The sequence below is a fragment of the Rhizobium lusitanum genome, assembly GCF_014189535.1.
GTDB classification, from domain to species: domain Bacteria; phylum Pseudomonadota; class Alphaproteobacteria; order Rhizobiales; family Rhizobiaceae; genus Rhizobium; species Rhizobium lusitanum_C.
Map to the genome: position 1 here is coordinate 460405 of NZ_CP050307.1, position 57671 is coordinate 518075.

The following is a 57671-nucleotide window of genomic DNA, read 5'->3' on the forward strand; positions in this document are numbered from 1 at the left end:
CCCAACGGCGGCGCAACCAGGGTCAATCCTTCAAATTCCGCATAAAGGCTCGCCGGAAGCTCAGGCTCCACGAGCTGCATGTTGCGGGTAAGACTTGATGCTTTCGCCGTGCCGATCAGGACTGAAGCCACGGACGGCTGATGTAGCGGAAACTGGATGGCCGGTGCCGCAAGCGGCAGGCCATGACGGCGGGCAATCTCTTCCATCTCTCCGACCTTAGCCAGAATATCCGGTGTCGCCGGAAGATAGTCGAAGTTCGCGCCAGGTATGGGGCCGGTCGCCAGAATGCCGGAGTTGAAGACACCGCCGACAACGAGCGACATGCCCTTCTTTTCGCAGAGCGGCAGCAACTCCGCGACCGCCGAACGGTCGAGCAGCGTATAGCGGCCGGCAAGCAGAATGCAGTCGATATCGGCCGCATGCATGACATCGAGGCAGACCGGTACTTCGTTGACGCCAAGGCCATATGCCTTGATCGCGCCCGACGACTTCAGCTCCTCCAGCGCCTTCAGGCCGGAGCCGAGCAACTGGCCGAGATAGTGATCATTCAGCGCCTTGCCATGGGTATAACCGCCGATATCGTGAACGTAGAGAATATCGATGCGGTTGAGGCCGAGGCGGGCATAGCTGAACTCCACCGACCGCATGATGCCGTCATAGGAATAGTCGTAATCCGCATCGAAGGGCAGGGGATCGACATAGCCGTAATTCGGGATCTTGTTGGTCGGAACAGGCCGCATCAAGCGTCCGACCTTGGTCGAGAGCACATAGCTGTCTTCCGGCTGGTCGCGCAGGAAGTCGCCGACGCGGCGCTCGGCGAGGCCGAAGCCATACCAGGGCGCGACGTCGAAATAGCGGATGCCGCTATCCCATGCCGCCTGCAGGGTTTCCATGGCCTGGTCGCGAGGGCAGGCGCGGTAAAGACCGCCGAGCGCTGCGGCACCGAAACTGATCTCGGTGACCTCCAGGTCCGTCCTGCCGATTTTTCTTCTCTTCATCACCTCTCCCTTGTGATGACTTCGATCAGTTTCCGCCATGCTTGGCTCATCAGGAGCGGGGCATGGTGGTGTGAATATCAGTCTCTAAAGCGTTGCCCCGAGATGCCAGGGCACGAATTCATTGTCGCCATAGCCGAAGGCTTCGCTTTTGGTCTTCTTGCCGGATGCGATCTCGATGATCAGTTCGAAGATCTCGCGGCCCTTGCCCGATATCGTCGCTTCGCCGGTGGCAATCGTACCGCAATCGATGTCCATGTCCTCTTCCATCGACTGATAAAGCGCCGAATTGCTCGACAGCTTGAACGATGGTGCCGGACGGGAGCCGAAACAGCTGCCGCGACCGGTCGTAAACGCGATCATATTGGCGCCTCCGGCCACCTGACCGGTTGCGGAAACCGGATCATAGCCGGGCGTATCCATGAAAACGAGCCCATGTTCCGTTACCCGTTCGGCGTAGCCATAGACAGCGGTCAGTGGCGACCGGCCGCCCTTGGCGACAGCGCCGAGCGACTTCTCCAGAATGGTGGTCAGCCCGCCGCGCTTGTTGCCGGGCGATGGGTTGTTGTCCAGCGAGGCGCCGTGCAGAGCGACGTATTTTTCCCACCAGTCGATTTTCGCGTCGAGCTTGGCGGCGACCTCGTCATTGACCGCGCGGCTGCGCAGCAAATGCTCGGCGCCGTAGATCTCCGAAGTTTCCGACAGGATCGTCGTGCCACCGGCGGCGGCCAGCAGGTCGGCGGCTGCACCCAACGCCGGGTTGGCGGTGATGCCGGAAAAGCCGTCCGAGCCGCCACATTGCAGGCCGACGATAATCTCGCTGATCGAGATCGGCTCGCGGCGGGCCTGGCCGACCTCGTCTGAAATCTCCTTCAGGACACCCATGGCAAGCGCCACGGCGCGACGTGAGCCACCTGCATCCTGGATATTGAAGTGCCGCTTGCTGGCGCCAGCGCCGCTCTGGCCATAGAGCGTCAGCTGGTTGACCTCGCAGCCGAGGCCGATCATCAGCACCCCGCCGAAATTCACATGGCGGGTATAGCCGGCAAGCGTGCGATGCAACGTCAGCATGCCGTCGCCGGTCGAGCTCATGCCGCAGCCCTGATCGTGCACGATCGGCACGAAACCATCGATGCTGTCATACTGCGGAAGGAGCGTCCGGTTTGCCTCTTCCGCGATGGCGCGGCAAACCGTGGTGGAACAGTTCACGCTGGCGATGATGCCGATATAGTTGCGGGTGGCGGCCCGGCCATCGGCACGGCGATAGCCCATGAAGGTGCGGGCCTTGTCGGCCTCGGTCGCCACTTCCGGCGCCGCATTGGCCGTTGCCGCCAGGCGATCGTTTTCGAAATGCAGGTTGTGGCTATGGACATGATCGCCCGCCTTGACCTCGGCAGTCGTGCGGCCGATGGCCTGACCGTATTTCACCACAGCCGTGCCCAGGGGGATATCGCGGATGGCAAATTTGTGGCCGGGGTCGATCTTCTCTCGCGCTACGACACCGCTGGCAACCGCAGCGCCGGGCGCAATCGCCGACGTCGCCACGGCGACATTGTCGCCTTCCGACAGAAGGATCCAAGGCTGGCTGTTCAAAGTTCTCTCCCAGAACAATCGTGCAGTTCGGCGGGCCTCTCCCGGGCCATTGCCGATTGATTTTGTTTTTTATCTACAATAAACATTTTGGAGTCAACGAGGAAATCGTCTGCCGGCCCAACCTAGCACCGGACGCATGCAACGGCAGTCCTCGCACTTGACCGCCATTCCAGAATGGCAAAGACATCACCGCCGACAAAGAGTGGTGAATTATAAGCGAGGGAGGAAATGGCGAGACAAAACACGCTCTTCAAAGATGCGTATAACCGCTACGTCGCCGGCCTGAAGCCAGATGCCGCCTTGCCGACCGAGCCTGAGATTGCGGCCGAACTCGGCGTCAGCCGCAGCACGGCGCGCGCCATCCTGATGCGTCTAAGTGACGCTGGTATCATCCGCTGGAACAAGCGGCAGAAGACCGTGCTGCGCCAGCCGACCGAGGCGGACTTCTTTCCGCAGGAAGAAACCAATTCGCTGCACGATATCATCGAGCGCAGTTTCATGCTGCGCATTCTCTCCGACGAAGCACAGCCGGGCATGCAGATCAACGAGTTGGAACTGGCGCGCGAAATCGGCACGGGGACGTCGGTCGTGCGCGAATTTCTCATCCGCTTCAGCCGTTTCGGACTGATCGAGAAGCGGCCGAACAGCCATTGGATCCTGAAGGGCTTCACCAGCGAATTCGCGCTGGAACTAGCAGATGTGCGCGAGATGTTCGAACTGCATTCGGCGGCCGAATTCGGGCGGATGCCACCGGAACATCCGGGCTGGACAAGTCTGGCCGCTATCCAGCAGGAACACTATGATTTGCTTGAGGATTTCGACGAGCGCTACCGCGATTTTTCGCAGCTTGACGAACGGTTCCATCTTCTCATCCATCGCGCCTCGAAGAACCGCTTCATCGCTGATTTCTATGACGCGATTTCCATCGTCTTCCACTATCACTACCAGTGGAACAAGGCTTTTGCCCGCGTGCGCAATTCACGCGCCATCGCCGAACATCTCGACTATATCGAAGCGCTGCAATCGCGCGATCCGAAGCGGATCGACATCGCCTGCCGCAAGCATTTGGCGTCAGCACGGCAAACACTGCTGCAATCCATTCCGCAGAATGCGAGCGAGATTGAGGGGCCGGCGGCTTGAAAAGCTTTCGGCAACTCGTCATAGGAGGTTGCGGGTTAAGCCGCCGTGGTTTCTTCCTCGGCGATCCCAAGCGCCTGCCCGCGGCTTTCAACGAACATCCTTGCCTGATCGATCGCCAAGCCCTCATAGGCGATGGGATAGCGCGATGAGGCGTGTTTCCTTGCAGGCGATGTGAAGAGGAGAACACCGGGCTCGAGAAATGTGTGCCGATTGCCAAGATCAAGATAGGTCTCCGCCGGAGCGCCTTCGGCCCAGACGATATCATGAGCTTCGAGCTCGATATGAAAATAGGTGACGGGCTGCAGGGTGAGTATCTGCGAGATGGTCGTTCCGTTGATGAGCAGTTTTGCGGGTATCAGCGTATCGGCCACATAGATGCAATGGTCAGGCGAAACAAAGAGATCGCGGTGCGGAACGTTATCTCCCAAGGCGCCGGCTATGATGCGTACCGGCAGGTGATTCCGCGGTTTGTCCACCATTTTCGGATCGATCGTTCGGCGCCCGATCCACTTCACCGGTGCAGCCACATTCTCCAGGGTGAGGACCTCGTCGCCTTCGCGCAGGCTGTCCACCAGGACCTCGCCGGTGGGCGTTGCAATCCGCGTGCCTTGCAAAAAGCAGTTGGAGGTAAACGTCAGCGTCTCGTCGCCGGGGCGGTAAAGATACTGCACACCCTCCGGAATCATATAGGATATCAGATGGACGGGAAGCCCGAGGAGTGCCGGGGCATAGAACGAGATCACGTTCCCCGATTGCCCGATGGAGGTCGAGCCCACCACGGTGATGCGATCGCCAATGCGGACATTGGTGACCGTCGGCGGGCCGCTAACCGAGAGGCCGATCACCGGCGGCGTGAAGATGAAATGTCCGCCTCCACCCGAGTTGGCGAAATCAACGGTCGTCGCCTGGAGAAGGCCCACGCTGAGAAGCCCCGAATTGATCGTCAGCGTCGAGTTGAAGCCAATCTGATAGGTGATGACGGATCCCACACCCAGGGTCAAAAGGCTTGGATTAACCGTGACATTGCCAGCATTGACCAATTGAATGACGGTGTTCGAGAGGACGCCTCCACCGATGATATTGGTAAGATTGACGTCGATATTGTCGATTATCAATGTGGAGCTGGCGATCACGCTCAATTGTAAAGTGTTGGATGAGGTCCAGTTACTTGCGTCTAGCGTTGTGGTTTGATCTTGCAAAAGTTCGATTGCGACGAGAGCCACGACTTTAGTCCCTTTCGATCAGGCCAACGGCGTTAATTCGCCTGCTGTTTCAAAAATTGGCCGCATGAATAATCGATCGCGCGAACGGTCGCTCGGCGACATTGACAGCACATCGGCGCCATCAAGTTTTCCGCCCGGGGTGACGGAGAAACCAGATCGATGATGATTCTTTGGTCGCGTGCACACGACAGGACACGTATGCATCTATGTTGTTGGCGATGCCGCATCCATAAGTGGAGTTAAGCAACGCCGACGCCGGAACGCAAGCGTTTTTTCAATCTTGCGTATAAGTATTAAAATTATGCAACCTTTACGGTTTTCACCGGGAAGTGTTCCAAAATCGGACATGCGGGATGTCACGTTTGCGGCTTTGAAGGCTCTAGTCTTGGAAGAGAGGGGCTGTGATCGACCGTGTCAGCGTCTGACGGTCACGCCGGATTTACTAGGACCATAGGTCGCGTCGGAGCGGCTGAGGATTGCGCGGATATTCCGCATCGCAGTCGCTCCTTCGACGTATTACTCGGCTGTCAATGTCACGGCCTGGCGCGCAAAGCGGGCCGAAGACACCTCGATCGTGATCGCGCCGGTCTCGCCGGTTGTCTGCAGCCAGAAGCCCGTCGTGCCACCCTGGAAGGCCATGGCCTCTGGCCCGATCAGCTTGGCGGGGCCGCTGACCTTGACGGTCGCGATGTCGTTGAGGAAGGGCAGGCGGGTACCCGCCTGGTCGAGCGCGCGGATGATGACGCGGGTGGTGTCGCGCTCAGCGGCGCGTAGCGTCAAGCTATCGGGCTGCACTTCGAGCGTCGTGGGAAGAGGATCCGCGACCATATGCAGCTCCGCGACCGGCTTGCCATTGACGAAGCCGGTGAAGCGCGCATCCTCCCATTCCATGCCCCAGACACCCAGTTCGTCCTTGGTGAAATGGCGATGATCGAAAATGACCGGTGGATGCGGCAGATGCGGGAAGCTTTCGCGATCGGGGCCGAGGCGCTTGGTGAGCGAACCGTAACGCAACTCGACCTCGTCGCAGTTGGTCAGCACGATCAACGGCAGTGCACCGCCAATATTACGCTCGCCACGCGCCCAGATCGTCACCGGCTTCATGATGACGTCCTCGGAGGGCTCGCACTGGCTGGCATAGGCGTAGGCCGCGAATTTCGGCTCGCGGAACATGTCCATGACGCCGTGGTAGCAGATGCGGTCGCCGGAGCCGAAATCGCTATGGGTATTGTAGTCGAACATGCACCAGCCGATGGCGCCGGAAATGGAAGGGTCGCCATAGGCTGCGTTCAGCACTTCCAGGTGCCGGCGCACATGTTCGGCCTGGCGCTGTTCCTGATCGTAGATCTTCGTCGGATACATATGGCCGCCGAATTCGGTGATCAGATAGGGCACGTTCTTCGACAGGCCGGTATTCTCCTGTTGCGGCCGCAGCGGAGTGCGCGGGCGGTTGGCGCCCGGCAGTTCCTCGTTGCCAAGGATGAAGTCGTTCATCGTATAGACGTCCTCGAGCATTTCGCTCTCGGTGATGTAGCGCACGCCGCCTGTCTGGCGGGTCGGATCGAGCTCGCGCGCCAGCCGGTTGGTCTCGGCGTAGAAATCGTGGGAGTCCTGCGATTCGTTGATGCGCACGCCCCAGATGATGATGGATGGGTGGTTCCAGTCGCGCTCGATCATGCGGCGGACGTTGCGGATCGATTCCTGCTGCCATTCCTCGCCGCCGATATGCTGCCAGCCGGGGATCTCTTCGAAGACCAGCAGGCCGATACGGTCGCAATGGTCGAGAAACCATTTCGATTGCGGATAATGCGAGGTGCGCACGACATTGCACTTCAATGTCTGCTTCATGATCTCGGCATCACGCTCCTGTGCCGAGCGGCCCATGGCGTAACCGGAATAGGGGAAGGCCTGGTGGCGGTTGAGGCCGCGCAGCTTCAGTTTGCTGCCGTTCAGCAGGAAGCCTTCAGAGGTGAATTCGGCGGTGCGGAAACCGAATGTCGCGACATATCGGTCGGAGCCATGATCGGTCTTCAGCTCGGCCTCGAGCGTGTAGAGTACGGGATTGTCGAGATCCCAAAGCGAAATGCCGGCCAGATTGTCGAAGGTGAAGGTTGCGGCGCCGCCTGAGGTCTCCGCAACAGCCGAGGCCAGAACCTTGCCGTCCGGCGCGCGGAGGTTTGCGGTCACCGCGCCGTTGAAGGCAAGGGCTTGTGGGTTGGCAATGTCGCAGCGGACCGTCGCGGATTTGCTGTCGTCCAGCACCTTGCCGGTCTCGACCTTGATATTGGCGATCGATACGGGTGCTGCGACCTTGAGCCAGACGTCGCGATAGATGCCGGCATAGGTCAGATAGTCGATGCGGCCGCCGAATGGCGGGATCTCGGGGTTCTCGCTGCCGTCGATCTTGACAGTGATCAGGTTGCTACCGTCTTTCAGGCGCCCCGTCAGCCGCGCTTCGAAGGGCGTGTAGCCGTCCTGATGCGCAACGATTTCCTCACCGTTGAGATAGACGACCGCATCAGCCATGGCGGCGTCGAAAACGAGCGATACCTCCCGCTTGGCGAAGTCGGCGCTCCAGGGCAGGATCTTCTGATAGGTGAAGGCACGCTGATAGGATTTCTCATCGAAATAATTGAACGGCAACTCGACCGCCGTGTGCGGCAATGCGACCGGTTGCCCTTCCTGTAGGCGGTCGGCGTCGGTGGCCGAAAAGCCTTCGTGAAAAGTCCAGGATTCGTTGAAAGCGACCACAGAACGCATATTCAATCCTATCAGAAGAGCCCGCCGTACCTTGGACGAACGAGTGTTGCTTAGACAAAGAGGCGCAGCCGTGACGCGATCATGGTCGCGGCGGGCGATATCTATACAGGCCTCCAGCCATGGCGCAACGCAATCGGAGGCCGGATCGGCAATTCTGCCGAAAACGTTTTCGGCTGACCTTCTCCGAGCTTACTTCTGCGGCCGTTATGTCAAGAAAGTTAGGATCTTAGGGCCAGTTGGCGGACAGGCTGCGGCGGCATGCCGCAGGTCCGCCATGGGTGATTCGGTCATTTGCCTCTCGCGCTTCTGCTGTCGTCCCCGGGACTGCGCACGGCTGCATACATGCCGGTGGTGCGGAATTCGGTGGGGTTGATGCCATAGATGCGACGGAAGGCTTTTGAGAAATAATTGGCGTCGTCGAAACCCGACATGATCGCCACTTCCTTGACCGGAATAAAGGCTGCCTTGGTCAAAAGCTTGGCCGCTCGCTGCATGCGCTGTTGCAGGACGTACTCGGCCGGCGGCAAGCCTTCGCTATCGGCGAAAACGCGGGAGAAATGGGCGCGGCTGAGGCCACTGACCCTGGCAAGTTCGCTGACGGGGAGGGGCTGATCGAGATTGGCGGCGACATGGTCGATGACCGCCTGCATCGCGGAACGGTCGGCGGCGATGGCGTGCGAGCCGAAGACATCGTCATAAAGCGCCATCGCGGCTTCATAAGCGACCGCCGAAGCGGAGGCCGGTGTCGTCGCGCCCCGGACCAGTCGCAGGCCGCAATCGGCGAGATGATCGATCGTTGCCGGCTGTAATTTCAGCACCGGCCCGGCGGCGTCGAGAATCAGGCGATGGACGCGCAGTGCTTCCTCGCCATTCATCGATATCCAGAAATACTCCCAGCGCTCGTCCTTTTCCAGCCAGTAGCGATGATTGTGCGGCACCAGCACCAGCAACGTATCGCCAGGGCCAACACGGTAGTCGCGGTTTTCATAGCGCAGCCGGCCACTGCCACTGATCGTATGCTGCAGCACTGTGAACGGCGTCAGGCCGCGCCGACGTCCATCCCAATCGTAACGCTCCTTGTCCCTGATTTCATAGCCGGCGCTGGTCGGCATCGCGTGCAGCCGATGGCGACCGCGCGGCAATGAAACAGTCCGCATGGTTTGGCCATTGGCGATTAATTCTTGCAGCACAAAATTACCCTTGAAAGCATAATTGTTCTCTGGTCGGCTCGTTCATTATAGGCATAATCCCGCCAGAAAACAGCATATACCTGCCGATGAGGACCGGCAGAAGGAGGAGAAAGTGCTTGTTTCGCCATCTCGCCCGACACCGTGCGATCATGGGACGAAAATACCATTCTCTTCTCCGTTGCTGATTGTTTGACCGACTTCAAGGTGAGGATCATGAGTTTCAAAATCGCTATTATCGGTGCCGGCAGCGTCGGCTTCACGAAAAAGCTGTTCACCGACATTCTTTGCGTGCCGGAGTTCCAGGACGTCGAATTCGCGCTGACCGATGTCAGCGAACATAATCTTACGATGATCAAGGCGATCCTCGACCGCATCGTCGAGGCGAACAAGCTGCCAACACGGGTGACGGCCACCACCGAGCGCCGCGAGGCGATCTCCGGCGCGCGCTACGTTATCAGCTGCGTGCGCGTCGGCGGGCTGGAAGCCTATGCCGAAGACATTCGCATTCCCCTGAAATACGGTATCGACCAATGCGTCGGCGATACGATCTGCGCCGGCGGCATTCTCTACGGTCAGCGCAACATTCCGGTCATTCTTGATTTCTGCAAGGATATCCGAGAAGTCGCCGAGCCCGGCGCGAAGTTCCTGAACTATGCCAACCCGATGGCGATGAACACCTGGGCGGCGATCGAATACGGCAAGGTCGATACGATTGGCCTCTGCCACGGCGTCCAGCATGGTGCCGAACAGATCGCCGAGGTTCTCGGCGCCAAGAACAAGGCGGAGCTCGACTATATCTGCTCGGGCATCAATCATCAGACCTGGTTCACCGATCTCCGCCTGAATGGCCGCAAGATCGGCAAGGATGAGCTGATCGCCGCTTTCGAGGCGCATCCGGTCTTCTCGCAGCAAGAGAAGCTGCGTATCGATGTGCTGAAGCGCTTCGGCGTCTATTCCACCGAAAGCAATGGCCATCTCTCGGAATATCTGCCCTGGTATCGCAAGCGGCCGGACGAGATCAACAAGTGGATCGACATGTCCGACTGGATCCATGGCGAGACGGGCGGCTATCTCCGCCATTCCACCGAGACCCGCAACTGGTTCGAGACGGAGTTCCAGCAGATCCTCGACAGCGCCTCGCAGCCCATCGATGCTAACAGGCGCTCGAACGAACATGCGAGCCATATTCTCGAGGCATTGGAAACCAATCGCGTCTATCGCGGTCATTTCAACGTCAAGAACAACGGCGTCATCACCAATCTGCCGGCTGACGCCATTATCGAATCGCCCGGCTTCGTCGATCGCTTCGGCATCAACATGGTGGCGGGCATCACGCTGCCGGAAGCCTGTGCCGCCACCTGCATTTCCTCGATCAACGTCCAGCGCATGTCGGTCCATGCCGCCGTCAGCGGCGACCTCGACCTGCTGAAGCTCGCGGTTCTGCATGATCCGCTGGTCGGTGCCATCTCGACCCCGGAAGAAGTTTGGCAGATGGTTGACGAAATGGTCGTCGCGCAAGCACGCTGGCTGCCGCAATATGCGCATGCCGTCGAGGGCGCCAAGGATCGCCTGTCGCGGGCTAAGGTGAAAACCCGTGACTGGAAGGGCGCGGCCAGCCGCAACGTCCGCTCGATCGAGGAATTGAGAGTGGAGAAGGCGGCGATGAAGCAGGCCGGCTAACGGATTGACGTTCGGGACATATTGGCTGCGGCGGGGCTGTCAGGAGGACAGACCCCGCCGCATCCGGCCAATGGTTTCCTGCTCGATGGAGGAATGCGGTGCTCCCACGGGGATGCTCGCGATAAGGGGAGAGAGAAAACGATGAGACATTTTCGACCGATCAGCATTCTAGCGGCGCTGACGATTGCCACATCGGCAATCGCCATGAGCGCCCACGCATCCGAACCGACCGTGCCGCCGGTTCCACCGGTCTTTCCGGCTGAAGGCAAGATCAAATATGTGGCGCGCGACTCCATTCTGGAGTTCAAGGCGCTGCCGGAATATCACGAGCCCGCCTGGGTTACTGACAACTTCGTCAAGACCGGTAAGTTGCCGCCGGTCAAGGATCGCCTGCCGAAGGAGCCGCTCGTCTACAAGACCGGCAACATGCCCGATGGTATCGGCGTTTATGGCGATACGCTTCGCCACGTCATCGGTGGCCGGCCTGAAGGCTGGAACTATGGCGCTGGCCAGACACAAGGCTGGGGCGGCATCGATATCGCCCTGTCCGAGTGCCTGACGCGCACAGCACCGCTGTTCCAGGTCGAGGCCAAGGATACCGAGCCGCTACCGAACCTTGCCAAGGGATGGGAATGGTCGGCGGATGGCCACAAGCTTACCATGCATTTGATCGAAGGCGCGAAATGGTCCGACGGCGTGCCATTCAATGCCGATGACATCATGTTCTACTGGGACGACGAAGTCATCGATCCGAACGTCTCGCCGCTTGGCGGTGGTGCGTCGCCCGAAGCTTTCGGCGAAGGGACGTCGCTGAAGAAGATCGACGACTATACGGTCGAGTGGACCTTCAAGGACGCCTTCCCGAAGCAATATCTCTATACGATGGCCTATCCCAATTTCTGCCCGGGCCCGTCGCACATCCTGAAGCCGCAGCATCCGAAATATTCGAAGAACACTTACGACCAGTTCAAGAACGCTTTCCCGCCGGAATTCATGAACATACCCGTCATGGGCGCTTGGGTGCCCGTCGAGTATCGTTCCGATGACATTATCGTTCTGCGCCGCAACCCCTATTATTGGAAGGTCGACGAGAAGGGCAATCAGCTCCCTTATCTCAATGAACTGGACTACAAGCTCTCGACCTGGGCTGACCGCGACGTGCAGGCCGTTGCCGGCTCCGGCGACCTTTCCAACCTGGAGCAGCCGGAAAACTTCGTCGCCTCGCTGAAGCGCGCCGCCCAGCCGGACGCCCCCGCTCGTCTCGCCTTCGGACCGCGCCTCATCGGCTATAACCTGCAGATGAACTTCTCCGCCAACGGCTGGGGCACTCCGGACGCACGCAGCCAGGCTGTCCGCGAGTTGAACCGCAACGAGGATTTCCGCAAGGCCGTGACCATGGCGCTCGACCGCAAGGCGATCGGCGACTCGCTGGTCAAGGGTCCGTTTACGGCGATCTATCCGGGCGGCCTGTCCTCGGGCACCAGCTTCTACGATCGCGCCTCCACCGTCTATTATCCTTTCGACCTCGCCGGTGCGAAGGCAGAACTTGCCAAGGCCGGTCTCAAGGACACGGACGGTGATGGCTTTGTCAACTTCCCGGCAGGCGTCGCCGGTGGCAAGAATGTCGAGATCGTGCTTCTCGTCAGCAACGACTACACCACGGACAAGAGCCTTGCCGAAGGTCTCGTCAGCCAGATGGAGAAGCTCGGGCTTCGGGTAATCATCAACGCACTCGATGGGCCGAAGCGCGATGATGCCAATTATGGTGGCCGCTTCGATTGGATGGTCCGGCGCAACAGCACGGAGCTGGCCTCGGTGGTACAGAACACAGAGCAGCTTGCTCCAGTCGGTCCGCGTACCAGTTGGAACCACCGTGCGCCGGAAAGCGGCGAAGTGGACCTGATGCCCTTTGAGAAGGAAATGGTCGACGTCGTCAACAAGTTCACCGCTTCGAAGGATAGCAACGAGCGTGTGGCCCTGATGAAGCAGTACCAGAAGCTCTCGACCGGGCACCTCTACAACATCGGCCTGACGGAGTATCCCGGCGCGCTGATCATCAACAAGCGCTTCTCGAACGTTCCCCCGGGCACGCCGATCTTCATGTTCAACTGGGCAGAAGACTCCATCATCCGTGAACGCATGTGGGTCGCGGCCGACAAGCAGGGGAAATACGAGCTGTTCCCTGAACAACTGCCGGGCACACCTGGCAGCGCCGGTCCGGTCAAATGATCATGGCGATCGGCCGATAGGCCGGCTGTCTGACAGACGTCAAGAAGTCCGGCTGCATCGCGGTGCAGCCGGACAAAGTTGAACCCAGCCGGTCCGTGCTATCCCCCAGAGGGAAAGCAGACCACCGGCGGCAATAAGAGAGCGAACCGTTCCATGTTGCGATTCCTGCTCATGCGCATAGCCTCAGCCATACCGGTGCTCATGATCCTGAGCGTGGTGACTTTCGCCATCATCCAGGCACCGCCCGGCGACTATGCCGATTATATCCGCTCGCAGCTGATGAACCAGGGCGGCGCCTCCTTTGCCCAGGCCGACGCGCAGGCACAGGTTTACCGCCAGGAGCATGGGCTCGATAAGCCGATGGTCGTGCAATATTTCAACTGGATCGGCGGTATCGTTACCAGGGGCGATTTCGGTTACAGCATGTTCTACAACAAGCCGGTCGCCGATGTCGTCGGTGAACGTCTGCCGCGGACTTTGCTGCTTGCCCTTGTTTGCCATATCCTGGCGTCCATCCTCGGCATCGGCTTCGGCATATGGGCGGCGACGCGGCAATATAGCTGGATCGATAGCCTGCTCTCCGGCATCTCCTTTCTCGGCATGACGGTGCCGCGCTTCCTGATGGCGCTGATCATCGTTTATATCCTCGTCTTCCAGCTCAACGTCTCGGAGATCGGCAGCTTCTATTCGCCGCAATATGGCGGCGCGCCGTGGTCCTGGGCCAAGTTCGTCGATCTCATGAAGCATGTCTGGCCGGTCGTGGCGATCGCTACCTTCGGCGGGCTCGCCTATAATATGCGCGTCATGCGCGGCAATCTGCTCGACACGCTGAATGCGCAATATGTCGAAACCGCCCGTGCCAAGGGCCTGTCTGGCGGCGCCGTCGTCATGCGGCACGCCGTGCCGAATGCGCTCCATCCGCTCGTCATGTATCAAGGCGTCGTGCTGCCTTACATGCTGACCGGCGAGATCGAGACCGCCATCATCTTCGCGCTGCCGACAGTAGGGCCTGCGATCGTCGGCTCAATGGCGGTCGGCGATGTCTATGTCACCGCCACCTTCATGCTGGTGCTGTCGGCGACGCTGATCGTCGGCAATATCATTGCGGATGTATTGCTTGCCCTGCTTGATCCCCGCGTGCGCCAACAGGGAGGGATCAACTGATGCTCGCCGTCAACGCATCTCCGTCACCGCTTGAAGAAAAAGTAACGTTGAAAGGCGGCAATGAGAGCTACATCGCGCTCGTCTGGCGTCGCTTGAAGCGTTCCTGGACCGGTATGAGCGGCTTGATCCTCGTCGTTCTGCTGCTCCTGATGGCGCTCTTCGCCGAGTTCGTTTCACCCGACGATCCCAAGGCGACCGATACCGGCTTCGCGCCGCCGCAGGTGATCAGCTTTCACGACAAGGACGGCAATTTCGTCTTTCAGCCGCGCGTCTATGCGCTGGCGGAGAGCGATGAGCTTGATCCCGTCACCTTCCAGCCGGTGGTCGGGCCGGACTACAACAATCCTCGTCTGCTCGGCTTCTTCGTCAAAGGAGCCCCCTACAAGCTCTTCGGCCTGATCCCGGGTGACAGACATCTCTTCGGCTCGACCGATGGCCAGCCGGTGCATTTCCTTGGCACCGACAAGTTCGGACGCGACGTTCTCTCTCGTGCTATCTACGGCTCGCGCATCTCTCTGATGATCGCCTTGACCGTCGTCTTCATCGTCACTGTCGTCGGCACGACGGTCGGGATGGTGTCGGGATATTTCGGCGGCACCCTTGATACCTGGATCCAGCGTTTCGTCGAGCTGGTGCTCGCCTTTCCGCAATTGCCACTCTATCTGGCGCTGACCTCGCTGATCCCGGTGACGGCACCGACCAATGTCTTCCTCGCCTTCGTCGTTGTCGTCATGTCGGCGCTCGGCTGGGCGCAGATGTCGCGCGAGGTGCGCGGCAAGACTTTGGCTTTGGCGAGGATCGAATACGTCCGTGCCGCCATGGCGGTCGGGGCGACCGACCGGCGCATCATCCTGCAGCACATTTTTCCGAATGTGATGAGCCACGTCATCGTCGCGGTGACGCTGGCAATCCCGAGCGTGGTGCTGCTGGAATCTTTCCTCGGTTTCCTTGGTTTCGCGGTCAAGCCGCCGCTGATCTCCTGGGGGCTGATGTTGCAGGACACCTCCACCTATTCGGTCATTGGCTCCTATCCCTGGATCCTCTCGCCCGTCGCCTTCGTGCTCATCACCGTCTTTGCGTTCAATGCGCTCGGCGATGGTCTGCGCGATGCGATCGATCCCTATTGAGAGGAAACGAACCATGACCCTCACGCTCGTCAACCCTTTTGCCCCCGACACCAGGCTCGACTCCGCCGGCAAGACAGTGCCGCCCGTAATCGACGCCCGTAACGTCGCGGTCAAATTCAAGGTCGAGGACGGCATCGTCGATGCCGTCAAGGATATCTCCTTCCAGCTCTATCGTGGTGAAACCATCGCCATCGTCGGAGAATCCGGCTCGGGAAAATCGGTGACGGCTCGCACGATCATGGGGCTGCTCACCAAGCGCGCCGTGGTCTCGGAGAAATCCACCGTCAATTATGACGGCAAGAACGTCCTGAAATTTTCCGAACGCGCCCGCCGCCAATTGCGTGGTGACCGCATCTCGATGATATTCCAGGAGCCGATGAGTTCGCTCAACCCGATCTATACGATCGGTGGTCAGATCATCGAAGCGATCCGTGTCCACCGCAAGGTTAGCCGGCGCGAGGCGGAGAAACGGGCGCTAGACCTGCTCAAGCAGGTGCAGATCCCCGATCCGGAGGCGCGGCTGAAGCAATATCCGCACCAGCTTTCCGGCGGCCAGCGTCAGCGCGTGATGATCGCGATGGCGCTCGCCAATGATCCGGACGTGCTGATCGCCGATGAGCCGACAACCGCACTCGACGTAACCGTGCAAGCACAGATCCTCAATCTGATCCGCAACCTGCAAACGCAGCTCGGCATGGCGGTGATCCTAATCACTCACGATCTGACGGTCGTCCGGCAGTTCTCCGACTATGTCTATGTCATGCAGCATGGCGAGATGCGCGAGCATAATACGACGGAGGAGCTCTTCGCCCATCCGCAGCATCCCTATACGCAGCATCTGCTCGCTTCCGAGCCGCGGGGGCAGGCGAAGCCTCTGCCGCCGGGCTGCGGCACCATCCTCGAAGGTAAATCCGTCAAGGTCGCCTTCATGCTGCGCCACGGCGGCCTGTTCAAGCCCGACCTGCGCGAGCTTGTCGCCGTCGGTGGTCTGAGCCTGGAGCTTCGCCGCCATGAAACGCTTGGCCTTGTCGGCGAATCCGGTTCTGGAAAGACCACATTCGGACAAGCGCTGCTGCGGTTGATCGATGCCGATAGTGGCGAGATCTATTTCGATGGTCAGGCGATCCAGGGCCATTCGCGTGCCGAGATGCGGCCGTTGCGCTCGCGCATGCAGGTCGTCTTTCAGGACCCTTTCTCTTCGCTCAACCCGCGCATGACCATCGGTCAGATCATTTCCGAGGGGCTGGTGGTCAATAATATCGGCGCCAACAAGGCCGAACGGCTGGAGCGGGTGAAAGAGGCACTGGTGAGCGCCGGCATGCCTGCGAACATCCTGTCGCGCTTCCCGCATGAATTTTCTGGTGGCCAGCGCCAGCGTATCGCCATTGCGCGGGCCATAGCGCTCGAGCCGGAGTTCATTCTGCTCGACGAGCCGACCTCGGCACTCGACCTCTCCGTCCAGGCACAGATCATCGACCTTCTGCGCAAGCTGCAGGATGAGCGGGGCCTGAGCTACCTATTCATCTCGCACGACCTCAAGGTTGTCCGCGCCCTTTGCCATCGCGTCATCGTCATGCAGCATGGCAAGATCGTGGAAGAGGGGCCGGTCGAAGACGTTCTTTCCCATCCCAAGACCGCTTACACCGAACGCCTTGTTAAGGCGGCGTTCGAGGTAGCTTCCTAGCATTCAGGAGATTTTACATGACAGGCAATCCCAAGATCACCTTTATCGGCGCCGGTTCGACCGTCTTCATGAAGAATATCATCGGCGACGTTTTGCAGCGGCCGGCACTTTCGGGCGCAAGATTCGCGCTGATGGATTTGAACCCGCAGCGGCTGGAAGAAAGCGCTATCGTCGTGCGCAAGCTTGCCTCGACGCTTGGCGCATCGGCCACGGTTGAGACCTTCACCGATCAGCGCAAGGCGCTGGACGGCGCTCATTTCGTCGTCGTCGCCTTCCAGATCGGCGGCTATGAGCCCTGCACGGTGACCGATTTCGAAGTGCCGAAGAAATACGGCCTACGCCAGACGATTGCCGACACGCTCGGCGTTGGCGGTATCATGCGCGGTCTGCGCACCGTGCCGCATCTCTGGAAGATCTGCGAGGACATGCTCGCCGTCTGCCCCGAGGCGGTGATACTGCAATATGTCAACCCGATGGCGATCAACACCTGGGCGATCGCTGAGAAATACCCGACCATCAAGCAGGTTGGCCTCTGCCACTCAGTACAGGGCACGGCGATGGAACTGGCCCACGATCTCGACATTCCCTATGAGGAAATTCGCTATCGCTCGGCCGGTATCAACCATATGGCCTTCTACCTGAAATTCGAGCATCGCCAGCCGGATGGGTCCTACCGCGATCTCTATCCCGATCTCGTGCGTGGCTATCGCGAGGGACGCGCGCCGAAGCCCGGCTGGAATCCGCGCTGCCCGAACAAGGTGCGCTATGAGATGCTGACGCGGCTTGGCTATTTCGTCACCGAGAGCTCGGAGCATTTCGCAGAATACACGCCCTATTTCATCAAGGAAGGCCGTGAGGACCTGATCGAGAAGTTCGGCATTCCGCTCGACGAATATCCGAAGCGTTGCATCGAGCAGATCGCCCGCTGGAAGAGCCAGGCTGACGAGTATCGCAACGCCGACAAGATTGAGGTCACGCAATCAAAGGAATACGCCTCCTCGATCATCAACTCGGTCTGGACCGGCGAGCCCTCGGTGATCTATGGCAACGTCCGCAACAATGGCTGCATCACCTCGCTGCCCTATAATTGCGCCGCCGAGGTTCCCTGCCTGGTCGATGCCTCCGGTATCCAGCCGACATTCATCGGCGATCTGCCGCCGCAGCTGACCGCTTTGATGCGTACCAACATTAATGTGCAGGAATTGACGGTTCAGGCCTTGATGACTGAGAACCGTGAGCACATTTACCACGCGGCAATGATGGACCCGCATACCGCCGCCGAACTCGATCTCGACCAGATCTGGTCGCTCACCGACGATCTCCTGGCTGCGCACGGCGACTGGTTGCCGGAATGGGCGCGCGGCGCCCGCAAGGTTCAGGCCGCCTGAAACCACTCTCTCCCGGTTTTTGCGGCCGGAAGGGCCCCGCAGCATCGCTGCGGGGCCTTGCCTTTTTAGCCTTTGCGAAGAAGATGAAAATCCAAAAGCCTCTATTTTCCAAGCCACTATCGAATGGAAAAGCCGATCGGACTGCGCTAGAAACGGAGCGGAGTTTGGGAGAGATCAAAGACATGACCAATTCAGACATTTTCAGCGCCGGTACCTTTGTCGGGCGCGTTTGGCGACCCGATTTGAAGGGACCGGCCGTTGTCGTCGTCCGTGACGGTGCACTTTACGACATTACCTCAAGGGACGCGCCGACCATGCGCGACCTGTTGGAAAAGGACGACCCAGTCAGCTTTGTCCGCGCGCAAAAGGGTGAGGCCGTCGCCAGGCTTGATGACCTGCTCGCAGCTAAGGCTGATGCATCAGCTATCCATCTCCTCGCTCCTATCGACCTGCAGGCGATCAAGGCCTGCGGCGTCACCTTCGCCCGCTCGATGCTTGAACGTGTCATCGAGGAGCGTGCCGCCGGCAATCCGGATCTGGCGGAATCGATCCGCGGTAAGGTCACGGCGCTCATCGGCGACAGCCTGCGCAACCTGAAGGCCGGTTCGCCGGAAGCGGCCAAGGTCAAGGCGGCGCTGATCGAAGAGGGTGTCTGGTCGCAATATCTCGAAGTCGGCATCGGCCCGGATGCCGAAGTCTTCTCTAAGTCGCAGGTTATGTCCTCGATGGGGCCGGGCGCCGATGTCGGCCTGCATCCGATTTCGAAGTGGAACAATCCCGAGCCAGAAATCGTGCTCGCTGTCGATAGCAAGGGCCGCGTCAGGGGCGCGACGCTCGGCAATGACGTCAACCTGCGCGATGTCGAAGGACGCTCGGCGCTGCTGCTTGGCAAGGCGAAAGACAATAACGCCTCCTGCTCGATCGGTCCCTTCATTCGCCTGTTCGACGAAACCTATACGCTCGATGACGTGCGCAACGCCGATCTCGACCTCAAGGTGGAAGGCGAAGACGGCTATGTCCTGCACGGCCGTTCGTCGATGAAGGAGATTAGCCGCGATCCGCTCGAGCTGGTCTCTCAGACCATCGGCCGCCATCATCAATATCCTGATGGCTTCATGCTGTTCATGGGGACCCTTTTCGCCCCGGTGGAGGACCGTGATACGCCGGGCCAAGGCTTCACCCACAAGATCGGCGACATCGTCACCATCTCCAACGACAGACTCGGTTTCTTGAGGAACCGCGTGCTTCTATCGACGGAATGCGCGCCCTGGACTTTCGGTGTCTCGCATCTGATGCGCAATCTGGCAGGGCGCGGGCTGATTTGACGGGGATATAAAGAGGGATTTCGCGGGCGAATTTTTCGTCCGTTGACCGCTTTGTTCTATCGAATGCGCTATGGGCGGCAAGATCGGCCATAGCAGTCTCACTGCATCACAGGCACTCCGGCTTCCGCCGCTGCCTTGATCAGCGCCTCGCGCGCTGCGTCCGGGTGGACGACGCCCATCATCGCGTCGAGGCATACCCGTATTGCTGACAGATACTCTTCGCCGTCTTCAATTGGCCAATGTTCCAGCAACGTCTCGGTGGCAGCCTGTACCGAATTGACGCGCCGATATTCTCCGGTGCCCTCCATCACCAATGTCACGGCAGGGAAAAGCCGCAAAGTGTCTCGTTTCAAAACGCATTACCTCCAAAGCACACATACTTTGATAACCTTGCAAGATGCATTCCGGATAGAACGTCGAGATCATCAAATCATACCGGGGCCTGCAGCATCGGCGGAGAGATAGGCTACTGAACGGCGCAATCGGCTGCGAAATGCGCCCTTCGTTGCTGGGGTCTTTACGGACGCCGATAGGATCGACTACCGGGGTGCTGCTCCAGCTCGCGCAGTCACGATCCAGACGGAAGCCAAAAGCTCTACCTTGGAAGGGTCTCCCAGTGCGGCCAGGGTCTTCCGCAAGAGAGGTTCGGCAGTTGTCCGAAGAGCGGGATTTTCACGAACGATTTTTCCGAGCGGCCCCACTTTCAGAAGCACCCTCGTCATCGCGTCCAGATCTCCGCTGGACACCTTCTCATCGTGCGATTGGATGATGATCTCTCCGAACCCGGCAGCCTCAAGGGTGCGGCGGATATATTCGGGGTCGGCAAAGCTGAAGGGACGCTCATCGACAGGCGACTGCAACCCCGCCGCTGAGAGCGGGAGATGATCCAATTCATTGTGCTTGAGGGAGCGCCAGCAAGTAAATGCCAGCACTCCTGATGGCCTGAGAACTCGACGGAAATTGGCAAAGGCGGCGACCGGATCGTTGAAGCTCATGACGCCGAATCGAGAGAATACGGCATCCGCACTCTCTGACAGTAAATCCAGAGACTGAGCGTCTGCCTGGATCAACCTCACCTGGCTAAGCGGCCCGGTTCTTTGCCTGGCGATTTCCAGGAGCAAAGGCGCCACGTCCACCCCGATCACCTGGCCTTCCGTTCCAACACGCTCTGCGAGTTGGAGAAGCGTCTGTCCGGTGCCGCATCCTATATCGAGAACGACGTCTCCCGCACTCGGATCCAGCATTTCGATGGCTCGCAGTCCCAAGGGACAAAGCTGGAGGTCAATGAGCTCATACACCTCGGCCCACGCCTTTGCGTGGAGGAGACTCGGAGACAAAACATCGACTGAGTCTTGATCGGGCATTGGAGATCCATGGCAGGCGCGAAGAGCCACGTCCCATAGAGCCGGTATGGGACGTGCAGCATAGATCCGTTCTTCGCATAAGGATTTAACGCAACCTCAAACGGCGAGGGGAGAATTTAATCTCAATGGGTCGACATCGATTGCGGTTGCTGCTGACGGCTGCGGGCGGCGGTGAGTTCGGAGGTGGTGTGATTGAGGCGGTCGGCGAGGACACGCATGATTTCGACGGCCATTTCGGGAAAATCGCTGAGCAACTTCAGGAAGTGTTCCTTGCTGATCTTCAGCGCTTCCAGCCGCGAGGTCGCCTTGACGGTAGCTGTGCGGGAGACGTCGCAGAGAATTGCAATCTCGCCGACGATGGAGTTGATGTCGACTTCGGCGACCTTGATCTCGCCAGAAGGGCTGTCGACAAGAATATCAGCAGTTCCTGAAAGAACAACATAGGCGGCGTCGCCCTGATCGCCCTGATGAAACAACGCCTGGCCGGCATTGTAGCTGACGCGATCCGAGGTAAATGCCAACAACTTCAATTTCGCGGGTGCGATGCGCGCGAAAATCGGCACCCGTTTCAGCATTTCAACTTCGTCCTTCAGAAGCATGAGCTTCAAATCCCCAGTTTCAGGCCCCAGATATCCCCGCGCAATAGGATATTACGATAACAGTTCTTTGAACATCCCGTTTTTTTCTAAAAGATCGGTCGTTGTACCGCTTTCAACCAGGCTGCCATGGTTGAAAACCAGAACGCGATCGAACAACTCGGCAAAACTCGGATTGGTCAGTACCCAGATGAGCGCCGGCTTATCTGCTCTATTGTCGAATTCGCTCAGGATGGCCCGCAGGATCTGATCCTGAACGCGGTGGTCGAGCGCGGGCAGCGGGCGATTGCAGATGAGGTAATCTGCTTGCTTTAGCAAACTGCGGCCAAGATTGAGCTTTTGCCGCTGCACGTTGGTCAGCCGCTTGCCGCCGGACCCGACGTCGAAATCCAGCCCGATCGACAACACACTGTCCTGCATACCAAGCCGTTCGAACACGTCATACATGATGGAGTGAATACGCTCGGGAGCATTCGCCTGCTGGTGCGCGATCCTGCCGAACAGCACGTTGTCCATCAATGTTGCCGAGGCGGTAAAGCGCTCTGGATCGTAGCGCTCGATTCCCTCGGCGAGATCGGCGGGGATATGCTCGTAGAACTTGGCGCGCGTCCCCACGATCTTTTCCATCAGCGTCTGGGTCAGCAGACCGAAGCGGTGGCGAGGCTCGATATAAGAGAAGCTGAGGCGGATGATCGCTGTCCGTTCGTCTGACGACGCGGCCGAGAAACCCTTGCCGTTCAATTTTTGCAGCAGTGCCTCGTAGGTCGGAATATCTTCCGGCGTCATGAAGGTAAGCTGCTGGAAGAAGGGGTGGTCCGGCGGCAGATCGGTAAAGAGTTCGACAGCGTTCTCGGCAATTTCCAGTCCCATGTCGTAGAGGTCGGTATTGAGGCCGGTCTCGGTGAACAGTTGTTGGAAATAGGGGTGTGCGGCAAGCTTCCGGTTGGTCATCTGCGGACGCTTCAGCGTGCCGAATAGCAGGTTTTCGCCGACTGTTGCCTGCGGATTATAGGCATCAAACTCAAACGGCACGACAAGCCCTTCGAGACTCTCCTCCTTCAGCCCGAGCCGCAGCGCCTGGCGAAGCTCGACGATGCGTGAGGCGAGATCCTCATGCGCCTCCGTATCGACGGTCGAGCGCAGCGCCATGTCGAGAATGTCCTGGGACATGGCCACGATATCGAGAACGGGACGAATGGCAGCGTAAATATCGTTCGGGCCGGTGGCGCCGGCAGCGGCATAGTCCACCCAGTCGCTGTTAAGATCCATTTCCGGATTGCCGGCGCGACGTGCCTCGATCATCTGCCATTTGAGCTTGTTGGCTGCCTTCTCGTCATAAGCCACTGTGGTCAATGGTGCGTGCTTCAGGCCATAGAGGAGATTGCTGCGCAGTGTGCCGTGGAAGAAGAATGTATCCGAGGAGGCATAGGCGATGCGCCGCCCCGTCAGCGATTCCGGCAGTTCCAGCAGGTCGTTACCATCAATGGTGATACGGCCGGTATCCGGCCAGATCAGCCGGCCCAACGCTTCGGCAAGATATTCGCCCCCAGCACCGCTTTCGCCGACAATCGCCAGCGTTTCGCCGGGGTTGATCTCGACGGAGACGTGATCCAGCACGCGGGCGCCGCTATCATCGACGACGGTGAGGTTGGTGGCGACCAGCGGATGGGTAATGCGGCCGGCGGGGGCGAGCGAGACAAGCTGGGTCTTCGGATCGATCATGCCGTCGACGCTGAACTGTTCGACCACCTGATTGTATTTGACCTGAACATCCTGGCGCGACTGATCCCAGTCGATGAGCTCCTTCAGCGGCCCCGGCAGGTCCTTGTAAGCGTTGATGACGGCAACGAGCTGGCCGATATCGAGCCGCCCCTGCAGGGCCAGAAACCCGCCGATCGAATAAAACAGGAAGGGGGTCACCTGGGCGAGGAAGTTGTTGATGAATTTCACCATGAACTTCCACTGATAGAGATCGTAGCGGATCGAGAAGATCAGCCCGAGACGAGCCGCGATGTCGGCACGCTCCAGGTTGGAGGTGTCGTTGGCATGGATCGTGCCGATACCCTCGACGATCTCGCCGACGCGGCCGGACAATTCGCGCGCCGTCAATTGCCGTTGGCGGCCAAGCTCGAGCAGCCGCTTGCGCATGCGCGGAATGACGATCGCCTGCACCGCGACGATGGCGGCGGCGATCATGCCCAGCCAGAAATTCTGCATGATGATGAAGATGAGCGCTGTGAGCGCCTGGCCGCCGAGCAAAGCCGGCTGCACGAAAGCGTCGCCGGTGAAGCCGCCCATGGGCTCCACCTCGTCCTTGATCATGGTGGCGATCTCGGCCGGCTTCACCCGCTTGAAATGCGCCGGCGGGAAACGCAGCACGCGGTCGATCAGCTCGAAACGGATGCGGCGCAGCATGCGCTCGCCGAGACGACCCTTATAGGTGTTGATGTAGAGCTTGAAGAGGCCGTTGAGGACGACGAGCGCCAGGAACACCAGGCTGAGCGCGATCAGCATCCAAAAGCGTGTGAGGTGCAGGCCCTCAAATACTTCGACATGCCCGATCAGCGGCAGGTCGAAGGCAATATGCATAAAGGTCTGGGTGTCACCGGGATGTTCGAAACCCTTGCCTTGAATGGGCCCGTTGACGATCTGCTTCGGCAAATCGAAGGACAGAAAGTAAGGGATCATCGAAGCTGCGACGATCGTCAGGATCCAAATCTGCTCCAGTCGGGTATTCGACCAGATGTAACGCGCTAGGCTTTTTTCCATCGCTTATTGCATGCTTCCAAATTCAACAGTCTTCGCCGCGAATGCGGACGCCGATGTTGTAGAGGTGCGGGAGGATTTCATTGTGGATGCGCGGCCCCATATCGAAAACGGGACGCACCCGGTCTTTCGCCCAGGCTCCCCCGATTCATTTATTTCTATTTTATATCACAACATTGCGGAAAACGAGGGGGGCAAAAATGACGAGAAGGTGACAGACCGTCACTGTGATTTCAGGAGAAATCACGGATGATGGCTGCGGTCCGTTCGGCGCCGGAAAGGTCGATATCGGGGTTGGACGGCTTTGGCCGCGACAGGGCATTGTCGATGGCCCCGACGAGCAGATCCGTTGTCAGTCCCGCCTCCGGCAGGGCCAACGCCAGCCCGAGCTTTTCCAGCCGTTCGGCGCGGACGGACTGCTCCGTCTCGCCGCCGGCGGTAAAAGGAACCAGGATGGAGCGGCAACCGGTGACGAGGAGATCGCCGACCGTGTTGTAGCCCGCCTGCGAAATCGACAGTTCCGCGCCGCGCAGCAGAGACGGGAAATCCTTGCGAAAACGGACGACAGTGACATTGCCCGGCGCGTCCTTGGTCAAAGCGATAAAATCCTGCTCCGGCAGGTTCGGCCCGGTCACCAGCAGCCAACGGCGGTCGATCGCGGTTCGGCTTGCCGCTTCCAGGCAAGCGCGGATCAGGTCGCGCCCAACTGCGCCACCGCCGGCGGAAACCACGACGTCGAAGGTCTCGGTCGACTCTGGCGGCAAAGGCGGCGCGACAATGCCGGTATAGGTGATCTTGTCGGAAATGGCCGCTGTCAGCGGAAATGTCTCTTCCAGCCGCACGAAGCTCGGATCGCCATGGACGAGAACGCCGTCGAAATGATCCCGCAGCAGGTTTACCGTCTCCTCGTCACGTCCCGGCTTTTTCTGTTGCTGCAGGATATCGCGCACCGAACTGTAGAGTTTCGGCTTCGGATTGGCCGATGCGATGGCATCGAGCAGCGGCAACAGTTCGAAGCGCATTTGGCGCCGCCCGAACGGAAAGGCCTCGATGATGACGACATCGGGCGCAGCGGTGCGGAAGGCTTCCAGCAACCCATCGCGGCGGGCGGATAGGAATTCCTCGCCGACGGCATTTCCCGATTGATCGGCAAGGCCAGAGAACCCGGCGCTGCTGGCAACGACCGGCGGGAGAATGATGGAAATAACATCTGGGCCGGGGAAGCCGCTCACCGGCACGCCGCCGGTGACGACCGTCACCTCACAGCCGTCCTTTGCCATCGCGCTGGCGATGCGGCTAGCGCGGGCAAGATGGCCGATGCCGAGCAGATGCTGCACGTAAAAGAACACGCGTGGGGACGAGGTACGGGGGGCTGTCATGCCGATTTCCGCCATTGCTCTTCTTGTTGCCACTGCTCCTCGAACAGCCGCGTCAACTGCCGAATGCTGGAATGATGATCGAAATGCTCGCGGACACGCTTTTCGGCAGCGTCGCCGAGCCGGTGGCGTAGCGCCGGATCGCGGATCGCCCGTTCCAATGCCGCCGCCAGCGCTTGCGGGTCTTCCGGCGGCACGACGAAACCGTTTTCGCCGTCTGTCAGCAGTTCCGGCACGCCGGAAATATTGGTGGAAAGACAGGGGAGGCGCTGGCTGGATGCCTCGACCAGCACGTTCGGCAGGCCGTCGCGGTCGCCGTCGGCGGCCACGCGGCAGGCAAGCGCGAAGAGATCCGCCTGGCGGTAATGCGCCAGTACGTCTTCCTGCGCCAGTGCGCCTTTCCAGGTGATGCGATCGGCAATCCCGAGCGTGTCGGCAAGCGACTTCAGCTTCGTCAGGCCGTCGCCGCCGCCAATATGGGTAAAGCGCCAATGAAGGTCGGCGGGCAGCAGCGCCAGCGCCCTCAGGAGCACATCATAACCCTTTTTCTCCACGGCACGGCCGACGCTGAGGAGAAAGGCGGGATCGGAGGCCTGCGAGCCGTCGCGGTCGGAATGTTCGCCCGCAAAGCGGCCAAAGCGGTCGAGATCAAGGCCATGATAACTGAGATGCACATGGTCGGGCATCGACGTCAGTTCGCGCATGTGTTCATAACCGCTGCGGGTGCAGGTCACCGTCCAGCGGGCGCGTCCGAGCTTTTCCGATAGCTCCCAGTCCGGCGAGGTCCAGATATCCTTGGCATGCGCCGAACAGGTCCAGGGAATGCCGGTCATGATGCTGGCATAGGCCGTCACCGAGGCGGGTGTATGGATGAAATGCGCGTGCAGCCATTCGCCATTGTCGGGCCACTCATGCGCCAGCACCAGCGCCTGGCCAAAACGGCGAAAGCGGTTCGGCGTGATGTCCCGCTTGAGATCGGCCCAGAACTGTTTCAGCAACGGCTTGAAGCCGGGCTTCCGGATGCCGGCAAAGAAAGCACGCAGCACGCGCAGCGGCTCGTCGTGGAGATATTCCGGCAGGTAGACGACCCGCGCCTTGATCTCGTCATGGACGGGGTGACGCTTCTTGTCCGTCGGCCTGCGCATCGAAATCAATGTCAGGTCGAAGCCGGCCCTCTCGAGACCGAGCAGCTCCTGCGCGATGAAGGTCTCGGACAGGCGGGGATAGCCCTTGAGGACCACCAGGATCTTTTTGCGCATCGATGGGTTCCGATGCTTTATTCGGCGACGACGGACAGGGGAGGATACTGCTCGCGATCGTCGAACCATTCGCCGACGATGCGGGAGATATGCACCAGCCCTTCCAGCCGCATGATCTCGCTGCTCGCCGATGGCGGCGCGCGTGTCGGCAGGCGTTTCAGCGCGGCAGCGAGCTGCTTCGGATCCGCAGACTCCTCCGGCAGCAGCATGTCGACGAGACCGAGTTCGCTCGCACGCTGGGCGCGGATCAGCTGCTCCTCCCGTGGCTTTGTGCGCGGGATGATCAGCGCCGGCTTGTCGAAGGACAGGATTTCGCAATAGGTGTTGTAGCCACCCATGGCGACCACGCCTTTGGCGCCGGCGATCAGCTCCTCCATCTTGTTGTCGAACTCGATCACCTGCAGACAGGCAATCTTGCTTGCGCGCTTCAGAAGCTGAATGCGCTCCTTGGCGGGCATATAGGGGCCAAGCACGATCAGCGTCTTGTGTTGCAGCGTATGGTCTTGCTCGAAGGCGCTGACGACATCGTTGACGAGATCGGCGCCGTCGCCGCCGCCGCCGGTGGTGACGAGAAGATAGTCTTCATCCGGCACATGTTCTGATTTCGCGCCTTGCGTGGAGACGCTGCGCTGCAGAAATCCGACGAATTCCATTTTCCGGCGCACGCCTGGCGGCACGTCGAGACCGACCAGCGGGTCGTGAAAATCCGGCGGGCCGTAGACCCAGACGCGATCATAGAACTGATCGATCTTCTGGAGCACGTTGTTCTTCTTCCATTCGGCCTCGAGCAGATGGGGGGCATCCATGACGTCGCGCATGCCGAGCACGAGCGTCGTGCCGCGCGCCTTCAGATAGTGCAGGGTCTCCTCGACCTCGCCCTTCAGGCCCATCGGCTCCTTGTCGACGATGAAGATATCTGGCTGGAAGGTCTCCGCTGTGTGGCGGATGATCGACTGGCGCATCTTCAGCGTTTCCTGAAGATCGACATGGCTTGCCATCGACGTATACTCGCCGTCGCGCAGCTTGATCACGCTCGGCACCTTCACGAAATCCACTCGTGCTCGATAATCGAAAGCGCCGGCGATCGTCGCGCCGGAAATGATCAGGACCTTCAGTCCACGATAGTTCTCGACAAGCGCATGCGCGATGGTCCGGCACCGTCTGAGATGCCCCAGACCAAACGTGTCGTGGCTATACATGAGGATTCGAGCATCTTCTAAGCGCCGCTTCATGGGCAAAACCTCAGGACTGAAAGTCATTTTCGCGGGTTCTCTGCAAACGACGTCCGCGGCCGCTCTTCGAATTGCAATCCATTTTCGGGCCACGCTTTCCGCTATTTGTAGGGATCGGCCGCGTCGCGCAAGCCGTCTCCTAAAAAGTTGAACGCCAGAATGACCAAAATCACCGGCACCATCGGAAAAAGAAGCCAGGGATAAAACGCAATAACGCTGGCGCCGCGAGCTTCGGTCAGCAGAATACCCCAACTGGTGATCGGCGGGCGAAGGCCGAGGCCCAGAAAGCTCAGCGCGGTTTCGCCGAGAATCATGCTGGGGATCGAAATCGTCGCCGTCGCGATCAGATGCGACATGAATCCGGGCACGAGATGCCTGCCGATGACGCGGGGCGAGCTCGCACCCATCAACTGTGCAGCAAGAACATAGTCTTCTTCACGCAAAGACAAGAGCTTGGAGCGAACGGCTCGTGCAAGCCCCGTCCAATCGAGAATGCCGAGAATGATGGTGATGCCGAAGTAGATCAGGATGGGGCTCCAGCTCACCGGCATGATCGCTGCAAGCGCCATCCACAGCGGCAGGCTCGGCAGCGATTGCAGCACTTCGATAACGCGCTGGACCAGAAGATCGAAGATACCGCCATGATATCCGGCGAGGCCGCCGATGACGATCCCGAGCACGAAGCTGATGGCGATGCCGATCAATCCGATCGTCAGCGAGATGCGCGCGCCGTAGATGATCCGAGACAATACGTCGCGGCCCAGGCGGTCGGTGCCGAGCAGGTACATCTGGCCACCGACGGCGGGGCAGACCAGATGGATGTCCGAATCTACCATGCCCCAGAAGCGATAGGGATCGCCATGGCAGAGGAAGCGGATCGGCTGAACATCGGTGGAATTTTCGGTATAGACCCGCCGCAATGTGTCGAGATCGAGCGTCATCGTGCGGCCATAGACGAAGGGGCCGACGAACTTGCCCTGGTCGAAGAGATGGATCGCCTGTGGCGGCGAGTGGATATATTCGACATTCCGGGTGTGCAGCCCGTACGGCGCCAGAAACTCCGAAATCAGGATCGTGCCGTAGAGCAGGATCAGGAAGATGCCGGACGCGAGAGCGAGCTTGTGCCGCTTGAACTTCCACCACATCAGCCGCTTCTGCGAGGCCTGGTAATAACGCGCCTGACCGGCGGACATGGCTTCGAACTGATCCGGATCGAAGGCGGCGGTAGAGACGTAATGCTCCAATGGGGCGCCGGGGCGCGGCAGGGATGCGGTCACTTTGTGCTCCTGCCTTGCAAGCGGATACGTGGATCGAGGAAGCCGAGGGCGATATCGGAGATCAGTACGCCGATGACGTTCAGGAAGGCGAGGAACATCAGGAACGAGCCGGCGAGATACATGTCCTGGCTCTGTAACGCCTTGATCAGCATCGGCCCGGTCGTTTCCAGCGACAGTACGATGGCGGTGATTTCCGCGCCGGAAATGATCGACGGCAGGATGGAGCCGATGTCGGCGACGAAAAAGTTCAGCGCCATGCGCAGCGGATATTTCACCAGCGCTTTGAGGGGATGCAGCCCCTTGGCGCGAGCGGTGATGACATATTGCTTCTGCATCTCATCGAGCAGATTGGCGCGCAGGCGTCGGATCATGCCGGCCGTGCCCGCCGTGCCGACGATGATGACCGGAATCCATAGATGCGACAGGATCGAGCGCGCCTTTTCCCAGCTCATCGGCTGCGATAGGTATTTCTGATCCATCAGATGGCCGATCGAGACGCCGAACCAGACATTGGCGAAATACATCAGGATCAGCGCCAGCATGAAGTTCGGGATGGCGATGCCGAGCAGGCCGAAAAAGGTCAGGCCGTAATCGCCCCAACTATACTGATGAGTGGCGGAATAGATGCCGATGGGGAAGGCGATCAGCCAGGTCAGCAGGATCGTCGTCATCGAGACGAGGATCGTCAGCCATACTCTGTCGCCGACGACTTCGGACACCGGCAACTGATATTCAAAGGAATATCCATAATCGCCATGCAGCATTCCGGCGGCCCAATAGACATATTGCAGGGCCATGGGCTTATCGAGCCCGTATTCGTGGCGAAGGTCAGTGATTTCCTGCAGGTTGGCAGTCTCGCCCTGCGCGCGAAGTTCGGCGATCTGGCTTTCGAAGAAGTCGCCGGGCGGCAACTGGATGATGGTGAAGACCAGCATCGAAATGACGATCAGCGTCGGAACCATCACCACGATGCGCCAGAGGATATATTTAAGCATGTGCCTGATCCTCCTTCAGCCAAAAGGTATCGGGCATATAGATGCCGAGATAGCAGGTCGGATCGAAGCCATAGAGTGCCTTCTCGGGCACATTCTGCAGGCGTGACGAGTGCAGGATCGGCTGCATCGTGCCGTTGATCAGCCCGATGGAGAAGACTTGTTCGGAATAGATCGACAGCATCTTATGCCATATCTCGGCGCGCTCGAAGGAGGAGGCCGCTTTTCCCCATTCGCCGAGAAGCCTGACCAGTTCCGCCGCCTCCGGTACATCCGGCGCGACGCCCTGGGTTTGGCGGGAAAGATAGTACATGCCCCAAAGCGGCCATTGCATCTGATCGTCCATCGTCGGTGCAAGTTGGCCGGGGTTCATGTCCGCGGTCGCCACCCCATTGTCGAGGCCGTACCAGATCGACATCATGATGCGGCCGCCCATGGCGCGGCTGCGAAAGATGTCGCGTTGCGAGACGCGGGTGAAGAGTGCGATGCCGACCTTGCGCCAATGATCGGTGATCAATTCCAATACGTCGGTATCGAGCGTGCTTTCGCCGGGGGTCTCGACCGTAATTTCCGCGCGTCTGCCATCCGGCAGCAGGCGAATACCGTCCTCGTCGCGCTTGTCGAGGCCGGCGGCATCCAGCAGTGCATTGGCTTGAGCCGTATCGTGAGCAATCCATGCGGCGGCGTATTCCGGCTTGTAGAGCGGGCTTTCCGGCAGCACGGTGTCGGCGCTTTCGGTGCCCAGACCGTAGAAGACTGCCATGTTGATCTCGTGCCGATCGATTGCCAGCGACAGCGCCCGGCGCACGCGCACGTCGCGCAAGACGTCGCGCCAGACTGGATCGGCACTGTTGAGGTTCGGCAGCAAAGCGACGCGTGAACCGCGCGTCGATTTCCAGAGATTGACCTTCACCGGATAGTGCTTCTCAGCGTCCTTTAGGAGGGTGTAGTCGTTGAAGTCGAGGCCTGTCGCCTGCAGGTCGCTTTCACCGGCGCCGGTTTTTGCCGTGATGATTGCTGCCGAGCTGATACTCAGAACAAAACGGTCGACATAGGGCAGCTGCCGGCCATTTTCGTCGACGCGGTGGAAATAGGGGTTGCGCTCGAAAACGAATTGTTCGGCCGGCGGCGCGGTCGTGTTGCGCCAGGGATCGAGCACGGGCAGCTTGGGGTTCTCCGGCCTATAGGCACGGCCCTTCTTGATGTGCATATCCTGCCATTTGCGCACACGGGCTTCCTGCATCAGCGCAGCAAGCCGGATACTGTCCTGATATTTCTTATGAAACTGCTTCAGATAATGGCCGGGGCCGGAGATCACCAACGGCTGGGGCGCGGCCAGGCTCGGCAGGAAATCCGGATTGGGCTGATCCCAGGAATAGCGCACCGTCAGCTCGTCCAGCACTTCGAAACGTGGCAGGCTGCCATGCGGGCGCAGCTCCAGTGCGCCGCCACCCGGCGTCAGTTCCTTGTTGAGGATGACGTCTTCCCACCAATAGCGGAAATCATCCGAGGTGAAGGGGTGGCCGTCCGACCACTTATGCCCCTTGCGCAGCTTGAAGGTGAAAACGCAATCATTGAGCGCGGAGTAGGATTCGAGAATATCGGGCTGCAGCGTCAAGGTTCGATCATAGCCGACAAGGCGGGCATAGCCATAGATCGTCATGAATCGGATATCGTTCTGGCTGCCGATGATCGTGCGAACCGTGCCGCCATAATGGCCGGGTGCATGGCCCAGGGCCTTGATGTTGACGACACGTGGAAATTTCGGCAGGCGCTTGACGAGCGGCGGCATCTGGCCGGAGCGGAGCCAATCCGCCAGGTAATCCGGTTCGTTGTCGACCTCCGCCGCCATAGCAGGCAGCGGCAGGACGCTGGAGGCCATCAGGCCAAGGAAGGTTCGACGGCTTACCACGCGCGCAATTCCTGAACATCGGCGCCGCGGCGAGCGCGCACGAAATGACCGCCGCCAAGATCGGCATAGGCGAGATCCCCGCCGTCTTCTTCCGCAAAATGCGGCCCCCAATTCTGCTTGGCGGCCGGACCTTCGCTGTTCAGCGCCGAGAAATCAAGCGGCCGATCAAGGTCGGGGAAGGGGACGGCGGCCAGCAGCGAGCGGGTATAGGGATGGACCGGATCGCGAAGGATGATCTCGCGCGGAGCGATCTCGACGATGCGGCCGCGCGCCATGACGGCGATACGGTCCGCCATGTAGTCGACGACGGCGAGGTTGTGCGAAATAAAGAGGTAGGTAAGGCCAAGCTCTTTCTGCAAATCCTTGAGAAGATTGAGGATTTGTGCTTGTACCGAGACATCGAGCGCCGAGACGGGCTCGTCGAGGATCAAGAGCTTCGGCCCGAGAGCAAGAGCGCGGGCAATGCCGATGCGCTGGCGCTGGCCGCCGGAAAAGCTGTGAGGGTAGCGGCTCAGATAGTGCTGATCGAGCCCGATCGCCTGCATCAGCCCCTTGACCTTTTCCGTGCGCTCGGCGCTGTCGCCGTGCCGGTGGATTTCCAGTGGCTCGCTCAGGATGTTGCGGATCGTCATGCGCGGCGACAGGGAGGAAACCGGGTCCTGGAACACCATCTGGATCTTCGTGCGCAAATCCATGAGCGCGTCGCCCTTGACCGCCAGCACGTCGATCTTGCCGTCGCTGTCGTTGAAGCTCACCGAGCCGCTGTCGGCGCTGACGGCACGCATCAGGATCTTGCTGACTGTCGTCTTGCCGCAACCGCTTTCACCGACGAGCCCCAGACACTCGCCACGGCGGATATCGAAACTGACATCGTCGACCGCTCGAAACCTCGTTCCCTCCCGACGACCGAACAGGCCGCCTCCCTTGGACGTATAGGTCTTGACGAGGTTACGCACCGAAAGCAGTACTTCTGGCGCGGCCTTGCCGCCGGCATTGTCTTTGGCGATTTTCTTCTTGCCGGAGAAGGTGCCGAGATTGACCGGCACGTCGCGCAGCGATTTCAGCCGCTCGCCTGGTTTCATGTCGAAATGTGGCACCGCTGACATCAGCGCCTTTAGATAGCGATGCTGCGGCTGGCGGAAGATGGTCTCGACCGGCCCGGCCTCCATGATCTCGCCGTGATAGATCACCACGACTTCGTCGGCCATGTTGGCAACGACACCGAGATCATGGGTGATCAGCAGCATGGCCATGTTGAATTTCTGCTGCAGGCTGCGCAGCAAGCCGAGGATCTGCGCCTGGATGGTGACGTCGAGCGCCGTCGTCGGCTCGTCGGCGATCAACAGCGCCGGATTGCAGATCAGCGCCATCGCGATCATCGCGCGCTGACGCATGCCGCCCGACAGCTCGAACGGATACATGTCGAAGGTACGGTGTGGATTCTGAAAACCGACGAGACTGAGCATCTCCTCGGTCTGTTCGCGCTGCTCGGCCTTGCTGAGAGCAGGGTTGTGGATGCGCAGCGCCTCGCTGACCTGGTCGCCAACCGTATGCAGCGGCGACAGCGAGGTCATCGGCTCCTGAAAAATGTTGGCCATGCGCGCGCCGCGCATCTGGCGGATCGCGATGCCGTCACGCGGCAGTTGCAGAATGTCGGTGGTCTGACCGTCGAGCGGATCGGTAAACAGAATACGGCCGCTCGCCTGCGCGGGCGTCGGCAGGATGCCCATGATCGACTGGCTGATGATCGACTTGCCGGAACCGGACTCGCCGACCAGCGCCGTCACCTTGCCGGGGAGAACCCGCAAGTTGGCGTTTTTCACCACGCGCAACTTGTCCCCGTAAATCGAGAACGAGACGTCGAGGTTCTCGATACGCAATAAATCAGTCCCTGACGCCATGCCTGTGTAGTCCCAATTGCACGACCTTATACGGTCCCATTTGGCACACTAACGTAGGCCATAACGGGTGTCCAGTTGGTCAAAGCAGGACTTGAACAGTAAAAAAACTGTCATTTTTCCAATGATCTATCGGGAAATGCTTAACTAAGCATGCCTTATTATCATTGAATGAACTTTTCGACTTGCGGGCGGTTCTCGAACTTCTTGGCGTCCCGGTGCAGCAGAATAACCTGCTCAGCCTCCGACAGAGCGTCGATCGCTGTATCGTGAAAGACTTCGGAAGTACCGTTCTGCGCGGCATTGGCCTTTGGATGGACGACCGTGAAACGCTGCCGCACGCCGCGCAGCCGCTCTTCGCCAAGCGTCACCCATTCGCTGTCGGTGTAACCGGAAAAAGCCTGGCTCGCGATCACTTCCGTCGAATATTTCTTGGTCAGCGACTGTAGCCGCTGCACCTCGTTGACGGCGGCGCCGAAGGCCGAGAAGGTCAAGCGGTCCTTCAGCCCGACATTGCCGAACATGACGTTGCCGACATGCAGCCCTATGCCGTAGCGCACTTCGCTGAGGCCACGGCTCTGACGATCCTTGTTCAGCGCGGTGACCCGGTTCTGCGCCTGGAAAACGGCGGATAGTGCCGCCTCACAGGCGACCTTGGAGGGATCCTTGTGCCGGCCGCAGGGATAGACGGCGAGAAAGCCATCGCCCAGGAAACTCAAAATCTCGCCGCCGTTGCGGTTGAATGGCGCGGCGATGGCGTCGAAGAACTCGTTCAGCGTATCGATATAGGCTTGGCGCCCTTCTTTCTCGGCGTAAACGGTCGATTCCCGCATGTCGCCCATGACGAGGGCCGCGCGAATAGTCTCACCGTCGCCGCGGCGGACCTGGCCGTTCAGGACGCGCTTGCCGGCGTCGCCGCCGAGATAGGTTGTCAGCATGTTGTTGGCGAGCTTGCCGAGAACCGCCACCTTGGCCGCCATGGCAAGGTGGTTCTGCATGCGCATCAGCGCGCCGATCATTTCCTCGCTAAAGCCGCTGATGCTGTCGGTCGACCAGGAGCCCATCATCCCCTGGGTCGAGCCGGCGCCAAAGGTCTGTACGAAGGCTATGTAGTCGGTAATCTTTTCTCCGCGCAGGTCCCCGAAGACCGGAAATTCCAGCGGCCCATCGACGTCGATCCGGCGGCGCAGATGCAGGAGATTGTTGGAAAGCAGATAATAATAGGGGCTTTGCACGAAGCGGTCCGGCTTGTCGTCCGTATGCCGGTAGCCTTCGATCGTTAACCCACCGGCGCGCCGCCAGGTGAAGCCGAGCGCGTCATAGAGCGGATGCAGCATCGAAAAGGTCAGGTGCACGCGGGCGATCGGCAGGCCGGAAGCCGCCATCCGCTCGCAGAAACCGCGAACGATGGTCTCCAGGTCTTCGCCGGTCAGTGCCGCCTGGGTTAGCCATTCCGCGACCTTGTCCAGAAAAATATCGGAAACACTCGAATGAACTGTCATCGCCGCCACGGCCTATCCTTGCAATCAAAAGAACTGCTCATCCTCGGCAACGCGCTACCGATCACATGATGTGGGCTCGGCACCATCGTCTCCAGGCCTATTGGCATAGGTCGGATGAGAGAAATACCCGACAAGCGACGGCACACTTCCTCCGAAACTCAGAATCGCGCCGACGCCCTGAAAAGATTTCAACGCGCCTTTGCCGCCTCCAGGCGAACATATGACGCATTGGAAAATAGGCCGACAGATCTACCGGCTCTCGTTTTGTTCTCCTCAAATAAGGTTCTCATCTCGCTGAAACAATGGTTGAAAACGACGGGGCGTAATAAAAATCCGCCCGCGATGAAAATCGTCATGGCATGCCGGGCGAAGGCAGGGCCGCCGCCGTGGTTTCGCCGGCGTGCAGTTTTTTACGCAATGCCATAGCCGCCATCGCATAGCCGCCGCTGGCGCCGTCGATGAAATGCATATGGTCGCGCATCAGCGGTGTCGGCACGAAACAGGTCATGAGCGCGCTGTCCTGCCGATGCAGGCCATAACGGCAGACGCCTTCGGCCTCGGCCGCGCGCAGCCGCGCCTCAATGCGCCCGAGATGCGCCGCATCGACATCGATGGTCATCTTCAGCCCATCGTCGAATTTGCGGAAATCGGAATTTGCGGCGAGGTCACGTCGATAGATCTTGGCGTCGAAGTTTGCCAGGCGGATGCCGAATTTGTCGAGAATGTAGACGAAAACGATCTGGGCGGCGATCGCAAGCTTGCGCCGCCAGCGATTGGCCGCCAGCGCGGTGGCGCGGGCTTCGATCTCGGTACCTTTGAAGACAAGCGCCAGTGTAGGGCCTTCGACGGGGACGGGATGGCCGTCGCGGTCCTGCCCCACGGAAATGGCGATAACATCGGTCACCAGGCGCCGAAATTCCGGGCCGCTGCCCGCAGCGTCAGGAACGGCGATGATCGAGACGATCTCGCCATTCTGCGCCTTGATCGGGTTCCATCGGCAGGAGAGGCCGGTCAGGTCCGGCCGCGTCTCCGGTGCTGCCGCCTCGACGACAAAGCGTCCTGCCTTCATCTGGCTTTCCGCCCAGCTCGCACCACCGCCGGCGAACATGGCGTAGGACACGAAATCGCTGGGGCTGAAGCGGGCAACGCGTACATCCAGTCCTTCGGCGCGAACGTCCGCCATGGGTACCAGCGCGGTGCGCAGGCTGAGCTGCAACTCTTCCGTCGCCCAGGTCCGCACGGCTGAGAGCGCTTCCCGCACGCGCACTTCACCGGAAGGAGGGATAGCCACAAGAGCGCCGTCTCCGCCGAAGACGAAGGGGTAATCGCCCTTGTCCAGCGCGTTGAGCACGGCGGAAATTACGCTGGCGCCAGCCATGTTGACGGATTTGTAGTGACCAGAGGCGATCGCATTGGTCGAGCTGACGATATCGGCCACCGCCAGCAACCAGTCATCGGGAAGCGGCTGGTAGTTGTCGATGTCCGCCACGCCCTCAAAATGGGTAAAAACCGGCAATGCACGGAAGAAATCGTCGTTCGGATCGGCCATGACACATCTCCCTTCTATGCGCGCCGCAACAATCTATCCCTACAGTAACCGCGTCGAAAAACCAGCAAGCGGTCGACGCGGCGACATTTGCCATGCTACTCCGGCTCGCAGAGAGATACCACGACGTCAAGGACAAGACAGATACGATGAGCCGCCTGGATAGTTTCATCCGTCGCCTGACCGCACAGCGCGACATTCTCAACGCCACTGCCGACAAGGTCAAAATGCTCGACGGTCCCGTGCTGGAGCTTGGGCTTGGCAACGGCCGCACGTTCGATCACCTGCGCGAGCTTTTCCCCGACCGCCGGATCGTCGCCTTCGACCGCGCCGCCAACGCTTATGGTCCGTCGATGCCTGAAGCAGGCAATCTGGTACTCGGCGAGATCAAGGACACCGCCCGAGATTTCATCGGCATCGGCGCGTCGCTTGCCCATGCCGATATCGGCACCGGTTATGAGGAAAAGGATGCGGTGACCCTGACCTGGCTGCCCGAGATCATGGTGGGCGTGCTGGCCTCGCGCGGTCTCGCGATCAGCGGTCTCTCGCTCGATCATCCCGATCTCGAGCCATTGCCTTTGCCGCCGGGTGTGAAGGCGGGCCGCTATTTCATCTATCGGCGCCGATAGGCGTCGGAACGTTTCAGCGCTTCCTAGAATCGCTGAAACGTTCCAACTTTTTGTTTTTACGCAATTCCGGGCGGAAAACCGCTTCGCACTTTTCCTGGAATTGCTCTAGCGCAGGAAGAGGACGTCGAACTGCTCGCCCTCGGTCGGCAGGTCGGCGACCTTCATCGGCACGGTACGGTCCTCGAAAAAAGCGAGGCATTCTGTATAGTAGGCAGTGAGATCGGCGATGAAAGCCGTCGTCTGCTCCTTGCCGTAGAAGGCCGGTGTGAACTCCATATAAAGCGGCACCTTGAGGGCCATAAGCGCCCGCATGGATCTGACAGCGACAGGCTCGTAGCCTTCGATATCCATCCAGATCAGCCCGATATCTGCGGCCTCGACGCCAGCCTGACCGAGAATATCGGCGACAGGCCGGACCGGCACGGAAATCTTCTCGTCGTTCGGGCTTTGGCGCAAGGCGCTGCTTTTGCCATGGTTCTTGTGGTTCAGGTAGAAATCGAGCTCCCCATCGCGGTCGCCGGCGGCGCAATTGACGGCGGTCACCAGATCCTGAAAGCCGTTATCGGCGATATTGACCGACAGAAGCCGGAAATTGCGCGGGTCGGGCTCGACGGTGACGATCCGCCGATAGGCGCCGCTGAGCGCGAAGTAGCAGGTCTGCGTGCCGATATTGCCGCCGAGTTCGAGCAGCACGGTTCCCTTGCGCAGCAGGCCGCGCTCGCGCAGCACCGTCAGCAGCCGGTCGACATGGTCACGCTCGAAATGCCCCTTGCGGAACACTTTACGGCCAATGTAGTCGGCCGGCGAAAAGCTCATAAGGTGATCGCCGCAATCCACCGTCATGGTCTTCACGCGGGGGCCGATAGCGCTGATGAGGATATCGCGGCCAAGGCGGGTGTCGAACAGGTGCGTAGCAAGGCGATCCCTGTTCTTTCGGAGGGCGCGCTTCCAGAATTTAGTGGTCAGAATCTTAGTGTCGAACATCGGGCGCCATCCATATACGCCTGAAGGGTCTATGCAAAGCGGGTACTCTCTTCCTTCCGCACGATATAGACGCGTAGAGGTTCGCCACGGCCGCGAACGGCGATCTCGCGGCTTTCGATACCGGCGATATCGACGCCGGAAAGGCTCGCCACCGGTTCGGAAAAGACGAGCGTGCGGTTGAATTCCTTGGCGACGCTTTCGAGACGGCTTGCGACGTTGACCGTATCGCCGATCGCCGTCACGTTCTTGACATTGCCATAGCCCATCGAGCCGACCACCGCCGAGCCAGTATGCAGGCCAATGGCGATTTCGAGCGGAGCTCTCAGGTCGTCGGCGAGTTCCGCGCTCAGCTTGTCGATTTCCCGGACGATCTCGGCAGCCGCTTTCAGCGCCTGACGGTTGGCTTCCTTTGGCGTGGTGCGCAGGCCGAACAGCGCCATGGCGCCGTCACCGATGAACTTGTCCATCCGGCCGCCATTCTCCTCGACGATGCGGCCGACAATGGCAAAATAGCGGTTGAGCAGGAAGACAATGTCGAAGGGCAGGCGTGCCTCGGTGAGCGCCGTGAAGTGGCGCAGGTCGCAAAAGAAGACAACGATCTCGCGCTCGCGGCCCGGACTTGCCGTCTGGCTGTAGACGGGAATGGCCGTTTCCGCCATCGGCGTTAGAAGCGGCACGACACTGATATTTCCCGTCGGGCGCAATTGGCAGGCGAGGCGGACATCCGGCGTGGCGCCGATCCGGTTCAGGGTCTTCTGCTCCAGCCCCTCGGGCGGCGGCAGATTGTCGGCGCCCTCGATAACCTGGACGCGGCAGGTGGAACATTGCCCCTTGCCGCCGCAGACGGAATAATGCGGGATGCCGCCGAGACGGCTCGCTTCGAGTACGGTGAAGCCGCGCGGCGCATGCACGACTTCGCCGCCCGCATAGCGGATCGCCACCTGATATTGCCGTTCGCGCAGTCTTCGATGGGTGCGGAAGGCGAAGAGGCTGAGGATCGACATGCTGAAAGCACCATAAAAGCCGGCGCGATACGGCCACAGGGTAATGCTTACCTGGCTGCCCGGTAAGGAGCCGGTTTCGCCAAGGCTGCGCAAGTCGCTGTAATAACCGCCCCGAAGACCGCGCTCGTCCTCCTGCGCCGCCTCGTGCGATACCACCTTTCCCATGGCTGCAAAACCCAGCAGGGCGAGAACCGGCAGGGTGATGGCGAAGGACAACATGACCGGTGCGATGGCCGTGTACCAGGCGCGATAGCGCAGCCAGAAATGAATGCCGATGCAGCCATGGAGCCAGACGAGTAGCAGCACGATCGACTGACGCAAGCCATTGAGCGGCGAAGTGACCCAGAGGCCGCGAACGATGGCGCGGTAATTGTCGTGATAGCCGTAGATCTCGTGAACAACGCGGGTGGCGATGATGTGGTCGATCAACAGCAGAGGCACCAGCAAGCCGGTAACGATCTGGAAGGCTTCCCCCGCCGGCATGACCAGGGTGCGGCGCTTGTAGAGCATGCGCAGGACGAGGAGGATATGGACGATTAAAGCACCGTAGAAAAGAACGGTGCCAACCGGGTTGCGCCAGACCGCCATGAACCAATGCTGCGCCTCGGTGGCAGCGCTGAGCGAGATCAATCCGAGGGAGTGATTGGCTAGATGCATGATCACGAAAACGAAGATGATCAAACCGGAACCAAGCCGGAATTTGCGCACGAGGCGATCGGATATGATGGGTTTTCTTGCCTCTGTGGTCATCAAATCCAATTTACATTGCCCGTTCACAAGGGAACGGAAAACAGTTATCGCCTAATCATCTAGCTGCAATGCCGCATGCTGTCGAGAATGCGAGCGTTGAAGCTGGGGCCTTAATCGTCACGCAACCCGTCGGAATTCGGGCATTTCCTGTCACATTTCCGCGCGGAACTATCACTTAATCGTCAACTATTGGCCCGCGCCATGAAGATCGCCTTCTACGCCCCTCTGAAATCGCCCAACCATCCCGTTCCGTCTGGTGACCGGCTGATGGCACGGCTGATCATTGCCGCCTTCGAGATGGCTGGGCACAGGGTCGAACTGGCCTCGGAACTGCGCAGTTTCACGCCGACGCCGGAGGCTGGGCCGCGTGCCGAAATCGCCCGGAAAGCGGAGGAGGAAATCGAAAGGCTGCTGGAAAAATGGCGCGGCGAGAGTGCGCCCGACCTCTGGTTTACCTACCATCCCTACTACAAGACGCCCGACATGATCGGTCCCAAGATCGCGGCCAGCCTCGGGATCGCCTATGTCACCGCCGAGGCATCCTATGGCAGGCGGCATGACGACAGCGGCTGGAGCGACAACCAGCGCCTCGTCGCCGACGCCGTGCGGCAGGCGGCCGTCAATCTATGCTTTACAGAGCGCGATCGGATCGGCCTTATCGACGCCATCCCCGAAGGCCGATATGAGCGCTTCCTGCCATTTATCGACGCTGCTCATTTCGAACCTCTGGCCAGCGAGCATGCGCCACATCGGTTGATCACCGTTGCGATGACGCGTCGCGGCGACAAATTCGACAGTTACGTGATGCTTGCCAGAGCACTGGAGCTGATTTCCGATCGGGACTGGACGCTGACCATTATCGGCGATGGACCGATGCGGGCAGAGGTGCGAGCCCTGTTTTCCGGTTTCCAGAGCGACCGCATCACCTGGCTCGGAGAACGCACGGCGCCGGAGATCGCGGAGGAGTTGCGGGCAGGGGGCGTCTATGTCTGGCCCGGTTGCGGCGAGGCCTATGGCCTTGCCTATCTCGAAGCGCAAGCGGCGGGCTTGCCGGTCGTGGCGCAGGCAACCGCCGGTGTGCCGGAAGTGGTGATGAACGGGGTAACGGGAATATTGACGCCTGATGGCGATCTGAAAACCTATGCTGACGCGATCGCACGATTGCTGGGCGACGACGGGGAGCGGCTAGCGATGGCCAAGGCCGCCTATCGCTTCGTTCATGAAGAACGGTCCTTGATTGCGGCCTCGAGACGACTTGAGGCCATTCTGCGGAAACATCTGGGAGACACCTATTATGACCGATAGAGCCGAATGGCAGCCCCTGCGCGATGAATTGCAGCGCTGGGTCGAGGCCGGGCGAAAGGCGACGCTATGGTTTCGCGATGATGATGCCATCGAGCCGACTGCGGCCCTCGATCAGTTACTGACGCTCTCGGATCGTTATGCCGTCCCCATGGCTCTGGCGGTCATTCCCGGCCCCACCGGCGAGCTGCTCGCCGAGCGCCTGGCACGTCAGGAAGCGGTGACTGTCACGGTCCATGGCTGGACGCATCGCAACTATGCGCCGGATGAGGCGAAGAAGCAGGAGCTAGGCCTGCACCGCCCGCAGGCGATTGTGCTCTATGAACTCCGCCAGGGTTTCGACAAGCTCAGAGAGCTCTACCCCCGACAATTCGCGCCGATGCTGGTGCCGCCGTGGAACCGCATCGACAAGGCGCTGCTGCCCGAGCTTGCCCCCTTCGGCTATCGCGCCGTCTCCGTCTACGGTCTGGCGAAACCAAGGCCGATCGCCCTGGTCAATACCCATGTGGACATCATGGACTGGCACGGCACGTACGGGGGGCGTCCACATGGAGAACTGGTGGAGGTTTTGGTTGGCGAGCTCAAAAACCGCTTCGACGGCAATGACGAGCCGATCGGCATTCTGACGCATCATCTCGTCCACGATGCGCTCGCCTGGGATTTCGTCGATACGCTATTTCAGGAAACGGCCGGCCATGCCGCCATCGACTGGCGCCCGGTCGGCGATTTCATGGCTTAAAGCTCGAGGAGTTGGCGGTCGAAAGCGGCAAAGGCGCCGGGGAAGCTTTCGCGCGCATCGCGCTGCATATCGTCCAGGTCCTTGTCCGTGCGCCATTGCGCATGGTGGAAAAGCGCAAGGCGCTTCGCACCCGCCTCTTTCGCCAATTTGACGCCTTCCTGCCAGGTGGAATGTCCGAAGCCCTGATACTTCGACATCTCCGCCTCGGTGTAAGTCGTATCATAGATCGCGAGATCGGCTCCGGCCATCAGTGAAAGGGCGGCTTCGTCCATATGGCCGTTCACATGCTCGGTATCGTAGACCAGCGCGATGATCCGGCCAGCCCATTCGATACGGTAGCCGACGCAACCGCCCGGATGGTTGAGCTTGGCGGTGTGGATGACGATGCCCGGATGTGGCTTCAGCGTGTCGCCGGGCGCAAAATCACGGAAACCCATGGTGGCGCGACAGATATCCGGTTCCACCGGAAACCAGGGCGGACGCATGAACTGGCCGATCAGTTGCCGCGTCGTCGTTTTGCCTGCGAGATGGCCCGACCAGAGATCGACGCTGACCCCGGGATCGTAGATGGCCTTGAAGAAGGGCAAGCCGATCATGTGGTCGTAGTGCGAGTGGGTGAAGAAGACATCGACCGCGTGCACGCCATCTTTGGCGAGCGACAACGCCGCTTCCCGCGCTCCGGTTCCGGCGTCAAAAATAATGCGCCTGCCGTCATGCCGTAACTCGATGCAGGACGTATTCCCGCCGTAACGCTCGAATTCCGGTCCTGATACGGGGATACTTCCCCGCACACCCCAGAATCTAAGCTCGAAACTATCGTTTTTCATAGAAGTTTTGACACCATTCCCCTTTCCGTCAACGTAAGCACACTTTTCCTACCGTGCGAAGCCAGCAATTTTCACAAAAGTCATACTTCTGCGAAAACAAAATCCCGTCGCTTCATGAGAGCGAGTGCTCGGCTGACGTTCAACAAAAGATCGCACTGATCTAATATAGGTACGCAGTGGCGGAATAGATAATCTTTCGAGAACCAAGTATGGCCTCGAAGAAAAGAGCATCATGTGCTTGAAAAAACGATCACAGGGTCGCGGCCGACCGGGCTGCCTGTTCGTAATAACCCGACAGCGTCCTCAGATGCGATGCGATCCCGGAAAGATCGTCCTGCGACAAGCCAGAGACCTTGGTCGCCTCTACCAACAATCGCTCGCGGATCTCGGAATAGCGCGTCAGTGCCTCCAGGCCCTTGTCGGTCACCTGGATCAGCTTTTCCTTGCCGCTCTTGCCGGTCTTGACGAGGCCGGCAGCCCCCAGCTTCTTCACGGCATAATTGGCGACATGCGTGTCTTCAATGTCGAGCACGAGGCAGAGATCGGAGAGCGTCTTCGGCCGGTCCCTGTGCCGAACGGAATGAATGATCAGTATCTCGATCGGCGAGAGGCCGGGCGCGCCGGCGGCTGCCATGCAGCGTACCATCCAGCGATTGAACGCGTGCGAAAACAGGATCGATCCGTATTCGAGTTCGGAGAGGGCCGGAGAGGTGCCGACCGCCAGATGGGCGGACGACACGATCAGGTCACGCGGAGATTTTGCTTCCTTCGACTTGTCCAAAGAGCGCTCCTATCTCTCTTTCTTGCCGTAGCCGCCGCCGGTCGGCGTGACCACGGTAAAGGCCTCGCCCGTATCGAGCACCGTATGGGCGGAGCCGATCAACTCCTCGATCTCGCCGTCATTGCGCCGGACATAGTTGCGCCCGGTCTGACCCGGCTCGCCGCCCTTGACGCCGAAGGGCGCGATGCGGCGATGGCCTGACAGCACGGCGAATTCCAGTTTTTCGCGGGTGCGGATGGTGCGCTGTGTACCGTTGCCGGCGTTCCATTTGCCGCGTCCGCCGGAGTTCGGTCGGATATGGAAATCTTCCAGCACCACAGGGAAGCGGGTCTCGAGGATTTCCGGGTCGGTCAGACGCGAATTGGTCATGTGGGTGTGAACCGCATCGGCGCCGCTGAAGCCGGGGCCGGCGGGAGCGCCGGAGCAGATCGTCTCGTAATATTGGTAGACTTCATTGCCGAAGGTGAGGTTGTTCATAGTCCCTTGCGCGGCGGCAAGCGTGCCGACCGCGCCGAACAGGCAGTTGGTGACGGCCTGGCTGACTTCGACATTGCCGGCAACGACGGCGGCTGGATATTTCGGTGTCAGCATCGTGCCTTCCGGAATGACGATGCGGACCGGCCGCAGGCACCCGGCGTTCATCGGGATATCGGCCTCGACCAGAACGCGGAAGACATAGAGCACGGCGGCGCGGGTCACCGGCTGCGGCGCGTTGAAATTGTCGGCGCGTTGCTCGGACGTGCCGGTAAAATCCACCGTCGCCTCGCGCTTGTCCCGGTCGATCGAAATCTTGACGACGATCTTGCAGCCCTGATCCATCTCATAGCTGAATTCGCCATCGGGCAGGCGGTCGAGAACGCGGCGCACACTTTCGGCGGCGTTGTCCTGGACATGGCCCATATAGGCATCGACCACGTCTTCGCCGAAGTGGACGATCATCTTCTTCAGTTCGGCGACGCCCTTCTCATTAGCGGCGACCTGCGCTTTCAGATCGTTGACGTTCTGCGCCAGCTGCCGCACGGGATAGCGCGCGCCAAGCAAGAGCGACGACAATTCCTCCTCGCGGAAACGGCCACGGTCGAGCAGCTTGAAATTGTCGATATAAACGCCTTCCTCCTCGATATGGGTGGCAAGCGGTGACATCGAGCCCGGCGAGATGCCGCCGATATCGGCGTGATGGCCACGGCTGGCGACCCAGAAGCGGATCTCCTTGCCGGCATCGTCGAAGACCGGCGTGCAGACGGTGAGGTCGGGCAGGTGCGTGCCGCCGTTGTAAGGCGCATTGATCAGGAAGACGTCGCCGGGGTGGATGACCGGGTTCTCACGGATGGCGGTCGCGACCGAGGCGTCCATGGAACCGAGATGCACCGGCATATGCGGCGCGTTGGCAACGAGATTGCCCTCGGCGTCGAAGACGGCGCAGGAGAAGTCCAGCCGCTCCTTGATGTTGACGGAATAGGCAGTGTTTTGCAGCGTCACGCCCATCTGTTCGGCGATCGACATGAAGAGATTGTTGAAGATCTCCAGCATCACCGGATCGGCCCTGGTGCCGATGGCGGTGCGCTGCGGCAGCGCCTTGATACGGGTGAGAACGACGTGGTCCTTCGCCGTCAGCTTCGCCTGCCAGCCGTCTTCGATGACGATGGTCTGGTTCGGCTCGATGATGATGGCCGGTCCGGTGACGGTTTGGCCGGGCAAGATCGCCTCGCGCAGCACGACGGCGGCGTCATGGCTCTCCCCCTGGGAGTGGAAGGCGGTGTGGCGAGCCGCATCGGCTTCGCCCTTGCCCGCTTCTTTCCGTTCGAGATCGATCTCTGCCACGGCACCCCCGATGGTCTCGACTTCGACAGCCTCGACCACCAGCGGCTTATCCTCGGCGATGAAACCGAAGCGTCGCTTATGTAGCACTTCGAACTCGCTGCGCAGTCGCGTGGGATGATCGAGTTCGGGGAAGGTCACTTCGACCGTCAGCATCGTATCCGTGCCAGCATAGCGGATATGGGCGCGCAGGACGGTGCGGATGTCGGCCGTCGCTACGCCTTGCGTTTCCAGCTCAGGCAGGCATTCGCCCTGCAGCTCCTTGCCGAGCGCTGCGATGGCGGCAGGTGCAGCTGCATCGAGTGGCACGCCGAGCGCCTTCTGGCGTGTCGCCCTGATATCGGCGAGGCCCATGCCATAGGCGGAAAGCAGGCCCGACATCGGGTGCAGAAGGATGCTTTTCATGCCCAGCGCATCGGCGACCAGGCAGGCATGCTGCCCGCCCGCACCACCAAAGCAGTTGAGGGCATAGCGTGTCACGTCATAGCCGCGCTGCACTGAAATCTTTTTGATCGCCTCGACCATGTTGGCGACGGCAATGCGAATGAAGCCGTCCGCCACCTCTTCCGGGCTGCGGCCGTCACCGATCCTGGCTGCAAGGTCGGCGAACTTGCCACGTACCGTCTCGACATCCAGCGGCCGATCCTGGTTCGGGCCGAAGATGGCCGGGAAGAATTCCGGCAGGAGCTTGCCAGTCATGACATTGCCGTCGGTGACGGCCAGTGGGCCGCCATTGCGGTAACAAGCTGGGCCGGGAAAGGCGCCGGCGGAATCCGGGCCGACGCGGAAACGGTCGCCATCGAAATGCAGGATCGAGCCGCCACCGGCGGCGACCGTATGGATCAGCATCATCGGCGCGCGGACGCGGACACCGGCGACTTCCGTTTCGAAAGCGCGCTCATATTCGCCGTCGAAATGCGCCACGTCTGTCGATGTCCCCCCCCATGTCGAAACCGATGACATTGGCGAAGCCGGCCTGTTCTCCGGTCTTGGCAAGGCCGACCACGCCGCCGGCAGGGCCGGAGAGAATGGCATCCTTGCCCTGGAACATATCGGCGGCCGTCAATCCGCCCGAGGACATCATGAACATGACGCGCGCGCCCGTGCGGGCGATATCGAGTTCGTCGGAAACCTGACCGATGTAACGGCCGAGCACAGGCGAGAGATAGGCATCGACCACGGTCGTATCGCCACGACCGACCAGCTTGATCAGCGGCGAAACCTCATGGCTGACGGAGACTTGTTCGAAGCCGATAGTGCGGGCGATCCTGGCAACGGCCGCCTCATGGGCGGGGAATTTATAGGCATGCATGAAGACGATCGCGACGGCTCGGTAGCCCTTGGCGCGCAGGTCCCGCAGGGCGGCCTCTGTCACCTGCTCGTCGAGGGCAAGTTCTACCGTGCCGTCCGCCAGCACACGCTCATCAAGCTCCACGACATCGTCATAGAGTGCTTCGGGCTTGATGATCTCGGTCGCGAAGATCTTCTTGCGCTCCTGATAGCCGATGCGCAGTGCGTCGCGGAAGCCCTTGGTGGTCACCAGCGCCAGCCGCTCGCCCTTGCGCTCCAGAAGCGCGTTGGTGGCGACCGTCGTGCCCATGCGCACCTCGCCGATCAGACCGGCGGGGATCGGCTCGCCGTTTGCCAGACCCAGATGCAGGCGAATGCCATAGACGGCAGCATCGCGATAGGCCTCGGGATTTTCCGACAGGACCTTGCGGGCGTGCAATTCTCCCGAGGGGTCACGCCCGACGATATCGGTGAAAGTGCCGCCACGATCGATCCAGAAATCCCAATGACCCGCTACGCTGCCTGACAAGACCGCCTCCATCAAAACCGCTAAAATGCTTACTGATAAAATATCGATAAATCGTCGATGTTTTATCGTCAACAGTTAGTTTTGACCAAGGTGCGTTTGACGGCGCAATCCTGTGCGGATGAGGAGGGTCACAAAAGCGGGTGGACGATAATGCGTGCGGGATTGCCTAGCGCTGAATTCAGGCTGGAGAAGTTGCCCCGAGCCGCTTCACGTTCCCGATCAATTCCCGCGCCGATCGAAGTGACGCAGCGGTTGCCATCACCATCTGTGGCATTAACAGCCATTCCAGCGTCCAGGCGGCGCCCGAGCGCTCCTGTTCGTGCACTAGCGATTGATGAATGCCGGAGAGCTGAACGGCGTTGAAGCGGGCGAGCGTGACCAGCGTCTCGGCGGCAACCGGGTTCTGCTTGTGTGGCATGGCCGAGGAGCCGCCGCTGCCGGTAAGTTCGATTTCGTCACCGGCCTGCGCGAGGAGGGCGATGTCCTGGCCGATCTTGCCGAGGCTGCCTGAAATCAGCGAGAGCAGGCCGGCAAGCTCGGCTATCCTTGCCCGCTGGCTCTGCCATTGCGGCTCGTCCGTCAGATCAAGCTCCTGCGCCAGCGACGTCCTGATGTCGGCGGCTTTCGGTCCAAGCTTTTCCAGTGTGCCGACCGCGCCGCCGAACTGGAGGGGAAAGGTCTCCTGCGTTAGCCGATCGCGATATTTGTCGAGCGGATCGCGCCAGGCGCGCAACCGGTCGGAGACCGTCATCGGAATGGCGGCCTGCATGCGGGTACGGCCCATTAGCCGGTTCTCGCCACATTGCCTGTCGAGTTTTTCGAGCCCGGCCGTGATGGCGTAAAGACGACCGGTGAACAGGAAAGCGACCGCCTTGAGGCGGATCATCAGGCTGGTATCGATGACATCCTGGCTGGTGGCGCCGAAATGCACATGCTGCGCAGCATCGCCGCCCACCGCCTTGCGCAACTGCTTGACGAGATCGGGAATGACGACGCCATCCGTGGCCGTCGCGGATTTCAGGCTGGCGATGTCGGGCTGGAACGTGCCGCAGACCTCGGCGATCCGTTGCGCCGCCTCCTGCGGAATGACGCCATGCCGCGCCTCGGCTTTGGCGAGCGCTGCCTCGAAAGCGAGCATGGCGCGGATATCGGCTTCCACTGAAAAATAAGCGGAAATCTCCTCGTCACCGAGGAGGCCGGAGAGAAACGGGTGGTCGAAGGCGGAAATGCTCATGGTCTATATATCGAGGAAAACCGTTTCCTTGTCGCCCTGCAAATGCACGTCGAGTGTATAGACCGATCCCTCCTGGCTGGCGATCAGGGTGGCGACACGCTGGCGATGCTCAATGCGGGCGAGCAGAGGATCCTCGGCATTGGCCTTGGCTTCATCCGGGAAATACAGGCGCGTATGCAAGCCGATATTGATGCCGCGCGCCACGATCCAGAGCGTGATATGCGGTGCCATCTTGCGCCCGTCCTTATAGGGAGCGCGGCCGGGCTTCACCGTCTCGAAGGAGAAGACGCCGTCTTCGGCGCTGGTCGGGCAGCGGCCCCAACCGGTGAAATTGGGATCGGCCGCGCCACGCATTTCCGAAGGGCTGTTGTAGAGCCCGGCACTGTCGGCCTGCCAGATCTCGACGACAGCATCCTTCACCAAAGTATCGGCGCCGTCGAAAATCCGGCCCTTGACCGTGATGCGCTCACCAAGCGTCTTGTCATTGACCATGGATGTGCCGAGATCGACGTCATAGACGCCGCCAATGTCGCAAAAGTTCGGCGTCAGGCCGATATGGACATAGGGGCCGGCTGTCTGCGACGGCGTTTCCTTGAGGTAGCCGAGTTCCTGCACCATCAGTTGCCCTCCAGTCGGTTTTCGAACAGCGTCGAGCGGCGTCCGCGCAGTACGATGTCGAATTTATAGGCGCGCGCGTCCATCGGGATCGTATTGCCCCAGTCGAGCGGCGCGATCAGTTGCTCGATCGCTTTTTTGTCGGGGATCGTGCCGACGATCGGACATTTCCAGATCATCGGATCGCCCTCGAAATACATTTGTGTGATCAGTCGCTGCGCGAAGCCATGGCCGAAGACAGAGAAGTGAATATGTGCCGGCCGCCAGTCGTTGACGCCGTTCGGCCAGGGATAGGCACCTGGCCGAACCGTGCGGAAGGCATAATGGCCGTCCTCGTCGGTGATGGCGCGACCGCAACCGCCGAAATTCGGATCGAGGGCGGCAAGATAGGTCTCCTTCTTGTGGCGATAACGCCCGCCGGCATTGGCCTGCCAGAATTCGAGCAGAGCGCCCGGAACTGGCCGGTTGCGCTCATCCAGCACGCGCCCATGCACGATGATGCGTTCGCCGATGGCACTTTCGCCTGATTTGGCGAAGTTGTGGATCAGGTCGTTATCGTGCTCGCCGAGAATGGAGTGCCCAAAGACCGGACCGGTGATTTCGGAGATCGTGCTGTCCAGCGACAGGAGCGCCCGTTGCGGCGAGCGCAGCACCGAGGTCTTGTAGCCCGGCGTCAAGGCTGGCGCATGCCAGGCGCGGTCGCGGGCGAAAAAGGCGCCGGTTTCGGGCCTGCTATTGCTTTTGTCAGACATCTTTGCCTCGCTTCAAGCCGCCTTCTCGGCGTCCATCTGTTCGAAAACCTTCTTGGCGATCTTGATCGCGTGATTGGCGGCCGGCACGCCGGCATAGATTGCCACATGCAGCAGCGCTTCGCTGACATCGTCGCGTGTCGCGCCGGTATTGGCAGTCGCGCGGACATGCATCGCCACCTCGTCGTCCTGGCCGAGCGCCGCCAGCAACGCGATCGTGACGATCGAGCGCTCGCGCTTGCTGAGCGCCGGACGCGACCAGACATGGCCCCAGGCGGCTTCGGTGATCAGCTCCTGGAACGGCTGGTCGAACTCGGTCGATGCCGATTGGGCGCGGTCGACATGGCTGTCGCCGAGAACGGCGCGCCGCGTCGCCATGCCCTGGCGGTAGCGCTCGGACGGGGCGTTGGGTTCATTCATGGGGCTTTTCTCCATGCAAGGCGAAATCGATGAAGGCGCGGATGACGGCGGTCAGCGCCTCGGGCTGTTCGACGCAAGGGATATGACCCGCGTCCTTGATCACCTCATAGCGCGCGTTCGGAATGAGCTTGGCGGTCGACAACACCAGGTCCGGCGGTGTCGAGCCGTCTTGATCGCCGACGATGCAGATGGTCGGCACCGCGATCTTCTTCGCTGCATCGGTAAAATCGGCATCGCGCAGCGCAGCGCAGGTCGCCGCGTAGCCAGCCGCCGGCTGGCGGGTCAGCATGTTGGAATAGCCGGCGAAGGCGGTGTTTTCCGGGCGGCGGAAAGCCGGCGTGAACCAGCGCTCCATCACCGTGTCGACAATCGATTCGATGCCATGCGCTTCGACCTGCGCGATGCGGGCATTCCAGCTGTCGGCGGTGCCGATCTTGTGAGCCGTGTCGCAGAGGATGAGCGCCCGCACCAGATCCGGCCGGCGCTGATAGAGCGACTGGGCGATCAGCCCGCCAACGGAAAGGCCGCAAATGATGGCATTCTTCACATTGAGCAGATCAAGCAGCCCGGCGAGATCTGTGGCATGATCCTCGATGGCATAGGGCACCTGGCCGATATCGGAGAGGCCATGGCCGCGCTTGTCGTAGAGAACGATGGCGAAATCGCCGGCGAGCCGCACAATGACGTCGCGCCAGATACGGAAGTCCGTGCCGAGCGAATTGGCAAAGACAAGCACCGGCTTGTCACCGGCAGCGCCGATGATCTGATAGTGGATCGTGACGTCGTTGATACGGGCGAACTGCACTGGAAATCTCCTCGACAGCGAGATTGTAGGTTTAATTTGGTTAAGTAAAATGATATTTTATGGCTTTCCGATAACCAAAAGGTTATTATCGGCATGATCGACACGCGCGTCAAATTCCGCCATCTCCAGACTTTTGTCGAGGTCGCGCGACAGAAAAGCGTGGTCAAGGCAGCTGGGCTCCTGCATGTCAGCCAGCCGGCGGTGACCAAGACCATCCGTGAATTGGAGGAGGCGCTGGGCGTTGCGGTGTTCGAGCGCGACGGGCGCGGCATCAAGATCACCCGCTACGGCGAAGTCTTCTTGCGTCATGCGGGGGCGGCGCTGACGGCACTGAGGCAGGGCATCGATTCCGTTTCGCAGGAGCGATCCGGCGAAGCGCCACCGGTCCGGATTGGCGCGCTGCCGACGGTGTCGACGCGGATCATGCCGCGGGCGATGGAACTGTTCCTGAAGGAAGAGACCTGGAGCCGCATCAAGATCGTCACCGGCGAGAATGCCGTTCTTCTCGAGCAGCTCCGCGTTGGCGACCTCGATCTCGTCGTCGGACGCCTGAGCAGTGCTGACAAGATGACGGGCTTCTCCTTCGAACACCTTTATTCCGAACAGGTCGTCTTCGTGGTGCGGGCAGGGCATCCGTTGCTGAAGGGCAGACAATCGCTGTTTTCCAATCTCGGCAAATACACGATCCTGATGCCCTCGCGCGGCTCGATCATCCGGCCCTCTGTCGAGAGCTTCCTGATCGCCAACGGCGTTGCCAGCCTGCCAAGCCAGATCGAGACGGTATCGGACTCTTTTGGCCGCGCCTTCGTTCGCTCCAGCGACGCCGTCTGGATCATTTCGACCGGCGTCGTCGCCGGCGACGTCGAGGATGGTCTGCTCAGTCTGCTACCGATCGACACCAGCGAGACGAAGGGGCCGGTTGGGCTGACCATGCGTACTGACGCCATCCCCAGCATGCCCTTGTCGATCCTGATGCAGACGATCCGTGAGGCGGCCGACGAGGTTGCGAAGAAGCGTTAAGCCGCTTCAATCTCAATAGGGCAAGCCGACATAATTTTCCGCAAGGGCTGTCGAGGCAGCGCGGGAACGCGTGAGATAGTCCAGTTCCGCCTCCTGGATCTTCTGGTCGAAATCGCCGGTATCGGGAAAGCGATGCATCATCGTCGTCATCCACCAGGAAAAGCGCACCGCCTTCCAGACGCGAGCAAGCGCATGAGCGGAATAGGCGTCCAGGCCGGCGTTGGAGCGTTCCTGATAGTGTTCGGCAAGGCCCGAGAAGAGATAGTAGACATCGCTTGCCGCAAGGTTCAAGCCCTTGGCGCCCGTCGGTGGAACGATATGGGCGGCATCGCCGACGAGGAACAGGCGTCCGAAGCGCATGGGCTCGGCGACAAAGGAGCGCAGCGGCGCGATCGACTTCTCGAATGACGGCGCGGTGATTAGGGCCTCGGCATGGTGTGCGGGCAGGCGGTGGCGCAGTTCGTCCCAGAAGCGGTCGTCGCTCCAGTTCTCTATCTTCTCATCCAGCGGGCACTGGATGTAATAGCGGCTGCGTGTCATCGACCGCATCGAGCAGAGCGCAAAGCCGCGCGGATGGTTGGCATAGATCAATTCATGATTGACGGGCGGGGCGTCGGCGAGCAGGCCGAGCCAGCCGAAGGGATAGATCTTCTCGAAGCTTCGGATCGATTTTTCCGGAACCGATTTGCGGCTGACGCCATGAAAGCCGTCGCAACCGGCGATGAAATCGCAGTCGATGCGGTGGGTGACGCCGCCCTTCTCATAAGTAAGATAGGGTGCGGCCATGTCGAAATCATGCGGGCAAACATTGGCGGCGTCATAGATCGTCAGTCCCCCGCTTTGTTCGCGGCGTGCCATCAGATCACGGGTCAGTTCTGTCTGGCCATAGACCATGACGCGCTTGCCGCCGGTCAGTCCATGAAGATCGATACGGTGATCACGGCCGTCGAAAGCCAGCGAAAAACCGTCATGCGGTAGGCCTTCGGCGTGCAGCCGCGCAGCGGACTTGGCCTTGTCCATCAGCCAGACCGTGCCTTCCTCCAGCACGCCGGCGCGCACGCGGCCGAGGATATAGTCCTTGCCGACGCGGTCGAGAATGACGTTGTCGATGCCTGCTTCCGTCAGCAATTGGCCAAGCAGCAGACCGGATGGACCCGAACCGATAATGGCAACCTGAGTACGCATGGTCTCCTCCCGCGCTTCGTCTTTCGTCGAATTTTGCGCGGGAAAGAGGGTGGTAACAATGGACATTTTACCCGAAAAATTGCACAAATCGAACATGGCGAAGGGAGAGAGCCATGTCGAGACCTGTGCCAACCTATGAGCTCTATGGTGAAAATACCGGCCGGAAGCCTGATTTCTGGCTGCATTGCGAAACCATACCCTCGCGTAGCAGTCTGCATCATTGGGAAATCCGGCCACATCGCCACGAGAGTTTCTTTCAGATCTTGTACATAGACGCCGGCTCGGGCGACGCGGTCTTCGACGGCGAAAGCCATGCGATCATGCCGCCCACCGTCATCACTGTGCCTCCGCGCCTCAACCACGGCTTCCGCTTTTCCCGCGATATAGACGGCTTCGTCATCACCGTGCTGATCTCGCACCTCAAGACCTCACCCGGCGACCGCAGCCGGCTCGGCGAATGGCTGGCCAAGCCGCACCTGACGCGGCTCGATATGGAGAATGAGGATGCGACGTATGTCGCTGGGACACTGAGGCGCCTCGGTAGCGAATTCGCCAACCGGCGTGGTGGCCGCAACGATCTGCTCGAAGCCTATCTGACATCGTCGCTGCTTCTGACCGCCCGGCTGTCTCAGCGGGAGGGCGAAGGGCAGGGCGCTTCCGACGAAAGCGAGCGGCGGATGGAAATACTGTATGGCCTGATCCAGCGACATTTCCGCTCGCATAAGCCGGCAGCCTTCTACGCAGAAGCACTCGGCATCTCGCCAACGCATCTGAACCGCATCGTGCGCGGAAAAACCGGCTATGGCGCACATGAACTGATCGCCCGCAAACTGATCGATGAAGCCAGGCGCGAATTGGTCTTCACCTTCGGTTCGGTGCAGGAGATCGGCTATCGCCTGGGTTTTGCCGATCCCGCCTATTTCTCACGTTTCTTCCTGAAGCAGACCGGCGAGACGCCGCGCGCCTGGCGCATTGCCGAGCGGGATAGGCTTGGGGTGTAGGGTTTCTCAGCGCAAAACCAATCGCAACGCCTTTTGCGTCTCCCGCAATAGCGGCAGAAACCGTTCGGCCATTTCGGCGGCGGCGACATAGGCGGCTGGGGCGCCGATGTTGATGGCCGCGACCGTCTGGCCGCGATCGTTCTCCACGGGAACAGCGATGGAGCAAAGGCCGATTTCCAGTTCCTGGTCGATGACGGCGTAGCCCCTCAGCCCGCACCCGACGAAACTCGGCCATCAGCTCATCCGGGTCCGTCTTTGTATTCGGCGTATTTGCCTTGAGTTCCGTTCGGGCCAGAACGGCGCGCGCTTCGTTCTCCGACAAGGAAGCAAGCAGGACGCGGCCCATGGAGGCGCAGAAGGCGGGCAGGCGGCTGCCCGGCGTCAGATTGATCGACATCACCCGGCGCTGCGACGCCCGGGCGATATAGACGACCTCTGTGCCATCGAGCACCGAGGCCGAGGCATTGTGGCCGGCCTGTTCTGCAAGTTGATCGAGATAGGGCTGGATGATCGTCGGCAGCGGCGTGGCGGCGAGATAGGCATGGCCAAGCCGCAGGATCTTCGGCGTCAGCGTGAAGAATTTCCCGTCATAGTCGGCATAGCCAAGCTCGGCCAGCGTCAGCAGCGAGCGGCGCACCGTGGCACGGTCGAGCCCAGTCAGCTTCGACGCTTCGGCAATCGACAGGCGCTGCTGGGTCTCGCCGAAAGCCTCGATGACCTTCAGGCCCCTGGCAAAGCCGCTGACGAAATCCGTTTCGCGCATTGCATCCTCCGATCACGCATCTGAATTTGTGCGATATATGAACAAAAATAAAATAACGCACAAATTAATTGCCGTCCAGCCCATGCTGATCTATTTCGAAGGGAGAGGACGGGCCGTCTTTATCCGCCCGCAATGGCTAACGGGAGTTTCCGCATGGACAAGACAATTGCGAGTACGGCGGCTGCCGTCTCGGATATCGGCGACGGCGCGACCGTCATGATCGGCGGTTTCGGCGGCTCCGGTGCGCCGATCGAGCTCATCCATGCGCTGATCGACAAGGGCCCCAAGAACCTGACCGTCATCAACAACAATGCCGGCAACGGGCGTATTGGCATCGCGGCGATGATTGATGCGGGCATGGTCAAGAAAATGATCTGCTCTTTCCCGCGCTCATCCGATCCACGCGCCTTCACGGACCGCTATCTGGCGGGCGAAATCGAGCTGGAACTGGTGCCACAGGGTACTCTGGCCGAACGCATTCGCGCCGGCGGTGCCGGCATCCCGGCCTTCTACACGCCAACCGCCTACGGCACCGAGCTTGCAAACGGCAAGGTCGTCGCCGAATTCGATGGCCGCAACTATGTCCAGGAGCGCTGGCTCAAGGCCGATTTCGCCATCGTCAAAGCCCAGGTCGGCGATGAACATGGCAACCTCATCTACAACAAGGCCGGCCGCAATTTTAATCCGCTGATGTGCATGGCTGCCGCCAAGACGATTGCACAAGTCTCGAAAATCGTCGCGGCCGGGGGGCTCGACCCCGAGCATATCGTTACCCCCGGCATCTTCGTCAACGGCGTCGTCGAAGTCGCCGATCCGCAACAGGAAGAAACTCTCATTCGAGCCGGAGTGGCATACGCATGACCATCGACACACGCGACGACATCAAGCTCTCCAACGCCCAGATCGCCTGGCGTGCGGCTCAGGATATCGAAGACGGCGCCTATGTGAATCTCGGCATCGGCTTTCCGGAAATGGTCGCCCGCTACCAGCCTCCGGGACGCCAGGCGATCTTCCACACGGAAAACGGCATCCTGGATTTCGGCGAGCCGCCGGCGGAGGGTGAAGAAGATTGGGACCTGATTAACGCCGGCAAGAAGGCCGTTACGCTGAAGCCCGGCGCTGCCTTCTTCCACCACGCCGATAGCTTTGCCATGGTGCGCGGTGGCCATCTGGATGTGGCGATCCTCGGGGCCTATCAGGTGGCGCAAAATGGTGACCTCGCCAACTGGCGCGTCGGCTCCCGGGGGGTGCCGGCCGTTGGTGGCGCCATGGATCTGGTGCACGGCGCCAAGCAGGTTTTCGTCATCACCGAACATGTGACGAAGGACGGAAAGCCGAAACTGGTCGACGCCTGTACCTTCCCGCTCACCGGCGTTGGCTGCATCACCCGCGTCTATACGAGCCATGCCGTCATCGATATCGCCGATGGAGGTTTCGTCGTGCGTGAAAAGCTAGCTGCCATGACCATGGATGAGCTGCAGGCGATGACCGGCGCTCCGCTCCATGCCAACGGCTCCGTTGCTGACCTTGTCGTGCCGGCGCTCTAGGGAGAAGACCATGACCGAAGCCTTCATCTGTGACTATATCCGCACGCCCATCGGCCGCTTCGGCGGTTCGCTTTCCTCCGTGCGCGCCGACGATCTCGGTGCGGTGCCCTTGAAGGCACTCATCGAGCGCAACGGTTCCGTCGATTGGGAAGCCGTCGACGACGTGATCTATGGCTGCGCCAACCAGGCAGGCGAGGACAACCGCAACGTCGCGCGCATGTCGCTTCTGCTCGCCGGCTTTCCCATTTCCGTTTCGGGCACGACAATCAACCGTCTTTGCGGCTCCGGCATGGATGCCGTCATCACCGTTGCGCGCGCCATCCGCGCGGGCGAAGCCGAACTGATGATCGCCGGCGGTGTCGAGAGCATGTCGCGTGCACCCTTCGTTATTCCCAAGGCCGAGAGCGCCTTTTCGCGCAACGCCGAGATCTACGACACCACCATCGGCTGGCGTTTCATCA

General features: G+C 60.3%; 44 protein-coding genes and 2 pseudogenes (2 of these 46 only partly in view). 16 read left to right on the top strand and 30 right to left on the bottom strand.

Annotated features, from left to right (window positions below; genetic code table 11):
• A protein-coding gene (locus HB780_RS05110) for an aldo/keto reductase (RefSeq protein WP_183688965.1) crosses the window boundary here: on the bottom strand, positions 1 to 998 show its 5' portion. The gene continues 22 nt to the left of window position 1, outside the view; only the first 998 of its 1020 coding nucleotides appear in the window; its start codon is at positions 996 to 998; its stop codon lies beyond the left edge, outside the window.
• An 84-nt stretch (positions 999 to 1082) separates the two neighbouring features.
• On the bottom strand, positions 1083 to 2588 hold the full coding sequence (locus HB780_RS05115) for a UxaA family hydrolase (protein ID WP_183688966.1): 1506 nt from the start codon (positions 2586 to 2588) through the stop codon (positions 1083 to 1085).
• 228 nt (positions 2589 to 2816) lie between these two features.
• Between HB780_RS05115 and HB780_RS05120 the strand changes: the two genes are divergently transcribed.
• On the top strand, positions 2817 to 3728 hold the full coding sequence (locus HB780_RS05120; protein WP_183688967.1) for a GntR family transcriptional regulator: 912 nt from the start codon (positions 2817 to 2819) through the stop codon (positions 3726 to 3728).
• A gap of 35 nt (positions 3729 to 3763) precedes the next feature.
• Here HB780_RS05120 and HB780_RS05125 read toward each other — a convergent pair whose 3' ends face one another.
• The 3 genes from HB780_RS05125 to HB780_RS05135 form a co-directional block, all read right to left on the bottom strand.
• Positions 3764 to 4861, bottom strand: a complete 1098-nt coding sequence (locus HB780_RS05125) for a Hint domain-containing protein (RefSeq protein WP_286202970.1) — start codon at positions 4859 to 4861, stop codon at positions 3764 to 3766.
• Between the two features lie 606 nt (positions 4862 to 5467).
• A complete protein-coding gene (locus tag HB780_RS05130) occupies positions 5468 to 7711 on the bottom strand; it encodes a glycoside hydrolase family 2 protein (RefSeq protein WP_183688969.1) in 2244 nt (747 codons plus the stop codon).
• Positions 7712 to 7998: 287 nt separating this feature from the next.
• Positions 7999 to 8901: an AraC family transcriptional regulator gene (locus HB780_RS05135; RefSeq protein WP_183688970.1), complete on the bottom strand. Its 903-nt coding sequence runs from the start codon at positions 8899 to 8901 to the stop codon at positions 7999 to 8001.
• A gap of 213 nt (positions 8902 to 9114) precedes the next feature.
• On the opposite strand from HB780_RS05135, the gene HB780_RS05140 reads away from it, so the two are divergent.
• The 7 genes from HB780_RS05140 (at position 9115) to HB780_RS05170 (ending at position 19498) form a co-directional block, all read left to right on the top strand.
• Positions 9115 to 10581, top strand: a complete 1467-nt coding sequence (locus HB780_RS05140; RefSeq protein ID WP_183688971.1) for an alpha-glucosidase/alpha-galactosidase — start codon at positions 9115 to 9117, stop codon at positions 10579 to 10581.
• A 141-nt stretch (positions 10582 to 10722) separates the two neighbouring features.
• Positions 10723 to 12810 (top strand): ABC transporter substrate-binding protein, encoded by a 2088-nt coding sequence (locus tag HB780_RS05145; protein ID WP_183688972.1) that lies wholly within the window; start codon positions 10723 to 10725, stop codon positions 12808 to 12810.
• A gap of 153 nt (positions 12811 to 12963) precedes the next feature.
• Positions 12964 to 13974 carry an ABC transporter permease gene (locus HB780_RS05150; RefSeq protein ID WP_183688973.1) on the top strand — a complete coding sequence of 337 codons (1011 nt, stop codon included), beginning with the start codon at positions 12964 to 12966 and terminating at the stop codon, positions 13972 to 13974.
• The gene (locus HB780_RS05155) at positions 13974 to 15101 is read left to right on the top strand and encodes an ABC transporter permease (protein WP_183688974.1); all 1128 of its coding nucleotides are present in this window, start codon (positions 13974 to 13976) and stop codon (positions 15099 to 15101) included. The genes HB780_RS05150 and HB780_RS05155 overlap by 1 nt, the downstream gene beginning before the upstream one ends.
• Before the next feature lie 13 nt (positions 15102 to 15114).
• The gene (locus HB780_RS05160; protein ID WP_183688975.1) at positions 15115 to 16785 is read left to right on the top strand and encodes an ABC transporter ATP-binding protein; all 1671 of its coding nucleotides are present in this window, start codon (positions 15115 to 15117) and stop codon (positions 16783 to 16785) included.
• Between the two features lie 17 nt (positions 16786 to 16802).
• Positions 16803 to 18173: an alpha-glucosidase/alpha-galactosidase gene (locus HB780_RS05165; protein WP_183688976.1), complete on the top strand. Its 1371-nt coding sequence runs from the start codon at positions 16803 to 16805 to the stop codon at positions 18171 to 18173.
• 182 nt (positions 18174 to 18355) lie between these two features.
• Complete coding sequence (locus HB780_RS05170; protein WP_183688977.1) at positions 18356 to 19498, top strand: fumarylacetoacetate hydrolase family protein; 1143 nt, start codon at positions 18356 to 18358, stop codon at positions 19496 to 19498.
• Positions 19499 to 19596: 98 nt separating this feature from the next.
• Here HB780_RS05170 and HB780_RS05175 read toward each other — a convergent pair whose 3' ends face one another.
• From HB780_RS05175 to HB780_RS05235, 13 genes are all read right to left on the bottom strand, one after another.
• Positions 19597 to 19851 carry a DUF982 domain-containing protein gene (locus HB780_RS05175; RefSeq protein WP_183688978.1) on the bottom strand — a complete coding sequence of 85 codons (255 nt, stop codon included), beginning with the start codon at positions 19849 to 19851 and terminating at the stop codon, positions 19597 to 19599.
• 186 nt (positions 19852 to 20037) lie between these two features.
• On the bottom strand, positions 20038 to 20862 hold the full coding sequence (locus tag HB780_RS05180; protein ID WP_286202971.1) for a class I SAM-dependent methyltransferase: 825 nt from the start codon (positions 20860 to 20862) through the stop codon (positions 20038 to 20040).
• Positions 20863 to 20984: 122 nt separating this feature from the next.
• The gene (locus HB780_RS05185) at positions 20985 to 21461 is read right to left on the bottom strand and encodes a cyclic nucleotide-binding domain-containing protein (protein WP_183688979.1); all 477 of its coding nucleotides are present in this window, start codon (positions 21459 to 21461) and stop codon (positions 20985 to 20987) included.
• 51 nt (positions 21462 to 21512) lie between these two features.
• Positions 21513 to 24227: an ABC transporter ATP-binding protein gene (locus HB780_RS05190; RefSeq protein ID WP_183688980.1), complete on the bottom strand. Its 2715-nt coding sequence runs from the start codon at positions 24225 to 24227 to the stop codon at positions 21513 to 21515.
• 230 nt (positions 24228 to 24457) lie between these two features.
• Positions 24458 to 25603 (bottom strand): glycosyltransferase family protein, encoded by a 1146-nt coding sequence (locus HB780_RS05195; RefSeq protein WP_183688981.1) that lies wholly within the window; start codon positions 25601 to 25603, stop codon positions 24458 to 24460.
• Positions 25600 to 26859 (bottom strand): glycosyltransferase, encoded by a 1260-nt coding sequence (locus HB780_RS05200; RefSeq protein WP_183688982.1) that lies wholly within the window; start codon positions 26857 to 26859, stop codon positions 25600 to 25602. The genes HB780_RS05195 and HB780_RS05200 overlap by 4 nt, the downstream gene beginning before the upstream one ends.
• Before the next feature lie 17 nt (positions 26860 to 26876).
• Positions 26877 to 28091: a glycosyltransferase family protein gene (locus HB780_RS05205; protein WP_183688983.1), complete on the bottom strand. Its 1215-nt coding sequence runs from the start codon at positions 28089 to 28091 to the stop codon at positions 26877 to 26879.
• A gap of 101 nt (positions 28092 to 28192) precedes the next feature.
• Complete coding sequence (locus HB780_RS05210; RefSeq protein ID WP_183688984.1) at positions 28193 to 29368, bottom strand: ABC transporter permease; 1176 nt, start codon at positions 29366 to 29368, stop codon at positions 28193 to 28195.
• Complete coding sequence (locus tag HB780_RS05215) at positions 29365 to 30363, bottom strand: ABC transporter permease (RefSeq protein WP_183688985.1); 999 nt, start codon at positions 30361 to 30363, stop codon at positions 29365 to 29367. Before HB780_RS05215 ends, HB780_RS05210 begins: the two co-directional genes overlap by 4 nt.
• On the bottom strand, positions 30356 to 32212 hold the full coding sequence (locus HB780_RS05220; protein ID WP_435693878.1) for an ABC transporter substrate-binding protein: 1857 nt from the start codon (positions 32210 to 32212) through the stop codon (positions 30356 to 30358). The genes HB780_RS05215 and HB780_RS05220 overlap by 8 nt, the downstream gene beginning before the upstream one ends.
• A 53-nt stretch (positions 32213 to 32265) precedes the next feature.
• Positions 32266 to 34173: an ABC transporter ATP-binding protein gene (locus tag HB780_RS05225; RefSeq protein WP_183688987.1), complete on the bottom strand. Its 1908-nt coding sequence runs from the start codon at positions 34171 to 34173 to the stop codon at positions 32266 to 32268.
• Positions 34174 to 34334: 161 nt separating this feature from the next.
• Complete coding sequence (locus tag HB780_RS05230; protein WP_183689614.1) at positions 34335 to 35672, bottom strand: adenylate/guanylate cyclase domain-containing protein; 1338 nt, start codon at positions 35670 to 35672, stop codon at positions 34335 to 34337.
• Between the two features lie 352 nt (positions 35673 to 36024).
• Positions 36025 to 37221, bottom strand: a complete 1197-nt coding sequence (locus HB780_RS05235; protein WP_183688988.1) for a DUF3095 domain-containing protein — start codon at positions 37219 to 37221, stop codon at positions 36025 to 36027.
• A gap of 146 nt (positions 37222 to 37367) precedes the next feature.
• Here HB780_RS05235 and HB780_RS05240 point away from each other — a divergent pair, with 146 nt between their 5' ends.
• Positions 37368 to 37847 (top strand): class I SAM-dependent methyltransferase, encoded by a 480-nt coding sequence (locus HB780_RS05240; RefSeq protein WP_183689615.1) that lies wholly within the window; start codon positions 37368 to 37370, stop codon positions 37845 to 37847.
• 105 nt (positions 37848 to 37952) lie between these two features.
• Here HB780_RS05240 and HB780_RS05245 read toward each other — a convergent pair whose 3' ends face one another.
• Together HB780_RS05245 and HB780_RS05250 are read right to left on the bottom strand one after the other, a co-directional pair.
• The gene (locus tag HB780_RS05245; RefSeq protein WP_183688989.1) at positions 37953 to 38831 is read right to left on the bottom strand and encodes an FkbM family methyltransferase; all 879 of its coding nucleotides are present in this window, start codon (positions 38829 to 38831) and stop codon (positions 37953 to 37955) included.
• Between the two features lie 29 nt (positions 38832 to 38860).
• Positions 38861 to 40585 (bottom strand): adenylate/guanylate cyclase domain-containing protein, encoded by a 1725-nt coding sequence (locus tag HB780_RS05250; RefSeq protein ID WP_183688990.1) that lies wholly within the window; start codon positions 40583 to 40585, stop codon positions 38861 to 38863.
• Between the two features lie 201 nt (positions 40586 to 40786).
• On the opposite strand from HB780_RS05250, the gene HB780_RS05255 reads away from it, so the two are divergent.
• Both HB780_RS05255 and HB780_RS05260 read left to right on the top strand, forming a co-directional pair.
• Positions 40787 to 41890, top strand: a complete 1104-nt coding sequence (locus tag HB780_RS05255; RefSeq protein ID WP_183688991.1) for a glycosyltransferase family 4 protein — start codon at positions 40787 to 40789, stop codon at positions 41888 to 41890.
• A complete protein-coding gene (locus HB780_RS05260; protein WP_183688992.1) occupies positions 41880 to 42626 on the top strand; it encodes a polysaccharide deacetylase family protein in 747 nt (248 codons plus the stop codon). Before HB780_RS05255 ends, HB780_RS05260 begins: the two co-directional genes overlap by 11 nt.
• Here HB780_RS05260 and HB780_RS05265 read toward each other — a convergent pair.
• The 8 genes and pseudogenes from HB780_RS05265 to pcaD all read right to left on the bottom strand — a co-directional run bounded on the left by HB780_RS05265 (position 42623) and on the right by pcaD (position 51694).
• Positions 42623 to 43453, bottom strand: a complete 831-nt coding sequence (locus HB780_RS05265) for an MBL fold metallo-hydrolase (protein ID WP_183688993.1) — start codon at positions 43451 to 43453, stop codon at positions 42623 to 42625. The genes HB780_RS05260 and HB780_RS05265 overlap by 4 nt on opposite strands.
• A gap of 250 nt (positions 43454 to 43703) precedes the next feature.
• Complete coding sequence (locus tag HB780_RS05270; protein WP_183688994.1) at positions 43704 to 44234, bottom strand: winged helix DNA-binding protein; 531 nt, start codon at positions 44232 to 44234, stop codon at positions 43704 to 43706.
• Between the two features lie 9 nt (positions 44235 to 44243).
• A pseudogene (locus HB780_RS05275) lies at positions 44244 to 47883 on the bottom strand (hydantoinase B/oxoprolinase family protein).
• A gap of 166 nt (positions 47884 to 48049) precedes the next feature.
• Positions 48050 to 49105, bottom strand: a complete 1056-nt coding sequence (locus HB780_RS05280; RefSeq protein WP_183688995.1) for a 3-carboxy-cis,cis-muconate cycloisomerase — start codon at positions 49103 to 49105, stop codon at positions 48050 to 48052.
• 3 nt (positions 49106 to 49108) lie between these two features.
• On the bottom strand, positions 49109 to 49720 hold the full coding sequence (gene pcaG / locus HB780_RS05285; protein ID WP_183689616.1) for a protocatechuate 3,4-dioxygenase subunit alpha: 612 nt from the start codon (positions 49718 to 49720) through the stop codon (positions 49109 to 49111).
• A 2-nt stretch (positions 49721 to 49722) separates the two neighbouring features.
• Complete coding sequence (pcaH, locus tag HB780_RS05290) at positions 49723 to 50472, bottom strand: protocatechuate 3,4-dioxygenase subunit beta (RefSeq protein WP_183688996.1); 750 nt, start codon at positions 50470 to 50472, stop codon at positions 49723 to 49725.
• Positions 50473 to 50484: 12 nt separating this feature from the next.
• On the bottom strand, positions 50485 to 50889 hold the full coding sequence (gene pcaC, locus HB780_RS05295) for a 4-carboxymuconolactone decarboxylase (RefSeq protein WP_183688997.1): 405 nt from the start codon (positions 50887 to 50889) through the stop codon (positions 50485 to 50487).
• Positions 50882 to 51694 carry a 3-oxoadipate enol-lactonase gene (gene pcaD, locus HB780_RS05300; protein WP_183688998.1) on the bottom strand — a complete coding sequence of 271 codons (813 nt, stop codon included), beginning with the start codon at positions 51692 to 51694 and terminating at the stop codon, positions 50882 to 50884. Before pcaD ends, pcaC begins: the two co-directional genes overlap by 8 nt.
• A 93-nt stretch (positions 51695 to 51787) precedes the next feature.
• Between pcaD and pcaQ the strand changes: the two genes are divergently transcribed.
• Complete coding sequence (gene pcaQ, locus HB780_RS05305; protein ID WP_183688999.1) at positions 51788 to 52714, top strand: pca operon transcription factor PcaQ; 927 nt, start codon at positions 51788 to 51790, stop codon at positions 52712 to 52714.
• A gap of 12 nt (positions 52715 to 52726) precedes the next feature.
• Here pcaQ and pobA read toward each other — a convergent pair whose 3' ends face one another.
• Positions 52727 to 53899 (bottom strand): 4-hydroxybenzoate 3-monooxygenase, encoded by a 1173-nt coding sequence (gene pobA / locus HB780_RS05310; RefSeq protein ID WP_183689000.1) that lies wholly within the window; start codon positions 53897 to 53899, stop codon positions 52727 to 52729.
• 113 nt (positions 53900 to 54012) lie between these two features.
• Here pobA and HB780_RS05315 point away from each other — a divergent pair, with 113 nt between their 5' ends.
• The gene (locus tag HB780_RS05315; protein WP_183689001.1) at positions 54013 to 54900 is read left to right on the top strand and encodes a helix-turn-helix domain-containing protein; all 888 of its coding nucleotides are present in this window, start codon (positions 54013 to 54015) and stop codon (positions 54898 to 54900) included.
• Between the two features lie 6 nt (positions 54901 to 54906).
• Here HB780_RS05315 and HB780_RS05320 read toward each other — a convergent pair.
• A pseudogene (locus tag HB780_RS05320) lies at positions 54907 to 55663 on the bottom strand (IclR family transcriptional regulator domain-containing protein).
• Positions 55664 to 55816: 153 nt separating this feature from the next.
• On the opposite strand from HB780_RS05320, the gene HB780_RS05325 reads away from it, so the two are divergent.
• The 3 genes in view from HB780_RS05325 to pcaF are tightly spaced (at most 10 nt apart) and all read left to right on the top strand, a layout consistent with a single transcriptional unit that may run on beyond the window.
• Entirely contained in the window at positions 55817 to 56524 is a 708-nt protein-coding gene (locus HB780_RS05325; RefSeq protein ID WP_183689002.1) for a 3-oxoacid CoA-transferase subunit A, read from the top strand.
• Positions 56521 to 57210 carry a CoA transferase subunit B gene (locus HB780_RS05330; protein ID WP_183689003.1) on the top strand — a complete coding sequence of 230 codons (690 nt, stop codon included), beginning with the start codon at positions 56521 to 56523 and terminating at the stop codon, positions 57208 to 57210. Before HB780_RS05325 ends, HB780_RS05330 begins: the two co-directional genes overlap by 4 nt.
• A 10-nt stretch (positions 57211 to 57220) precedes the next feature.
• Positions 57221 to 57671, top strand: the start of a protein-coding gene (pcaF, locus tag HB780_RS05335; protein WP_183689004.1) for a 3-oxoadipyl-CoA thiolase. It continues 755 nt past the right edge of the window; the window shows 451 of its 1206 coding nt (coding positions 1-451); it begins with the start codon at positions 57221 to 57223; its stop codon lies beyond the right edge, outside the window.

What these genes read in the sequence shown, in the direction of transcription:
- HB780_RS05190 (WP_183688980.1), bottom strand. Translation starts at nt 24,227, where the DNA reads ATGGAAAAAAGCCTAGCGCGTTACATCTGGTCGAATACCCGACTGGAG.
- HB780_RS05240 (WP_183689615.1), top strand. Translation starts at nt 37,368, where the DNA reads ATGAGCCGCCTGGATAGTTTCATCCGTCGCCTGACCGCACAGCGCGAC.
- HB780_RS05315 (WP_183689001.1), top strand. Translation starts at nt 54,013, where the DNA reads ATGTCGAGACCTGTGCCAACCTATGAGCTCTATGGTGAAAATACCGGC.
- pcaQ (WP_183688999.1), top strand. Translation starts at nt 51,788, where the DNA reads ATGATCGACACGCGCGTCAAATTCCGCCATCTCCAGACTTTTGTCGAG.
- HB780_RS05170 (WP_183688977.1), top strand. Translation starts at nt 18,356, where the DNA reads ATGACCAATTCAGACATTTTCAGCGCCGGTACCTTTGTCGGGCGCGTT.
- HB780_RS05260 (WP_183688992.1), top strand. Translation starts at nt 41,880, where the DNA reads ATGACCGATAGAGCCGAATGGCAGCCCCTGCGCGATGAATTGCAGCGC.
- HB780_RS05120 (WP_183688967.1), top strand. Translation starts at nt 2,817, where the DNA reads ATGGCGAGACAAAACACGCTCTTCAAAGATGCGTATAACCGCTACGTC.
- HB780_RS05245 (WP_183688989.1), bottom strand. Translation starts at nt 38,831, where the DNA reads ATGTTCGACACTAAGATTCTGACCACTAAATTCTGGAAGCGCGCCCTC.
- HB780_RS05255 (WP_183688991.1), top strand. Translation starts at nt 40,787, where the DNA reads ATGAAGATCGCCTTCTACGCCCCTCTGAAATCGCCCAACCATCCCGTT.
- HB780_RS05280 (WP_183688995.1), bottom strand. Translation starts at nt 49,105, where the DNA reads ATGAGCATTTCCGCCTTCGACCACCCGTTTCTCTCCGGCCTCCTCGGT.
- HB780_RS05165 (WP_183688976.1), top strand. Translation starts at nt 16,803, where the DNA reads ATGACAGGCAATCCCAAGATCACCTTTATCGGCGCCGGTTCGACCGTC.
- HB780_RS05140 (WP_183688971.1), top strand. Translation starts at nt 9,115, where the DNA reads ATGAGTTTCAAAATCGCTATTATCGGTGCCGGCAGCGTCGGCTTCACG.
- HB780_RS05150 (WP_183688973.1), top strand. Translation starts at nt 12,964, where the DNA reads ATGTTGCGATTCCTGCTCATGCGCATAGCCTCAGCCATACCGGTGCTC.
- HB780_RS05155 (WP_183688974.1), top strand. Translation starts at nt 13,974, where the DNA reads ATGCTCGCCGTCAACGCATCTCCGTCACCGCTTGAAGAAAAAGTAACG.
- HB780_RS05205 (WP_183688983.1), bottom strand. Translation starts at nt 28,091, where the DNA reads ATGAAGCGGCGCTTAGAAGATGCTCGAATCCTCATGTATAGCCACGAC.
- HB780_RS05200 (WP_183688982.1), bottom strand. Translation starts at nt 26,859, where the DNA reads ATGCGCAAAAAGATCCTGGTGGTCCTCAAGGGCTATCCCCGCCTGTCC.
- HB780_RS05220 (WP_435693878.1), bottom strand. Translation starts at nt 32,212, where the DNA reads ATGGCGGCGGAGGTCGACAACGAACCGGATTACCTGGCGGATTGGCTC.
- HB780_RS05265 (WP_183688993.1), bottom strand. Translation starts at nt 43,453, where the DNA reads ATGAAAAACGATAGTTTCGAGCTTAGATTCTGGGGTGTGCGGGGAAGT.
- HB780_RS05185 (WP_183688979.1), bottom strand. Translation starts at nt 21,461, where the DNA reads ATGCTTCTGAAGGACGAAGTTGAAATGCTGAAACGGGTGCCGATTTTC.
- HB780_RS05325 (WP_183689002.1), top strand. Translation starts at nt 55,817, where the DNA reads ATGGACAAGACAATTGCGAGTACGGCGGCTGCCGTCTCGGATATCGGC.
- HB780_RS05235 (WP_183688988.1), bottom strand. Translation starts at nt 37,221, where the DNA reads ATGGCCGATCCGAACGACGATTTCTTCCGTGCATTGCCGGTTTTTACC.
- pcaC (WP_183688997.1), bottom strand. Translation starts at nt 50,889, where the DNA reads ATGAATGAACCCAACGCCCCGTCCGAGCGCTACCGCCAGGGCATGGCG.
- HB780_RS05330 (WP_183689003.1), top strand. Translation starts at nt 56,521, where the DNA reads ATGACCATCGACACACGCGACGACATCAAGCTCTCCAACGCCCAGATC.
- HB780_RS05215 (WP_183688985.1), bottom strand. Translation starts at nt 30,363, where the DNA reads ATGCTTAAATATATCCTCTGGCGCATCGTGGTGATGGTTCCGACGCTG.
- HB780_RS05230 (WP_183689614.1), bottom strand. Translation starts at nt 35,672, where the DNA reads ATGACAGTTCATTCGAGTGTTTCCGATATTTTTCTGGACAAGGTCGCG.
- HB780_RS05195 (WP_183688981.1), bottom strand. Translation starts at nt 25,603, where the DNA reads ATGACAGCCCCCCGTACCTCGTCCCCACGCGTGTTCTTTTACGTGCAG.
- HB780_RS05180 (WP_286202971.1), bottom strand. Translation starts at nt 20,862, where the DNA reads ATGCCCGATCAAGACTCAGTCGATGTTTTGTCTCCGAGTCTCCTCCAC.
- pcaH (WP_183688996.1), bottom strand. Translation starts at nt 50,472, where the DNA reads ATGTCTGACAAAAGCAATAGCAGGCCCGAAACCGGCGCCTTTTTCGCC.
- HB780_RS05225 (WP_183688987.1), bottom strand. Translation starts at nt 34,173, where the DNA reads ATGGCGTCAGGGACTGATTTATTGCGTATCGAGAACCTCGACGTCTCG.
- pobA (WP_183689000.1), bottom strand. Translation starts at nt 53,899, where the DNA reads ATGCGTACTCAGGTTGCCATTATCGGTTCGGGTCCATCCGGTCTGCTG.
- HB780_RS05250 (WP_183688990.1), bottom strand. Translation starts at nt 40,585, where the DNA reads ATGACCACAGAGGCAAGAAAACCCATCATATCCGATCGCCTCGTGCGC.
- HB780_RS05160 (WP_183688975.1), top strand. Translation starts at nt 15,115, where the DNA reads ATGACCCTCACGCTCGTCAACCCTTTTGCCCCCGACACCAGGCTCGAC.
- HB780_RS05145 (WP_183688972.1), top strand. Translation starts at nt 10,723, where the DNA reads ATGAGACATTTTCGACCGATCAGCATTCTAGCGGCGCTGACGATTGCC.
- HB780_RS05130 (WP_183688969.1), bottom strand. Translation starts at nt 7,711, where the DNA reads ATGCGTTCTGTGGTCGCTTTCAACGAATCCTGGACTTTTCACGAAGGC.